Here is a 57,671-nt window from a genome sequence, read left to right as displayed (position 1 = left end):
TTGTTTGTCAAATTCGGCTTGAACTTGTTCTTTTGTTTTTCCGTGCAATAATGCTTCGGTTTGCGCAAAAAAGTTCGACATTAATTTGTCGTGATGGTCTTCGTTTCCGTACAATGGTTTCACAAATCCAATGAAATCCGTTGGAATCAACTTCGTCCCTTGATGAATTAATTGGAAAAAGGCGTGCTGGGAATTGGTTCCGGGTTCTCCCCAAATAATTGTTCCCGTTTGATAATTTACCGGTTTTCCATCTCGTCCAACGCTTTTGCCATTGCTTTCCATCGTGGCTTGCTGTAAATATGGCGCCAGTTTTTGCAAATATTGCGTGTATGGAATTAACGCTTCACTTTCAGATCCAAAAAAATTGTTATACCAAATGCTCAGCAGAGCCAAGGTAACAGGAATATTTTTGTCAAAATCGGCAGTTTTAAAATGGTTGTCCATTTCGTTTGCTCCAATTAATAATTCATCAAAATTATCAAAACCAACGGCCAAACTTATCGAAAGACCGACGGCACTCCAAAGAGAAAAACGACCGCCAACCCAATCCCACATTGGGAAAACATTCTCGGGGTTTATACCAAATTCGGTTACATTTTTAATATTGGTTGAAACCGCCACAAAATGTTTAGCTACATCCTCTTGTTTTGCTGATTGCAAAAACCATTTTCTTATGGTCTCCGAATTAGTTAAGGTCTCCTGAGTGGTAAATGTTTTGGAAACAATAACAAAAAGAGTTGTTTCCGGATTTAACTTTTTAATAATTTCATTTACGTGATCCCCATCTACATTCGACACAAAGTGAATGTTTAGATTGTTTTTATAAAACTGCAAAGCTTCGACCGCCATGGCCGGACCAAGGTCTGAACCACCAATTCCGATATTGACAACGTCTGTAAATGGTTTTCCCGTGAAACCTTTTCTGTCACCATTAACAACTTCGTTGGTAAAGTTTTTTATTTTGTTTTTTACTTCATAAATTTCCGGAACCACATTTTTACCATCTACTTTTATGCTAGATGTTGCCGTTGCGCGCAAAGCGGTATGCAAAACTGCCCTATTTTCGGTTTGATTAATGATGTCGCCATCAAAATATTTGGCAATTGCCTCTTTCAATTGTGCTTCATTTGCCAATTCAAGTAACAAATCAATTGTTTTCTGGTTGATGATATTCTTAGAATAATCAACTACGAAATCATTCCATTGCAAATGAAATTGAGTTGCCCTAGTGTTATCTTCACTGAACATTGCTGACATGGAAGCATTTTGCATTTCCTGAAAATGTTTCTGAAGATTTTGCCAAGCTAATGTTGTTGTCGGATTTATATTTTGTAATGCCATTATAATATTGATTCGTGTATTTGGTTAATTGGTTATTCTTTTTGAAATACAAATTTACACTATTAGTTTGTAAATATTCATTCCTTTTTATTTAAAGCTTCCAGCGTTTTGAAGGCTGGAAGCTTTAAATAAAACTTATGTTTTTTGAACTATAAATTGGCAACGCTGTCCAATTCTCTTTTCAATGGCTTCATTTGAGTCAAAAATCGCGGCAAATTTTTTCTATCCATAGGTTGGGAATTAGGCAATTTTAATTTCAAGGCATCCACTTGTACTCCGTTTTTCCAAAATCGATAACATACATGCGGTCCTGTTGCCAGTCCCGTACTTCCTACTTTTCCAATGATGCTTCCTTGAGCAACTCTTTGCCCTTTTCTGACTAAGATTTTTGACATGTGTAAATATTGTGTCGAGTACGTTCTATCATGTTTTACTTTTACAAAATTTCCGTTTCCGGCTGTATAACCCGTTTGTTCCACAATTCCTGCCGCGGTTGTCATAATCGGAGTTCCTGTTGGCGCAGCATAATCAGTCCCTTTATGAGCTTTCCAGACCAATTGTACGGGATGAAATCTGTGTAAAGTGAAATGCGAGGTAATATTCACAAATTTGAGTGGGGCCTTAAGGAAAAAATTCTTGAGTGCTTTTCCTTGATCGTCATAATAATCGAGTTTTCCTGAAGTTTGATTTTGGGCAAAAGGAAAGGCGTAAATTAATTTTCCTTTATACTCGAAAAATGCCGCTTTTAAGCTGTCAACTCCGTCATAAATGGTGTCGTCAATATACCTTTCGGTAAAGGTGATGCCAAACTTATCTCCCTTTTGTAACTTGAAAAAGTCGATGGACCAGGCATACACTTTTGTCAATTTGTTGGCCAAAGCCGCATCAACTCCTTGCTTGCTTAATGCTTCGGACAGAGAGCCGTCTAATTTTCCGGAAATTGTTCTTTGTCTTATCCGGATTGGTCTCGTTTTTTTGTAAACCATCACTGAATCTCTCAAATCGACAACATAATAATTCACCCTGTCAGGCTGGTAAACAATGACCTGCAACTTTTTATATCGATCTTTTGATCTTAATAAAGTAAATGCCTTTCCTATTCTTACGGTTCTTATGTTAAAACTGTCTTTAACTTTTTCCAAAATATCATAGACTTGTTTGTCACCAAGATTTTGATTTTCTAAAATACCTCCAAAGGTGTCTCCGCTTTGTATCGTGTCATTTAAAACATTAAAATCATTGGATTTAAATCCGAATTGTTCTATTTCAGCTTGCGGTTTTTGATCTGGGATTATGCTCACAGTTTCCGATTGTTTACAAGAAACCAATGAAATAAAAACGATTATAAGTAGTAGTGTTTTTTTAAAAGTGTGTATGTTATGCATTTAAATTATTTTTCTTTTTCAATGTAATATTTCTTCTTCATTCTATAATTCCAAAAAAATCATTGTGTAATTTCCACAATTATTCAACAATTTTTATTTTAAACGGATATTTTAGTCCTTTGAATCCCTCTATGTCTGCTTTGATAGATCCTACGACGAGACTGGCTTTTATTCGAACAGGCAATTTATTGTCATCATCCGAAATCCAAACCGTTAAACTTTCCTGTTCTTTAAAAACACGCCCGGATTGAACCAAAGGTCTAAAAACCATTGTCGGAACAACTCCAAATTTAGTTGTAATATCCTCACGACCTAAAAACTTTAACTTAAATTTTGTTGTTTCATCATCAAAAAACATATCAATTGAAACGGATTCGCCCGGCTTTATTTTATCAATATTTGGATAATTTCGCAAATAATAGAAGGATGACATAATGTCTTGTGTGTTTTTCGGGATATCAAGTGTTTTTTCCGTTTTATTTTTATAATCTTTTACAAAAATTTTATTTTCTGATTGATTAAAAAATCCTTCTTGGTTTTTGGTATATCCTCCTTCATCAATTTTTCTAATATATTGATATGGATTTCTAGAATCCTTATCGATGTAGCTTTCGTATAAATCATCTACTTTAAAAAAAAATCTGGACATCCCCGTGGTATACCCCCTACCAATAACGTGAAAAACTTTTTTGCTGTTTAAAGAGGCCTCTTTAACCTCCAGTGTTGCATAACCTGCATTTACAAAACCATAATGTATTCGAAATTTAAACCATTCGCCTACATCATACGCATCTCCTTTTTGGGAATCAAAACTTACCGTTGTAATAAATATAAGTAATAGAATTATTTTTTTCATTGCTTTATTAGACTATTTATTGACTGCAAATGCAAATTTTGTTCCAAATATATTAAAACAAAAAAACTCAGTCAAATAATGACTGAGTTTTTATGCTATTAACTAACCAAAAAAATTATAAATTATGAAATTTATAAGAAATTAGGAAGGAAACCACCCCCTCCGTTTTTCAGGCACAAAGATAATCAGTAAAACAAGGGTAATTCAACTAAAAACATACTTTAACACAATATTTGCAAACGCGTATGTCGATTGTTAATTATTTTTTCACATTGTATAAAAAAAATGTGTTATTATAGTGTTCCCCTCAATTGCTGCTCCCTTTCTACAGATTCCAAAAGAACTTTGAAATTGCCTGCCCCAAAACCCTTTGCCTCCATTCGTTGAATAATTTCAAAAAAAGAGTACCGGTCTGTCTTCAATCAGTTTTATGGAAATTTGCAATATGCATCCGTCTTCATCTGCATGACCAAAATGGTGAGTTTTTAGATTGTTTCTAAATCTTCGTGCATCATATCCATCAGTCTCAATGACAATATGTCGCATATTTGAACCTTCATGAAAATCTAAATATTCTTCTATTTGAGAACGTTTGTTTCCTTTTGCGGGTTTTCGTCGATTGGAAATTTTATTCTGCCATTTCCGTCACTCATTAATGCGGAATATTCAGCGGGAATTTGTTCGTCATCAAAGACCGGAAAATTTCACAATTTGTGGCATAATGGTATCTTTGAAAATTTTAGATTTACGATTTTAGTCCCGATATCTATCTCTCGGAATACGATTTAAAAACCCGAAAACTCCCTCAGGATTTCTCTTGATGAGAAATTGAAGATGTTCTAATAATCCTATCCATTTTGTTTTCACTATAACAAATAGTGGGATTTTTATTGATCTAAATTAAAACCAAAAGCCAACACTAAACCAGGTATATCCCTTTGAAGTTTCTGGCGACCAAGAATATTTAACCTCTATGGGACCAATTATAGTTTCTAAACCATAGCCCAATGCATAGCCAGAATATTTTGGGATTGAAATCCAATTCATTGTTTGAAAAAGATTATTCTCCAAGTTGGCAAAATTGGCGGAAAAATTTAAGTGATTGTCTTTGAAAATTTCATAATCAATGGTTGCAGTCGTTTTTATATAACTATTAGCCGATATGCTCAAAAAATCATAGCCATAAAAATTCTTGAAATTATTTAGGGTATTGTATCCATATCCTCCCAAAACAAAATTAAAAAAAGGCACGCTTTCATCTCCAAATGAAAAACCAGCACCTGCTTGAAGTTTTAGCGTGGTTTTTTTTAAAATTGTCGTAGCTATCCCAAAATCAGCATTTGCAATAGAAAAAGGATTGAATTGATTGGTGTAATTTGAAGAAATTAAATAGGATTGAATATCTCCTGAAAAACACCATCCTTTTTTTGGAAAGTATTTATTATCAAAAGAATCATATTTCACATACCCAAAAACGCTTTCGTAATCACTCTTGTCGATTGTAGGCGCAGCGTTAGTCAATGTTTCTGACGCTATATTTAAAAATTTAACTTCAATTCCTGCCCCTATTAGGAGTTTCTGTGCAAATAGTGACTGGAGATAGGCTTGATTTGTTAAGTCCGAGAAATCTAAATTAATGGTGCTTATTGCCAAAGGCCCTATATTCAGACCCCCTATTTCTTTAGCCACATTTCTATTAAATTGATTATATTGAGATTTAAAACCAAAACTCAAATAAAACCCATTGTCTATATAATAATCTAAATTATATCTGAAATTATCCCCAAGAACAATATCTAATGAGGCAATATCATTTTTAAAAAAAGTCTTTTTCTGGGTTAGATTTACAAGAACTCCACTTTTAAATAAGTCATCGTAATGCAAGCCAAATTTTAAAAATGTTCTATTTGTATTTTCAACCAAATCTAACTTTAAATCATCAATCGAATTATTATCTTCCAATGAATAATTTATCACACTGAAATTCTGGGTCGCATTAAGATTGTCAATTCCTTTTCTCAGATCTTCGTAGGTGATTTTACTCCCTTCATTAAAAGGCAGTTTACCTTTTATATAGGATTGTGTATAATTGTTTAAACTGTTTATGTTTATACATTTTATTTGAAGAGTGTCACTAGATACTTTTAAATTATTTTTTTTATAACTTTCTTTATCTCCTAGTTTTTTTAACTGCTCATAAACTGCAAAAGCAGCTTCTTCTCCTTTTTTTATAATCTCTTGCCCTTTATCAAATGATATTATACCATAGTCTTTAATATCTGGTTTTATATAAACATCTGTATCTTTTATTTTCATCTTCATTTTTTCTATGGTTTGAAGAGCTGAAATTTGACCCAATATTTTCGTAGCTTCTCTTAGATCATTTCTGTCAAATAAACCATCCTGAACGTCCACCCCAATGATGATATCAGCACCCATTTTCCGTACCGCTTCTATAGGATAATTATTTGCCACACCTCCATCAATTAGTAGTTTTCCATCCATTTCAACAGGTGAAAACAAAGAAGGAAATGCCGAACTTGCAATCATGGCATGAGCTAAATTCCCTTTGTTCAAAATAACTTCTTCACCCGTTTCTATATTTGTGGCGATACATAAAAACGGTGTTTTTAATTTGTTAAAATCTCTTATATGTCTTACATTTCGTGTTAGCGAACTCAGTAAATTAAAATTATACATCCCTTTTGACAATGCCTCTGGAACCCCAATCCTGAATTTATTAAAGGGTAAAACAACTGCATACAATTCATCATTCCTTTTTTCGTAAAAATTCTTGGAGGAACGAGGAATAAAATCATGAAGCAATTTATCAAAATTGGTTGATTTAAAAATAGAATCTATTTGATTGGCACTATACCCAAAGGCGTAAAGTCCGCCAACAACCGCACCCATACTCGTTCCGCCAATATAATCAATCTTGATGCCTGCCTGCTCCAAAACTTTTAAAACACCAATATGTGCAAATCCTTTAGCGCCACCGCCACTAAGAACCAGCCCGATTTTGGGTCTTTTAACGGCGTCTTGTGAAAAAGACGTGAGGAAAGTAAAAAAAAGAAAAATGAATAGTGCAAATTTTTTCATTTTGACTCGTTATTGGTTCTGTAAAAGTCGGTAATTTTTTTGGCTTTTGATATACCTATAACGTCAGAAATTTCTTTTTCTGTGGCTAATTTCAATCTTTTAACACTTTTGAAATGTTGTATTAACGTGAGCATCGTTTTTTCGCCAATTCCCGGAATACTTTCAATCGAAGAATTGAGCGCCGATTTGCTTCTTTTGTCTCTGTGATGTGTTATGCCAAAACGGTGGGCTTCATTGCGAAGCTGCTGAATTATTTTCAATGTTTCCGATCTTTTGTCCAAATATAAAGGAACGGAATCGCCGGGGTAAAACAATTCTTCCAGTCGTTTCGCGATGCCAATTACCGTTATTTTTCCTCGCAAACCCAGTTCGTCAATACTTTTCAACGCCGATGACAATTGTCCTTTTCCGCCATCAATGATGATGAGTTGCGGCAAAGGCTGTTCTTCGTCCAATAATCGTTTGTAACGGCGATACACCACCTCGGTCATCGAGGCAAAATCATCCGGTCCTTCGACTGTTTTTATATTGAAATGGCGATAATCTTTCTTGCTGGGCTTCCCGTCCTTGAAAACCACGCAAGCCGCCACGGGATTGGTTCCTTGAATGTTCGAATTGTCGAAACATTCTATGTGCCGAGGCTCAACGGGTAATCGTAAATCTTTCTGCATTTGTGCCATAATTCTATTGGCGTGGCGGTCTGGGTCTACAATTTGCAGTTGTTTTAATTGTTCGATTCGGTAAAATTTGGCGTTGCGAATGGACAAATCCAGAATTTGCTTTTTGTCGCCCAGTTGCGGAACCGTAACTTTTATGTTTTCGCCCAAATCAACTACAAATGGAACGATAACTTCTTTAGATAATAATTGAAAACGTTCCCGAAGTTCTATTATCGCCAACTCTAACAATTCTTCGTCGGTTTCGTCCAGTTTCTTTTTGATTTCCATCGTGTGGGATCGTATAATCGAGCCGTGGGAAATTTGCAGAAAGTTTACATAGGCGGCACTTTCGTCAGAAACTATCGAAAACACGTCAATATTCGTGATTTTTGGATTGATAATCGTGGAACGCGACTGGTAATTTTCGAGGATTTCAATTTTTTCCTTGATTTTTTGGGCTTCTTCAAAATGCATATCCCGAGCTAAATCAATCATCAGCTTTTTGAAATCTTTCATGCTTTCCTTGAAATTCCCTTTCAGGATTTCACGGATGGCATCCACTTGTTTTTGGTAGTCTTCCAAAGTTTCATAACCTTCGCAAGGACCTTTGCAATTGCCGATATGATATTCCAAACATACTTTGAATTTCCCGCTTTCGATATTCGATTTACTCAAATCAAAATTGCAGGTTCGCAGCGGATACAATTCTTTTACCAGTTCCAAAATGGTATTCACGGTCTTGAAACTCGTGTAAGGGCCAAAATATTCCGAACCGTCCTTGACCATTCTTCTGGTGGAAAATATTCGAGAAAAAGGCTCTTTTTTAATGCAAATCCAAGGATAACTTTTGTCATCACGCAACAATACATTGTATCGTGGCTGAAGCGTTTTTATGAGATTATTTTCCAGCAAAAGTGCATCGGTTTCGGTGGGAACGACGATGTGTTTTATGGTCACGATTTTCTTGACCAGCACATTGGTTTTGGCCGTGTCGTGAATTTTATTGAAATAAGAAGAAACTCTTTTTTTTAAATTCTTGGCTTTGCCCACGTATAAAATCTTGCCTTCCTTGTCATAATATTGATATACGCCGGGACCGTCAGGCAAGGTTTGAATTTGAAGTTCGAGAGTCGGGATGTTCATTGTCATTGCGAGGTACGAAGCAATCTCAATATGATTGCAGATTAGCGATTTTCTAAATTGATATTGATTTTTGCAATTGCAATTGACATTCAAAAATTAGCCACAGATGAAACGGATTTTACTGATTTTCACAGATTATTTTTTATCACTTCTTTCAAGTTCTGATATTTTTTTTTCAATAAATTCTTTGTGCCTTTTGATTTCATTTTTCATTATTTTTTCAATCTCTTTGTCCGTTTTGTTTTTCTGATAAGGAATTTGAACAATGTCTCTGTCATTTAATTTTATACGCAAATAATCTGTTAAAAATTTTATTTCGATTTTGATAAAAAAATAAGATTCGTTCAGTTTTAATTTTTTTAGATTTTTAAATGAATACTCAAAAACAAACTCTTTATCTTCAAAAATTTTATCAAAATTAGTCTTCAAAAATTCGAGATAAGTCACATCATTTAAATAGTATATTTTGTTGCCTAACTGAATATAAAAATTATTCTCTTCATATAATTTATCAAATTTAAAGTTCGCGTTAAAAAATTTCTCCGCTAACGAAAAAACAAAATATTCTATAAAGGTTTTGTCTATAGTGTGCTTTTTGGGGATGTTTTTTTTTTCAAAAGAATTCAACCTTTGCTCCAACAAAGCAATTTCTTTATCCAAATCATCATCCTCCTCAATGCTTTCCCCTTTTGCGCCAGCTATCATAATTTCGAGAGAATGAACCAAATTTTCGGCGATATAATTGATGAAAGCCTCAATATTTCCAGCATCGGCGAGTTGCAAAGCGGCAAAATAATTGGCTTTATCCTCGGTTTTGATAATTACTGGCGGAAAACCAAATTGCATCAGAATAAAATTCATCAGGATTCGGGCTGTTCTTCCGTTTCCATCATCAAAAGGATGAATTCTAATAAAACGGTAGTGAAATTCAGCCGCAACAAGAATTGGATTAACGTTTTTCTCTTTCGTTTTTTGGTTATACCAATTCAGCAAATCAAACATCTTTGCAGGTGTTTCTTCAGGTGTTGCAAAATAAAAGATTTCTCCCGTTTTTGTTTTTACGTGATTGGGAGATGATTTGTAAGTCCCTACATTTATTCTCTTTTTTGTTGGTTTTCCGTCAGGCGTTATGGCATCGACTTCGTAGGATTCTTTGAGTAAAAGCGTGTGCAATTCCCTGATGAAATTTTCTGTTAAAGGACGTTCTCCTTTAACCAAATCTATTACCCAATTAATGGCTTCGTTATGCCCTGTAATCTCTAATGTGTCTTTTAAAGGTTTGCCTTGGGCGGTAATCCCAAATAAAATCAAAGCTTTGGTTTCGCCATAAGTAAGCGAATTTCCCTCAAGATGATTGGAATGATAATTCCAGTCCAAACGAAATTTTTGCATTATGATTGCTTCCTTTTCTTTATCAATTGGACGTAAAGTGTCCAATTCATTTTTAAGTTCCAATGCTTTTGTGATTTCTTCCATAAGGACAAGGATTTAATTCAAACAAATTTAACTTTAAAATTGGCATAAAGCAAATTCAAAAAATTATCCCATTTATAATAATTTATAAAATTATCTTTGTCAAAAAAATTCAGCAATGATTTACTGGAAAAAACTCTCGCAAGAAGAACGAAAAAATAGAATACAAAGAGCATTGGACGAAAACGTGAATTTTTCTAAAGACGCTTCCCTTGGTTATCCCGCTTCAAAACTGGACGGGAAAGTGTTTTACGATGATGCGCCTTTTTTGCAAGATGCCCCTACGTTGAAAACCTACGTGGCCAATCCCAACCATATTGGCTGCCATACTTTGGGAACTTCCGAAAAGGCATTCAAGGGAACGCAGGAAATGGAACGCGAAGTTTTGAACGTTATTGCTGTTGATATTTTCAAAGCCGAACCCAACTCGATTGACGGTTATATTTCGCCTGGCGGAACCGAGGCCAACATTCAAGCCATCTGGATGTATCGCAACTTTTTTATGTACCAAAAAGGGGCTAAATTAGACGAAATCGCCATTCTAGCTTCCGAAGACACGCATTATTCTATCCCGAAAGGAGCCAATATTTTGATGTTGGATTGGATAAAAATTCCTGTTTCTTTCGAAAAAAGGGAAATCGACAAAATGGCATTAGAAAACGAGATCATTAAAGCGAAACAAAACGGAAAAAAATATTTTATCGTCGTTGCCAATATGGGAACGACAATGTTCGGCTCGGTTGACAATCCCGAAGATTACACTTCGATTCTGGAAAAACACGATGCCGAATACAAACTCCATATTGACGGTGCTTACGGCGGTTTTGTGTATCCGTTTAGCAACCAGAAATCCACCATTAATTTCAGTAATCCAAAGATAAGTTCCATCACCATCGATGCCCATAAAGTGCTGCAATCGCCTTATGGAACGGGTATTTTCATCTGCAGAAAAGGTCTGATTGAAAACGTTTTGACCAAGGAGGCCGAATATGTCGAAGGAATGGATTTAACCCTTTGCGGAAGTCGTTCCGGTGCGAATGCCGTTGCGGTTTGGATGATTTTGTTTACGTATGGTCCTTTTGGCTGGTTCGAAAAAGTGAGCGTTTTGCAAATGCGAACCCAGTTTTTGTGCCACGAACTGGACGAATTGAACATCAAATATTTCAGGGAGCCTTTTATGAATATCGTAACCATTCATTCTGAATATATTCCGGAAGAAATTGCCAAAAAATTTGATTTGGTTCCCGAACAGCATAATAAAGACAATAAATGGTACAAAATTGTGCTTATGGATCACGTCGAAGTGCAACATTTGACCTCTTTTATAAACGAATTGAAAGCGACGATTCATGCTTAAAAAGGAATTAAGGCAAAAGTATAAAAACAAAAGGCAAGAGTTGAGCGATGCTGAAATCGAAGATTTGAGTTTGGCTATTGCCAATAAATTACTGACACTTCCCATTTGGGATAAAACCTATTTCCATATTTTCCTTCCCATTACCGAACATAAAGAAGTCAACACCGAGTTCATTTTGCATTTGCTTTCAGGAAAAGATAAGGAAATCATCGTCTCAAAAAGTGATTTCGAAACCCGAAAAATGACTCATTTCCTTTTGACGGACAATACCAAAATCAAGAAAAACGAATACAATATTCCGGAACCTGTTGATGGACTGGAAGTTCCAACCAGCAAAATCGACGTGGTTTTTGTACCGCTTTTGGCTTTTGACAAGACCGGCCATCGTACCGGTTACGGCAAAGGATTTTATGACAAATTCTTGACGGAATGCACGCCGGAAACCATAAAAATTGGGCTTTCTTTCTTTGAACCTTCAGCAATTATTGACGATGTTTTTGAAAATGACGTGAAACTGGATTATTGCGTGACGCCGAATGGGGTTTATCAATTTTGATTATATAATTTCATCATACATACAGAACTACACCAATACCATTTGGACATTTCAATAAAAAAAACTATTTTTGATGCTATCAAATGATAGCATCAATGAAGCCTCCTTACGACGTAAGCCCGAAAATATTAAAACTGATTCGTTCTATTTCTGAAAAAATAGGAGAAGTGAATGCTAATTATCTGAGTAAGCAATCTCCGCAACTTCGAAAACAGAATAGAATAAAAACGATTCATTCATCTTTACAAATTGAAGGCAACACATTGACCGAAGAACAAATCACTGCCTTAATCGAAAACAAAAGAGTTATTGGTCCCGAAAAAGACGTTTTGGAAGTCCTAAATGCCATTAAAGTATATGAAAAGCTGAATGAATATACATTTTCGTCTGACAAAAGTTTCTTAAAAGCACATTTGGAATTAATGGATGGATTAATTGTCGGTGCTGGAAAATACAGGAAACAAGGAGTTGGAATTGTCAAAGGGACGAAAGTGGAACATATTGCTCCACCAGCCGAAAATGTTCCTTATCTGATGAAAGACTTATTCGAATATCTTGAAGATCCAGATGAATTGACGCTAATAAAAAGCTGTGTTTTTCATTATGAAATGGAATTTATTCATCCATTTCTCGACGGCAACGGGAGAATGGGAAGGTTGTGGCAAACCCTGATTTTAATGTCTGAATATCCCGTTTTTGAGTTTTTACCCTTCGAAACATTGATTAGTCAAACGCAAAATGATTATTATACTACATTGGCAATGAGTGACAAATCAGGGAAATCAACTTTTTTTATTGAATATATGCTTGCCGTTATTAACACCTCTTTGGAAGGTTTGCTTAATTACAACAGCAGGGTTTTAAAAGACATTGATCGATTGGAACACTTCGTAAGCCTTGGTTTAACCGAGTTTACGAGAAGGGATTATATGAATGTTTTCAAAGATTTGTCCTCGGCAACGGCAAGCAGGGATTTGAAAAAAGGAATTGAATTGCAGCTGTTGGAAAGTATAGGAAGTCTCAATAAAACAAAATACGTTGTAAAATAATCACGGTTGCGAATGGCGGCTTCAAATTCAATTCTTTAATTATCTAAAAATTGGACTTTCCTAGATTATCGCGTGACAGCAAATGAGGTTTATCGGTTTTAATGCGTACTTTAGTATTCTCAACAACTTACAAACTTATGAAAAAATTTAAGTTATCTAGATTTGGAATGATAATTTTGGCTATTCTATTCGCCTTTTCAACATCAAATTGTCACGTTTATATGGGAACACATAAATCAAAAAGTCTTCCCCCAGGACAAGCTAAAAAAATCAATGGAGACAAAAGCGCCAAAAAATATGCTCCTGGACATAATAAATAAAAAAAAAGACCTATTTCTTATCTGAAATAGGTCTTTTTTTTTGCAAAAAATTGAGAATTTGTTTTTGAACAAATAAATCAACTCCTAATGATGATGATGAAACGCTTTTTTATTGAAAACTATCAAAATTCCGACTCCTGTGGAAATGGCCATATCGGCAACATTGAAAATAGCGTTGAAAAAAGTAAATTCTTTTCCGCCCCAAATAGGTAACCAACTTGGAAGATTTCCGTGATAAAACGGGAAATAAAACATATCGACAACTCTTCCGTAAAACCAAGTGCCGTAAGGTTTGTCTGTAAACAAAGTGGCCAAATGACCGTAGCTGTCATCAAAAATAACTCCATAAAAAACGGAGTCTATTATGTTGCCAAATGCTCCTGCAAGAATTAATGAAATGGCTATAACCAAGTGATTTGAACTGTGTTTTCTTTCGACTGAATCCCATAACCAATAGCCAATTCCCGCAACGGCACCCAATCTAAACAGGGTCAGGAATAACTTGCCATAAACTCCCGGAATTACGGTTCCCCAAGCCATTCCTTCATTTTCGATGAAATGGATTTTGAACCAACTAAAAACGTTGACTTCTTCACCTAAAACAAAATTAGTTTTAATATATATTTTAGAAATTTGATCCACAATTAATATGATAAAAATAAGTAGATAGGCTTTTCGTAATGTCATTTTATTAAATTTTAATGGCGCAAAAGTAATGTTATTTTCTAAAAAAAACGCCCCAAACGGAGCGTTAATTATTTTATGGCAAGAGTGGGATTATCGTTGCAAGTTTTTTGCTTCGATACTCATCGTGGCGTGAGGAACAATCATTAATCTGTCTTTGCTGATTAATTTTCCTGTCACTTTGCAAACGCCATAGGTTTTGTTTTCTACACGGAAAAGTGCATTCTTCAAATCACGGATAAACTTTTCCTGACGAATCGCCAGTTGTGAATTGGCTTCCTTTGACATCGTTTCGCTTCCTTCTTCAAATGCTTTGAATGTGGGCGAAGTGTCATCAGTCCCGTTATTTAAATCATTCATATAGGCACTTTTGATCAAATCTAAATCTGCCTGTGCTTTGTTTATTTTTTTAAGGATAAGCTCTTTGAACTCGGCTAAATCAGCGTCTGAGTATCTTGTAATTTCGTCTACCATTTTCTAGTTATTTTGTAATTGATATTTTTGTTTTTATTTCGTCGAATTCTATTTCGGTTCCGTTGATTATAGTGTCTTCAAAAACCAATATTTCCGTTAACGTTTCCGATTTAATATATGCTTCATTTGCTTCTACAGCTTTTTCTAAAGCTGAATTTTTTTGCAAATGTACTTTAATTTTATCAGTTACTTCAAATCCCGAATCTTTTCTTATATTCTGAATTCTGTTGACTAATTCTCTGGCAATTCCTTCTTGTTTTAATTCCTCCGAAATCGTGATGTCCAGCGCAACCGTTATTCCGTTTGAATTGGCAACCAGCCAGCCTTCAATATCTTGCGAAGAAATTTCAACGTCTTCCAGCGATAAAATTATGCTATTTCCGGCAATAACAAGCATTAGGCTTCCTTCTCTCTCCAATTGGTTGATTTGTTCTTGAGAAAATTGTTGTATCTCATTGGAAATCAACTTTATATCTTTTCCGAACCGTGGTCCAAGTGCCTTGAAATTCGGTTTAATTTGTTTCACCAAAATCCCGGAAGCATCGTCCAAAAGTACGATTTCCTTGACATTAACTTCCGCTTTTATGAGGTCGGAAACCGCCTCAATTTCAGCACGCTGACCCTCGTCAAGTATTGGTATCATTATCTTTTGCAGTGGTTGACGCACCTTGATCATCTCCTTTTTTCGAAGGGATAAAACCAGCGATGAAATGGTCTGTGCTTTCTGCATTTTGCTCTCTAACGATTTATCAACAAAGTTTTCAACTGAAACCGGAAATTCTGCCAAATGTACACTATCGTATTTTTCGGTATGTGTTGCCAAAATTAAATCTCTGTAAAGCTTGTCCATAAAGAACGGGGCGATTGGCGCACCTAGTTTGCTTATGGTCAATAAACAAGTATATAAGGTTTGATATGCCGCGATTTTATCCTGTGCATATTCCCCTTTCCAGAAACGACGACGACACAAACGAACGTACCAGTTACTCAAATTTTCCTGTACAAATTCCGAAATCGCACGAGCCGCTTTTGTGGGTTCATAATCCGCATACGCATCATCAACCACTTTTATCAAAGTATTCAATTCAGAAATAATCCACTGGTCGATTTCCGGTCTTTCGTTTAACGGAATCTCGTCTTCGGCATATTTAAAATTATCGAGATTGGCATACAAAGCAAAAAACGAATAGGTATTGTATAATGTTCCAAAGAATTTACGACGAACCTCGGCAATTCCTTCCAAATCAAATTTCAAATTGTCCCAAGGATTCGCGTTGGAAATCATATACCAACGGGTGGCATCTGGACCATATTCATTCAATGTTTCGAATGGATCGGCGGCATTTCCTAAACGTTTAGACATTTTTTGTCCGTTTTTATCCAAAACCAAACCGTTGGAGACCACGTTTTTATAAGCCACTTTATCGAAAACCAAAGTTGCAATAGCGTGTAAAGTATAAAACCAACCGCGTGTTTGATCCACTCCTTCGGCAATAAAATCAGCAGGAAAATCTTTGTTTTCGTCTATTTTATCTTTGTTTTCGAAAGGATAATGCCATTGTGCATAAGGCATTGCGCCGGAATCAAACCAAACGTCAATCAAGTCAGCTTCACGTTTCATTGGTTTTCCGGAAGCAGAAACCAAGGTGATTTCATCGACTACATTTTTATGCAAGTCAATTAAATCATAATTTGCTTCGTCCATATTTCCAATTTCGAAACCTTTGAAAGGATTTGTTTTTTGGAAACCTGCCGCTATTGATTTTTCGATTTCATTGTATAATTCTTCCACGGAACCTATAAGGATTTCTTCGGTGCCTTCTTCGGTTCTCCAAATTGGCAATGGAATTCCCCAAAAACGAGAACGCGATAAATTCCAATCGTTGGCATTTTTCAACCAATTCCCAAAACGACCTTCTCCGGTTGCTTTTGGCTTCCAGTTGATGGTTTCGTTCAATTCGAACATACGATCGCGAACTTTAGTAATTTCTATAAACCAAGAATCCAGCGGATAATATAAAATAGGTTTGTCCGTCCTCCAACAATGTGGATAACTGTGTACATATTTCTCTACTTTGAAGGCTTTATTTTCTTCTTTTAATTGAATGGCAATTTCAACGTCTACTGAGCGTTCTGGCGCTTCACCTTCATTATAATATTCGTTTTTTACATATTTCCCAGAATAACTCCCCAAACCTTGAATAAATTTACCTTGCAAATCTACCAATGGAACTGGGTTTCCGTTTTCGTCCAAAACCAACATTGGCGGCACTTCTGGAATTGCTTCCTTAGCCACTTTCGCATCATCTGCACCAAATGTTGGAGACGTGTGTACAATTCCAGTCCCGTCTTCGGTGGTAACAAAATCTCCTGAAATCACTCGGAAAGCATTTTCTGGATTTTGGTATGGCAAAACGAATGGCAATAATTGTTCGTAACGAATTCCAACTAAATCAGCTCCTTTGCATTCTGCAAGAACTTGATACGGTATTTTTCCCGCCTTGCCGGCAGGCAGGTTGTCGCCTTCCTTGAAATTCTCAAAATCAGATGGTTCAGTACTTTCGAAAAATCCTTTCGAAAATTGTTTACCAACCAAATTTTTAGCCAAAATAACTGAAGTCGGTCGGAACGTATATTGATTGAATGTTTTTACTAAAACGTATTCGATTCTTGGACCAACGGTCAAAGCCGTATTACTTGGCAATGTCCAAGGCGTTGTTGTCCATGCCAAAAAATAGATTTCTTCTAAATCTAAGACTTCTAATTTGTAGTGTTGTAAGTTTTTTGAAGTGATGTAATCATAAAATTTAGAAAACAATAGTTCTCTGTGCTCTTCAATAACCTTAAATTGAGCCACAACCGTGGTATCCGTAACGTCTCTATAACTTCCCGGTTGGTTGACTTCGTGTGAACTTAATCCCGTTCCCGCTTTTGGAGAATACGGCTGGATGGTATAGCCTTTATACATCAAATCCTTGTTGTAGATTTGTTTCAAAAGCCACCAAACACTTTCCATATATTTGGATTTGTAGGTAATGTATGGATCTTCCATATCAACCCAATAGCCCATTTTTTCGGTCAAATCGTTCCACGCATCGGTATAACGCATGACCGTTTTTTTGCAGGCTTCGTTGTATTCTTCGATGGAAATTGTTTTTCCAATGTCTTCTTTGGTAATGCCTAATGCTGCCTCGGTACCTAATTCTACTGGTAAACCGTGAGTATCCCAACCTGCTTTACGCTTTACTTGGAATCCTTTTTGGGTTTTATAACGGCAAAATATATCTTTAATCGCACGTGCCATCACGTGGTGAATTCCCGGCAATCCATTTGCCGAAGGCGGACCTTCAAAAAAAACGAATGGTGGGTTGCCTTCACGGGTGGTTACACTTTTCTCGAATATGTTTTCTTTTTTCCAAAAATCAAGCACTTCCGATGCAACTGTTGGCAAGTTAAGTCCTTTGTATTCAGTAAATTTTATGCTCATTTTATCCTTTTCTTAAATCGTGGTGCGAAAGTAAGGAATTTTGATTTATTGACCACAAATTTCACGATTTTTTGTTTGCCACAAAGAACCAAAGACACAAAGTTTCAAAAGAATAAAATCAAAATTTCAATATGTGATAGAAATGAACCTATGAATATTGAATGAAAAAGAATCTGAATATTTCACTTGGCAGAAATTAAACTTAAACTTTGCGTCTTTGGGTCTTTGTGGCGAATTGTTTTCAAGAAAAAACTTCTTTCAGAACCTCCAAGGATTTTGGTTTTCTGAATCCGTCAAGATGAACGCTGTAGTAATCAATCAAAATTTTCAACACGATTTGCCTTTCGATAACGTGAAAGGTTTTCTGGTCGTTGTCAAATTTCAAATTGATTAGTTTTTTAAAGAGGGTAGTTTCGTGTTCGGTTAGTGAACCGATGCCGTGAAATGGTGTAAAAACACCTTCATTTGTGTCGAAAAAAGGGAATTCCATTTCGGAAATATCAGGATAAAACCCTAAATATTTCGTAATTTCCAGCATTAAAATCAAATGAAAATTAGCGGTTTCATCGTGATTGTCGAGCCATTGCAACGCCGTTTCCAAGAAGGCAAAAAGGTGTTCGTTTTTTTCTTCTTCGTGAATGGAATGGTGCAAAATTTCGGAAATAAACATCACGATCGTGCTTTTGAAAACATCCGAATGTATGGATTGAAACGGAGTGGCAATTTTAATTTCCTTGAAATTCTCCAAGGTTCCCTTGTTTTTGTGAACAGCTTCGATTTCGAGAATGGTCAACGGCTGGAAATAAGCAATTTTCTGATTTGATTTTCGGGAGGAAAAAGCATCGCGGACAAAATAGGATTTTAAGCCGTGTGATTGCGTAAAACATTTTACAATCAAGCTTTTCTCTTGGTATTTTATGGATGAAATTACGATGGCTTTGGTTTTTACTAACATATTTTAGTTTAAAGTTTAAAGTTTAAAGTTTCAGGTTGGAATAACAAACCATAAACTCAAAACAACAAACCATTTTATCGAATTATCATTACTTTTTTTACTTTGGTTTCCACTCCGTCTTGTGCCGAAACAAAAATTATGTACACGCCCGACGCTACTTTATATTTCCCAAAAGCAGTCGTGTCCCATTCTATTGTTCCGCCCTCGGAAGTGGTTTCATAAACCAGATTGCCTTCAATATCCGTGATTTTTATATTGGCTTTGTTTAATAATCCCGTAATTTTCACGGTTCCTTCATATTCTGGTCGCACAGGATTTGGGTAAACATATACATTGCTCAAATCATCACTGGACGCCGTTGCTGTCCCCTCGAAAGAAACCAAACCTTTGGCCGTGGCTATAAAAACTTCACCCGTTGCGCTGTTGATGTCAATGTCATTTATAATATCGCTCGGCAATGGCGAATTGTTTATCGTGAAATGATAGATGGTTTTTTGTCCGTTTGGGGAGACCAAAAACACACCGGAATCTGCTGTGCCAATCCATTTGTTATTGGCTCCATCGACAACAATATCAGTAATAAATTGTTCGTACAGTAATTCTTGGGCAAGGTTATCTTCCAAGATAATTATGGAATTGGTCTTCAATTGGTCTTCGGTTTGAAAACTGCTAACATTGGGCAATATTCGTAATCCTTTTGTCGTCCCTATCCAAAGTTGGCTTCTGTTATCTACTGCAACTGCCCTGACATCTGCAATGGGTAAATTTCCAGTGCCAGTACCTATCGTGATTTTTTTGAATTTATTGCTATTTTCATTAAAACCTATGACACCATCCCGATTTGTGGCTAGCCATTTTGTGCCATTTTTATCGATTGCCATTCTTCCAAAACTGTTGTCTTCACTTGAATCCAGAATGTTGTCCATAGAAAAACTTTGCCACTGTCCGTCTGTTTTTAATTCTTTTAACCCGTTTTTTATTCTGCTGTTGGTAACCCAAAGATTTCCTGATTTATCGAATGCGGCTTCGTTTATTCTAACATCAATGTAACTTGGACCAGAAAATGTTAATGATTCCAGTCCGCTATTGGATTGATTATACAAAAATGTGGGTTCGTTATTTTCGATTTTTAGCAAACCCGAAAAAAAGGAACTGGCATAAACTTCGTTTTCATTATTGGGATTCACGGTAATTCTGGATATTGATTTGGCCCCAAATACTTTTTCGTAGGGAATATTCAACCATCCCGTTGCACTGAATTTGCTTATGCCATAACTGTCCAATGGATACGGGTTGTAAGAAACGTCATAATCGCCATAGACGGCCCAGAGCGAGATAGAAGAAGTTTGAAGCGCAAATATATTATTTCTTGAAGGTCCAGTTGGAGTACTATTTTCAAAAGTTGTAGCCGTCGAAATTGTGGTGGTTATCAATCCGTTTTCTTTTGTGCCAATATAAAGTGCATCGCCAATGCTTGTTGCGCAGGTAAAACTGGGATTGCCCTCCGGAATTTGGTTGCTGTCTATTTGGCGTACCAATGCCATTTGAGTATTGTAAACATACACACTGGCTGGTGTGGTTATTATTAAATAATTACCGGTCGCTCTCATATCGACAGCAGCTTGTGAAAGGGCCAAATATCCAATAAAAGAATTGGAGGTCGTATTGAATTTGTGGATATATCCCGAAGTATTTATGGCTATAAGTTCTGTGTCGAAAGTCTCAATGCTTGACCAACTCCCGGAAGCAACTTGTTCCCATTGGCCATAATCGATTAAGTTCTTGCTGGAAATATCAGCCCTTCTGATACCATTGTTTGTAGACGCATAAATAGATCCATTATATATCGCGGTTTGCGTAACACTTATTTCAGCTCCATTATCACCAATAAAATAGGTGTCCCCAAACTGCATCGTGGCCAGATTGAATTGAACGATTCCAAAATCACAGGAAACATAAATAATCCCTTTATATTCCATAAAATGGTTGATTTTTTTAATGTTTGAAGGAAGTTGTTTGTTGACAATATCGACCACGTTTAACATACTGCCATCGGCCTCGTTGATTACTGTCATCAGCCCATTTTCGTATCCAACAAGTGTTTTATTGGATGATGCACTATAATACAGTGACGCTATTGTTTGGCCCGAAAGTCCATCGATGGTATTGGTCGTTTTGAGCTGGTTTGTCGTTGTGTTTTTGGAAAACAACGCATTTTCGGAAGCTGCAAAAATGTTTGTTGGTGATACTGATAAATCCTTAATATCATTATAGGAAAAATAGCCTTGCCACAACAGGTTGTTTTGGGCAAAATTCAATTGCATCGTAATTAGAAACACAAAATACAGAAGCCCTTTTTTCATTATTTACATCAATTCCAGTTCACAAATATAGTGCAAACGAAAGTAATGGATTTTTGTTACACAAAAAAATGCCTCCAATCCAATCCCGAAGAATCGAGACGAAAGAAGGCATTTTATTTTTAACTCCATCTCCTTTGGAAATAGCCAGAATAAGGTTCTTTAAACTACTCCTTGAGCCAGCATGGCATCAGCCACTTTAACAAATCCTGCGATATTCGCTCCTTTTACATAATCAACATAACCATTGGAGTCTGATCCATATTTTACACATGAAGCGTGAATGTTGAGCATAATTTCTTTTAATTTTTGATCTACTTCTTCGGAAGTCCAACTCAATCTTAAAGAGTTTTGAGACATTTCCAGTCCTGAAGTTGCAACTCCTCCCGCATTTGATGCTTTTCCTGGAGAAAACAATAGTTTTGCTTTTTGGAAAACAATTACGGCGTCTGGTGTGGTAGGCATATTGGCTCCTTCGGTTACACAGATACAACCGTTTGCAACAAGCATTTTCGCTTCGTCCTCGTTCAATTCATTTTGAGTGGCACATGGCAATGCAACATCACATTTTACTTCCCATGGACGTTTTCCTGCGATATATTTTGCATTAGGATATTTAGTGATATAATCACTAATTCTGCCTCTTAGTTCGTTTTTAATTTCCATTACGTAGGACAATTTATCTGCATCAATTCCATCTGCATCATGAATATATCCTGCAGAATCAGACATTGTGACTACTTTGCCTCCCAGTTGGGTTGCTTTCTCAACCGCATATTGCGCCACGTTTCCAGAACCTGAAACAACAACTGTTTTTCCTGAAAAACTATCTCCTTTTGTAGCCAACATACTTTGTGCAAAATACACTGCACCATATCCTGTTGCTTCGGGTCTAACCAAAGATCCTCCAAAAGAAATTCCTTTACCGGTCAAAACTCCCGTGAATTCGTTTCTTAATCTTTTGTATTGACCAAACATATAACCAACTTCTCTTCCTCCAACACCAATGTCTCCGGCAGGAACGTCAGTATTTGCGCCAATGTGTTTAGACAGTTCCGTCATAAATGCTTGACAAAAACGCATCACTTCATTGTCTGATTTTCCTTTTGGCTCAAAATCGGCTCCTCCTTTTCCACCACCCATAGGCAATGTGGTTAGGCTGTTTTTGAAAGTTTGCTCGAAAGCCAGAAATTTCAAAATACTTAAATTTACCGAAGGATGAAAACGAATTCCTCCTTTGTATGGCCCGATGGCCGAATTCATCTGGATACGGTATCCTCTGTTTACCTGAGTTTCTCCTTTATCATCAATCCAAACTACTCGAAAAATGATGATTCGATCTGACTCGACCATTCTTTCCAAAAGCATTTTGTTTTGGTATCTTTTATTTTCTTCAATAAAAGGAATTACTGTTTCAGCAACTTCCATAACTGCTTGCATAAACTCCGGCTCGTTCGGGTTTTTTTTCGCAACCGCTTCAATAAAATTGGCAATACTTTGTGACATGATGATTAGATTATTAACGTTTAAGAAAACGTTTTCGTTAGTGTGTACAAATATACATTTTATAAGAATAATTCTAATTAATTTTAGGTATTCTTCACAGGGCAAACGCATGAGTTTTTTAACTAATTCCTACTAATTTTTCTAGATAGCTATTACTCCAGCCTATTTTTAGTCGTTTTCCTTTAATTCCTAATTTTGAAGATTTATCATTTTTTAAAATATTTATTCCAATTTTTGTTATTAAGGAAAAGTTTTGATCTGCATTTTCATTTCTCTTTCTACTCATATTCTCGCCAAATGCAACATCAAGAGTCCAATGTAATTTGTTTTCTATACTCCAATGAGACCTTATAACTTGTTGAAAAAAGAGGAGTTCCCCTCTGTGCTAGAGATATAATATATTATTTGCCTTTCTATTTCTTTGTCGCTATTTTTAAATTCACGAACCCATCTATAATAAAATTTTGAATAAAAAGGAAAAAGCTGTTTTTAAAGTAACAGTTTTTTTGTTTAAACTAACTTAAAATGCTAAACATTAATGCTAAAATTGATAACTTGCACTTGTAATAAAAAATTAAAGGATGAACGCTAATTTACCAGATTTAAAATCCTATGTGTTTGAAGAAGTGGCCTTTGAACAATTAATGTATAATAGAATTAATAAAGTATTGATAGTTTGTTCTAACTACGATTATTATATGTTAGAAGAAGATGGAAGAATAGACGAACGTATTTTTAATGAGTATATAGCTTTAAATTTAAGATATCCGCCAAATTTTATTCACGCCAATTCAGCAAGAAGAGCTATAATAGCACTTAATACCAATAAAATAGACCTAGTAATAACTTGGTTAGATTTTGGCGATTACAAGGTCTTTGAAACATCGGAACAAATAAAAGAAGCATTTCCAAATGTTCCTATTGTCGCATTAAGTCATTACTCTTCTCAATTAAGAGAAAAAGTAAATAAGGCAAATGCAGGTATAATTGATTTTGTTTTTCATTGGAATGGTAACGTAGATATTTTTTTAGCCATAATTAAACTTACCGAAGATAGAATGAATGCCGAAAAAGACATCAATGAAATTGGTGTAAAAGCTATTCTATTGGTTGAAGATTCATTTCGATTTTACTCTAGATATTTACCGTTAATTTATAAGGTTCTTTTAAAGCAAACACGGTCTTTTATGTCTGAAGGATTAAATGAACATAGAGCAATGATGCTTATGCGGGGTAGGCCAAAAATATTATTAGCCACTTCCTTTGAAGAGGGCGTAAATTTATTCGAAAAATACAAACACAATCTTTTAGGTGTAATATCAGATGTAAGTTATTTTAAAGGTGGAAAACGAGATCCTGAAGCTGGATTTGAATTTTTAAAGTATGCGCGGAAATATAAGCGATACTTTCCCGTATTAATTCAATCTTCAGACAGTAAAAATGAAAAAAGGGCATTAGAACTTAAAGGTAAATTTTTATACAAACATTCTGAGACATTAGGTGATGAAATTAAGAAATACATCACAAAGTATTTTTCCTTCGGGGATTTTGAATTTTGGAATCCTGTGACTATGAAAATTGAAGCAACAGTAAAAGATTTAAATAATTTTCAAAAAGTTTTAAGTACAGTTTCTTCGGAGTCAATTATTTACCATGCAACACGTAGTGAGTTTTCTAAATGGCTTAGATCTAGAGCACTTTTTCCTCTGGCAGATTTATTTAGCAAAATTGAATACGATGATTTTGAAGATGTAGAAGATGTACGAGAATTTTTAATTAAATCTATAAAAGCCTATCGTGTTTATAGATCTCGTGGAGTTATTGTAAAATTTAATAAATATAAATACGATGAGTATTTAGGTTTTGCCAGAATTGGAGAAGGTTCATTAGGAGGAAAAGGAAGAGGTTTAGCATTTATAGATTCTTTCTTAAAGCGCAACAAACTATTTAATAAATACAAAGATGTATCCATATCAATCCCTCGTACAGTTGTTTTAAGTACAGAGGTTTTTGATCAATTTATGGAAGAGCATAATTTAATAAATTTTGTTGCCAACTGTAATAATGACGAAGAAATTTTAAAAGAATTTATATCAAAACCCTTACCAAAATGGGTGTTAGACGATATTCTAGCCTTTTTAAAAACAACTAATTCACCAATTGCTATTCGTTCTTCAAGTGTTTTGGAAGATTCACATTATCAACCATTTGCAGGGGTTTTTGCAACTTATATGATATCAAAATCAGAACCGTTAAAAATGGTTCAAATGGCTTCAGATGCTATAAAATCTGTAATGGCATCGGCTTTTTTTCAAGCCAGTAAAGCCTATTTAAAATCCATTTCTCATACTATTGAAGAGGATAAAATGGCAGTTATTTTACAAGAAGTTATAGGCAAACAATATGATGATGTCTATTATCCAAATATATCTGGTGTAGCCCGATCCATTAATTTTTATCCTATTGGAAATGAAAAACCAAACGAAGGAATAGCACATATTGCTTTGGGATTAGGCGAAATAGTTGTTGGAGGCGGTAAAACGTTACGATTTTCTCCATTTCATCCTAAAAAAGTATTACAACTTTCTTCTCCGGGATCTGCACAAAGAGACACGCAACAGTTTTTTTATGGTTTAGATATGAATCCAGACAGCTATGTTGTTTCAACCAGCGAATCCATAAATAAGAAGAAAATAACTATTAGAAATGCAGAAAAACATGGGTCTTTAAAATTTGTTGCATCAACCTATGATTTGCAAAATAATATTATAAAACCAGGTATTTTACATGACGGAATACGTGTAATAACTTTTGACCAAGTGTTAAAGTACGGCACCTTTCCTTTAGCTGAAATTTTACAAGATTTATTGCGAATTGGACAACGAGAAATGCGTAATCCAATAGAGATTGAATTTGCTGTTAAATTAGATGTTCCTGAAGGGCAACCAAAAGAATTTAGTTTTTTACAAATTAGACCAATTGTAGAAACAAATGATAGTTTAAGTAAATTGCCAGAAAATTTTGAAAATAAAGACACCATAATTTATTCGGAATCTGCTCTTGGGAATGGTAAATATGATGATATTCAAGATTTTGTTTATGTAAAGCCAGAAACTTTTAATCCTGCAAATACTAGAGAAATTGCAAAATTTGTAGAAGAAATGAACAAAAAGTTTATTGCAGAAAATAAAAATTACATATTGGTTGGACCTGGACGCTGGGGGAGCAGTGACCCTTGGTTAGGGATTCCAGTAATTTGGTCTCAAATTTCTGCTGCTAAAATAATTGTTGAATCGGGCTTAAGCAACTATAGAATAGACCCAAGTCAAGGAACACATTTTTTTCAAAACCTAACATCATTTAAGGTAGGTTATTTAACAATTAACCCATTTATAAACGAGGGTTATTTTGATTTAGAATATTTAAATAAGAAAGAAGCAATTTGTGAAAATGAATATCTTAGACATATTCATTTTAAAAAACCATTAACTATTATTATTGAAGGCAAAAAAAACAAGGCAGTAATTTTTAAAGAAGAATATGTTTTGAAGGATATTCAAATAGATGAAAATCAAAGTTTAGAAGATCAACCTCCAGGAGGTTTTATGTAATTAGCAATTAAGTAACAAAATTCAACTAAATAATATTGATAATAATAAAAAACACAGCTTTTTTTAAGGATAATTAAAAAAAATATCTGAAATTTGTTATCTAATAAAATAAAAACAAGCATTTAATACCTATAAATTATGATTGTAAAAGATATTCTAAACAGTTTAGAGGCTAAACATCCAGGAGAGCAAGAATACTTGCAGGCGGTACAAGAAGTGTTAGAGTCTATTGAAACCATGTATAATGAAAACCCACAATACGAAGCAGCTAAAATTGTTGAAAGAATTGTAGAGCCAGATCGTATTTTAACCTTTAGAATTTCTTGGGTAGATGATAGCGGGAATGTACAAACTAATCTAGCCTATAGAGTTCAATTTAATAATGCAATTGGTCCATACAAAGGAGGAATTCGTTTACACCCAAGTGTTAATTTAAGTATTCTTAAATTTTTAGGTTTCGAACAAATCTTTAAAAATGCATTGACTACGTTACCAATGGGTGGCGCAAAAGGAGGTTCAGATTTTAATCCAAAAGGAAAATCGGATAACGAAATTATGCGTTTTTGCCAAGCTTATATGTTAGAATTATGGAGATTTATAGGTCCAAGTACAGACGTTCCAGCAGGTGATATTGGTACAGGAGGTAGAGAAATTGGTTTTATGTACGGAATGTACAAAAAATTACAATCCGAAAATTCTGGAGTTTTTACTGGAAAAGGTTTAAATTGGGGAGGAAGTTTAATTAGACCAGAAGCAACAGGTTTTGGAGGCGTTTACTTTACAAAAGAAATGCTAGATACCAAAAACGATACTTTTAAAGGTAAAATAGCTACACTTTCAGGTTTTGGAAATGTTACTTGGGGAGCAGCCCTAAAATTAACTGAATTTGGCGTAAAAGTTGTTACCATTTCTGGACCTGATGGTTATATTTATGATGAAAAAGGTTTAGATGCTGAAAAAATTGACTACCTATTAATGTTAAGAGCTTCTAACAACGATATCGTTTCTCCATACGCAGAAGAATTTCCAGAAGCAAAATTTTATCCAGGTGAAAAACCTTGGGGAGTTAAATGTGATATAGCAATGCCTTGTGCAACTCAAAATGAGTTAAATGGTGATGATGCAGTTAAATTAATTGCAAACGGTGTAAAATATGTTGCGGAACTTTCTAATATGGGATGTACTCCGGAAGCTATTCATGCATTACAAAAAGCAAAAGTTATGTATGCACCAGGAAAAGCAGTAAATGCTGGTGGTGTTGCAGTTTCTGGTTTAGAAATGTCTCAAAATGCAATGAAACTTAATTGGACAAAAGATGAGGTTGATGCTAAATTGGTTCAAATTATGACTTCAATTCATACTGCTTGTATTAAGTATGGTACAGAAAACGATGGTTATATTAACTATGTGAAAGGAGCTAATATTGCTGGATTTATAAAAGTTGCAGACGCAATGTTAGATCAAGGAGTAATATAGTTCTTTTAAATGTCTAGTCCTAAAAAACCGATACAGGATTAATAAAAAATAAAAGTACAATTTTTAGACAGTAGTAAGCAAATGTTTACTACTGTTTTTTGTTTTTATATTATGTCCTGTCCTGAAATAACATTAAGTTAATATCCTAAGATATGCAAGTTAGTTTTATGAAATAATATTCAAAACAACATCGTGCTTTTTTAAAATATTTAACCTTTTACAAAACTTATGAGGGATTGTTTTATAGAAAAATCAAAAAAAATCAATATTTAGAACCCACCTATACAATATAAGTAATTGGAACGATTTGTTGTCGTATTATTAAAACTATTTAATTATTTGTTTTTCAATTAATTAAGGCAATTTGTTTAAATGTAAAACACGACATTATATCGTTTTTACTACTTATAAGAATATTTCTAATTAATTTCAAGTATTCTTCACCTGGATTTAGTCATTTTTTAATGATGAAAAGAGTTTATTTAAAATCAATATTTTCGTTTGAAAAACACAACAAACCTTATCTTTTGTTTATATAATATTCGTAATGATTGATGTTTTTATATATTTGTAAAAAAGTAATTTATTACAGATGATTCCAAAATCTATCCTATTTTTCTGTCTCCTTCTTTTTGGATTTTCAAACGTGGCTAATGCCCAATTTGGATTTTCCCATGAAATTGGTGTTATTGCGGGTCCGGTAGCTTTTCAATCGGATTATGGGGTGAGATACGATTTGTCTACAAATGCCGGTAATACCGGATACGGAATTGGTATTATCCACTATTTGAATTTTTCATACAAAGCAGATTGTAACTGCTATACTCCTGATACTTATTTTAACGATCACTTTAAATTAAGAAGTGAATTGTCTTATAATAAAACGGAACTTAAAAATTTTGGGGAATGGGTTTCTCCGAATAGAACGGGTCTTGGTGCAGATCAATTGCGGGCAATGAGAGGAAGCACGGCCGTGACCAATATAGGAATGCAACTGGAATATTTCCCTTGGAGCATTCGTGACTTTACATCAAGAATTGAAAGTTGGGGACCGTTTATAAGTCTTGGAGGGCAATTTTGCTTTTATAATGCAAAAGCCTCTTCAACAATGGGCCCTTTGGGAACGCCTTTAACAACATTTCCCAAATATTTAGTTCCATCGGAGGGACGTCCTTATGGGTTTTCTACCGAAGGAGGTTCAGTTTGGTCTATAGTTTCAAGTGTGGGAACTCGATATAAACTTGCTCCCTTATCTGACTTGATGGTAGATTTAAGATTCCAATATTATTTTTCGGACTGGGTTGATGGAATTAACCAAAATAAAGCCCTTTTTAAGGAAAATAAAGCCAATGACTGGTTGGTTTGGTTCAATGTGGGTTACATTTATTACTTGCAATAGTGAAAAACAATTATAAACAAAAAGCCCGATTTTCTCAAATCGGGCTTTTTGTTTTTTATTACAATGCTTGTTTTAAATCTTCGATTAAATCTTCCGCGTCTTCAATACCAACAGTTTTTCGCCCAATGCCCTCCGTGTATGGCTTTAGTATTGAATTTCATTTGGAATTTTTTTTGTAAAAATAATTTAGTTTGTGCCACGAAGGCACAAAGATTTGTAAACCTCAAAGGTTTTCAAAACCTTTGAGGTTTGTTATCGTTGTAAATTTATGGAAGCTGCAAGAAAAAAGTTGTTTTATTTGGAAACAATTCGCCTTTATAAAAACTTCCTAATACCCATCATAACTCCAATATGCAAACCTTCGTGAAAGTAATTGAACGCCATCGCATCTTCGGCATTTTTTAAGGTAAAACCTGTTGAGGTTGGATATTCCTGGTAACTTTTGAAAACTCTGTTATTGAAATCGGTTTCAGTTTGATCAATGGTTTCAGTAAGCAAAGCCTTGATTTCATCCACTTCGGCCTGTGTTGCTTTATGTTCCGGCTTGGTTCCTTTTTTGTATTTTTCGACCATTTCGTCCGAAATCTTCATTGGCAAGTCCGATAATTTGTAAACCAGCATTTGCTGAACGACAATAATGTGGGCAATATTCCAAATTAAATTATTGCTAAAGCCTTCCGGAATGGCATTGAGTTCTTCTAAAGTATGTTTTTCTAAAAATTGTGACAGCATTTTTCTGCTCGTTCTGGTAATTTCGAATGTTCGTTGCATTTTTTAAATTTTTGATAAAAATAATCATTTTCCCCACTAAATTAATTTTCTTTGCACAAAGAAATTGCAGTTTATGAACAAAATATACTATCTCGCTTCCTGCGACACCTGCCGGAAAATCATAAAATCATTGCCAAAGAACCATAATTTGGCTTTTCACGACATCAAACAAGATCCGATCACGGTTGAAGAATTAGAGGAAATGCGGGAACTTTCGGGAAGTTACGAAGCACTTTTCAGCAAAAAAGCCCAACTCTACAAATCGATGGATTTAAAAAATAAATCCTTGACCGAAGAAGATTTCAAGAACTATATTCTGGAACATTACACGTTTTTGAGTCGACCCGTTTTTATTATTGACGGCAAAATTTACATTGGCAACAGCCAGCAAAATATGCTTCAGGTTATGAAAGCACTAGCATAATGTCAAAAAGAAATTTCGCACTCATTGGTGCCACAATAGTTTCCCTGATTTACGGAGTCACTTTTACGATTGCCAAAGACGTGATGCCAAAATATATTGACGCCTATGGTTTTATCTTGTTGCGCGCCGGCGGATCGATGATTTTGTTTTGGTTGGTTTGGGTTTTTACGAGACTGCCAAATGCTGTTCGAAACGAAAAAATAAAAAGGGAAGATTTTCCCCGAATTATTGCTGCAGCCTTTTTTGGCGTAGCGTTAAATATGCTCACTTTTTTCAAAGGATTAAGTCTTACCTCGCCCATTTCGGCATCGGTGATCATGGTGACAACCCCCATAATTGTGTTGGTTCTTTCGGCAATAATCATAAAAGAAAGGATGCAGAAACGCAAGGTTTTTGGGATTATTTTGGGCTTGATTGGCACTGCTTTTCTTATCCTTTACGGAAAATCCGTAGGAAGTGCCACGAACGCAAGTTTGGGAAATTTTCTGGTTTTTGTCAATGCGGTTTCCTACGGTTTTTACCTAATCATTGTCAAGAAATTGATGGACAAATACAATGCTTTTACCTTTGTCAAATGGATTTATTTGTTCGGCTTTTTAATGGTTTTGCCTTTTGGCTGGAGCCAATTTGATGCAGTTGTTTGGACATTGGTTCCAACGGATATTTACTGGAAAATAGGGTTTGTGGTGCTGTTTTCGACTTTCTTGACTTACTTGCTCAATTTGCTTTCGATGAGAGAATTGAAACCAACAACGGTTGCCGTTTTCATCTATTTGCAACCTTTGTTTGCCACCATTTTTGCGATTAGTTTAGGGAAAGACGAATTGAGTTGGGTAAAAATAGTTTCGGCTATTTTGATATTTGTGGGGGTGTATTTAGTAACGCAAAAGAAAGCTTAGCTTACTCAAATTTAGGCTTTGCTACCAAACTAAAAACTGAAACTGACCACTGAAATCTTTTTCTTATCTTTGAACTCTTTTAGAAAATTATATGATACAATCGATGACCGGATTTGGCAAAGCAAGCTTGCAAATGCCAACCAAAAAAATAACCGTAGAAGTAAAATCCCTGAACAGTAAAGGACTGGATTTAGGTGTGCGAATGCCTTCGACTTATCGTGAAATGGAATTGGGTTTGCGCAACCAAATCGCCTTAAAACTCGAAAGGGGAAAAGTGGATTTCTCCATTTTTATCGAAAGCACCGCCGAACAAACTTCCACGAAAGTGAACGTGCCCATCGTGAAAGCCTACATCGAACAATTAAGAGCTGTTTATGCTGATGCCGATGAAACCGAATTGATGAAAATGGCTGTCAGAATGCCCGATACAATGAAAACCGAACGGGAAGAAATCGACGAAAATGATTGGGTTCAAATTCAAACCGTTATCGAAGAAGCTTTGCAAAATATATTGAATTTCCGCAAGGACGAAGGCGCTTCTTTGGAAAAAGAATTCCAGTTGCGCATTGGCAACATTCGTCAATATATGAACGATGCCTTGGCACTCGATCCAGAACGTGTTCAGGCGATAAAAGACCGTTTGCAAACCGCAATTGCGGAGTTAAAAGTAAATGTGGACGAAAACCGTTTTGAGCAGGAATTGATTTATTACTTAGAAAAACTGGACATCACTGAAGAAAAAGTACGCTTGACCAATCATCTGGATTATTTCCTGGAAACCATCAACGGAACCGAAGCCAACGGTAGAAAACTAGGTTTCATCACCCAAGAAATGGGACGTGAAATCAACACGATGGGTTCTAAATCCAATCACGCACAAATGCAAAAATTAGTCGTTCAGATGAAAGACGAATTGGAAAAAATTAAGGAACAGGTTTTAAACGTATTGTAAAACATATTAGGTAGAGACGCGATTTATCGCGTCTTTATGCATAAAGACAGAAGTATTTATTGCGACTAGAATTAAATAACAACATGAACACAGAAGGAAAATTAATAGTGTTTTCGGCACCTTCGGGATCGGGAAAAACTACCATCGTTAGACATTTATTAGGAAAAGAAGATTTGAATCTTGAATTTTCAATTTCGGCAGCTTCTCGTGAGCCAAGAGGTGAAGAAGTAAACGGAAAAGATTATTATTTCATGTCTACCGAAGACTTTAAAAAACACATCAAAAACGAAGACTTTCTGGAATGGGAAGAAGTGTACCGCGATAATTTCTACGGAACTCTAAAAAGCGAAGTGGAACGCATTTGGGCCAAAGGAAAAAACGTGATTTTTGATATTGATGTTGCTGGCGGATTGCGAATTAAACATAAATTCCCTGAAGAAACTTTAGCCGTTTTCGTGAAGCCACCAAGCGTAGACGAACTCAAAAGAAGATTAAAGGAACGCTCTACCGAAAGTGATGACAAAATCAACATGCGTATTGCAAAAGCTTCTGTTGAGTTGGCAACAGCACCACAATTTGATGTGATTATAAAAAACTACGATTTAGATATTGCTTTGGAAGAAGCGTATCAATTGGTAAAGAATTTTGTGAAAGATTAGATCGAAAAAAGGAAAAAAATCTATGTCAAATTTTGAGCAGTTAAAGCGGCAGGTATCCATTTTGAGAGAAATTCAAAGAGTAGAATACCCTTCAGTGACTGAATTACAAAAACAATTCAATATAAAACCAGCAACTTTTAAGCGTGATATTGAAGCTATAAAACAGTTTTTTACTCCCAATTTAAGTTACGATCCTAAAGCAAAAGGATATAAAATTGACGGAGAAATCGAGGGAGAAGCTCTTTTAATCCTTGAAACTTTTGAATTACTTGCTTTTGTTCACAGTACTGATGGGGTTAATGAATTTATCATTCCCGAGAAGAGAAAAGCCACAGGTTCAGAACATTTTTTCATACTTAAAAAGTGTATAGAAGACCAAAAAGAAGTTACATTTTTACATCACAATTATGTTAATAATGAATCGGGAGAATTAAAAAAATGCTTTTTACAGCCTCTTGCTCTAAAAGAAAGTCGTGGACGTTGGTATGTTTTAGGAACTAAAGAAGATGGAACGTTCCGGTCTTATGGACTTGATAGGATAACATTATTAGAAGAAACCGGAAACAAATTCGAAAGGAAACTAAACAAGTTAGAGTTGATAAAAAAGTACAAAGATTGTTTTGCTATGTACACCTCTGAAAGCCCTGCCGAAAAGGTAATTCTGTCTTACAGCAAGGAAGAAGCTAATTACATCAAATCGTACCCAATCCTTCCCGAACAAGAAATAAAAGAAAAGAATGGACGTGTAGAGGTCACTCTCAACATTAAAATTACTGACGATTTATTTACAGAACTATTGTCTCATGCTCGTTCAATTGAAATCATTGAGCCTTTGCACTTGCGTGAAAGATTTTTCAACTATTTCAAGGAAGCAATGGAGCGGAATCAATAATTTCTTTATATGCAAAAAGCCGTAAGTGATTGACGGCTTTCAATTTACACACACATTACAGAGTGTCATCTTAAATTGTCGGAGAATCTGTTTGAATATTGCGTTGATAATTCCAATCAAATCATCTAGTTTTTTAGCTGTGATATTAAATGTCTCTTATCGTTTATATTATGGAGTTTACGTTTCTTCACCCCTACTATTGCAGTCCGTTATCATTTTTAAAATTACAAAGACCTTCCGTTCTTAAAAGACATAACTCGCATTTTGGAACTTTACTGCAAATATTTGCATAGTCTTTTGCGCCAAATATCCAAACTAAATTATCAACATAGGTTGTATTTTGTTCAATATCCTTGCAGAATTCATTGAAAATTTGAGTTGCTTGCAAAGGATTGGTTTTTAAAGGGAATAAATCCAATCGATCAGTTCCGCAAATTCTTAAAATATGTAGGTCTGGTTTAACTGACCTTACACCGACATTTCTTAAATATTCCATCGCCAAAGTGAAACCTAGTTCTTTAATTTTATATTCACTTTTAGGATTTGATAGTAATTCAGCCGTTTGTTCAGCACTATTCAAGTTAATGAAGTTGTCCATACTACCGTACTTTGTAACAATTTTTTCGAATTGTTTAATATTCTCTCTTAAATTAAGAATTTGATATTTAATTTTTCGATTACCACATTTTATTTCACGGATATTTTCCAATAAATAGTTTGTATCTGATTCTTTTAATTTTTCGGGATTGTAATCCTGAAAAATTATTTTAAGATTTTTTAGGTTTTTTGCAATACCTCCCCACGACCTTTGATTGCTTAACTGAGACAATAGAAGAGCTTTGACATGATCACTTAATGTGAATTCATGCCCTTCTCCTCGTTTTTTACTTGCATCCAACTGTCCAAATCCATCAATAATTGAATTATAGTCGATGTTATTTTGAGTTAAAGTCTTTTCAATTAGTTCAATTATTTTAATATTATTTGTTGCCATTTATAAAGTTTTAGTGACTAACATTGCTTCAAGCTTCTGATCCATCTCTACATAGCGTGTGGAGATTTTCTCCGAAGTTAGTTGTTATTTTGGAAATATAACTGGTCACGTTTCATTATTTTACCATTAATTTCCGTTGTAAATCCATTAGCATCATTTACATATCTAAAGGTATATATCAAGTTACCAATTTGATGTTTGTGATTTTACTTCGCCACTTAAATATGCATCTAAAGATTTAACTAAACCATTGTAATATTCAATATTTGTTTGAATATCTCGATAGTTATTTCTAAATGTACCATCTTCTTTGAAGATTAAATCGGATGTTTTTTCATCTAACGGCATTGAATAATAATATATTTTTGACCAACCTCCAGAAACATATTTACTAGGTTCTGTATAAGTGGTAACGCTTGAAATATCAAACTTAACTTTACCATCTTTAAAGTAAAATTCAATTTCGTATTTAGTTGAGTAATAGGTTGTCATACCCATAACCTTCATCCAAGAAATATTAGAATCCATACCTTCAATTCTAATGTAAGAGTTTTCGTTTTTGGCTAATATTACCTTTTCGGGGTTTTTGTAAGTTTCATTAATCCAACCTAATGCTTTTTGGTACAACTCCTTATCTGTTTGACCGTTTTTGTCTATTACAACATATTCAGTGAAACCTTTTTCTTTAGTAAAAGAAAATTCCTTTTCTTGACCAAAACTTACTACACTTAACATAACCATTAATCCTAAAATAATCTTCTTCATAATCTAATTTTGTTTTTTTATTAAATTGCCGCAAGTTTATAACGGCATAATCCTTCTTCGTTACAATGGTGCAAAGATATTTGTCACCAGTATCAAAACATGATACTCAAAAATAAACTTGCAAAAAACCACAAATAAAAGAAACCAAAGCATGAAAATCGGACTCTGTTTTGGCACATTCAATACTACATATCGGTAATTTAATCATTGCCATTCAGCAGAATTAGATTTCTTTGTTTTATTTATTTAAATTTACTCTCGAAAAACACTGTCATGGAGGAATTTTCTAGTGTGATTCCTCGTTCCTCGGAATGACAAACTAACTTAAGCAAACTACATTGATATATTATGAAAATAGGTCTGTATTTCGGAACGTTTAATCCCATTCATGTTGGGCATCTCATCATTGCCAATCACATGGCGGAGCACTCCGGTCTAGACCAAATCTGGATGGTGGTTACCCCACACAATCCTTTGAAGAAAAAAAGTACGTTGCTCGATGATTACCATCGTTTGCAAATGGTGCATCTTGCTACCGAGGATTTTCCAAAAATAAAACCTTCGGATATTGAGTTTAAATTAACACAACCCAATTATACTGTCAATACTTTAGTTCATCTAGAAGAAAAATATCCCAATTACAAGTTCTCGTTAATCATGGGAGGAGACAATCTCAGGTCTTTCCCTAAATGGAAAAACTACGAAGCAATTTTGGAGCATCACGAAATTTATGTTTATCCAAGGCTTGAAGCCCAAGGCTCTGCTGACGAAGCAATTTCAACCAATGCAGAAGATTTGGATTTAAAAATTTTCCAAAAATATGGGACGAAAATCCATATAATTGACGCACCGGTTGTAGAAATATCATCGACATTTATTCGGGATAATATCAAGAAAGGGAAAAATGTACAGCCGTTGTTACCAAATAAAGTTTGGGAATATATTGATCATAATAATTTTTACAAGAAGTAACTTTATTAAATACTTTTCCTAAAGTAGCCTAGAAATTTTCACACATAGCTATGCAAACTATATAAAAGCCGAGCTTCTCTTGCTTTTATTAAATAATTCTATGTTCTATGTGGTGAAAAATTAGCCTTTGTATAAACTACTATCACCCCAAAACTCTTTTCAATTCCAGTTGAATATTCTCAAAAACAGTACTCAGATTCTCATTTTTACCTGATAATAAAAATACTTCTGTACTTGGCATTTGCTTGCTGTTCCACAACAATTGGATTTTTTTTTCTGCTATTAAACTTTTCGCATTGCAATCCCAAACGACAGCGATTCCGGTGTTTTTCGAAATTATTTCCAGCATTTCATATTCGGACGGAATGATGTAATTAGGAATCATCGAAGGTCTTTTTTTATTAAAAACATGCAACCAGAACAATTTAATATGCGGAATCTGCGCATTGTGGCTGAACCATTTTTGGTCGTTTAACCAATGTTCAGTTGCCGTGAAATCCTTTATTTTGATATTGGATTTTAATTCGGAAGCATCGATAGTGTTTGAGCCAACAATCACTTGTTTAATTTCTCCGACCTTTTTCTGAATAGTGTCAAACGTGTCATATTGTTTGGTGACAACCGCAAAATCGAGTTTTTTAGAATCTACCAATTCAAAAAGCACATCGTTTTCATGAAAACTAAAATCGATAAAATCAAATTTTGAAACCAAAGCACTTCCCAAACTGCTCATCAAATGCTTTGAGATTCCAATTGAAATTAATCGATTGGCATTAAATGCTTTGGCTCGAAAACCATTCTCCACATTTTCCAGTCGATCTAACGCTTCAATGATTAAATTATTGAGTAACTTAGCGTATTCCGTTGGTTCCACACCTTTAGACTTTCGATTGAAAAGTTTATAACCTACATGCGCCTCCAACATTGATATTTGCTGACTTACAGCAGGTTGACTGATAAATAATTCTTTGGCAGCGAGAGAAAAATTGCCATTTTTATAAACGGATTTAAACGTTCTGTACCATTCCAAACTAACCATGATATAAATATATTTATCACAAACATAATTTAAATTATTTTTACTAATAGCATATTCGCGCTAAATTTGTACAAACAAAATTAGAAATGAAGAAAATCGCATTATTTGCTATTATAGCATTAACCGTAAGTTGCATTACAGCAACTGCACAAAATAAAAAAAGTATGAAAAAAGTATTATTTGTTGTTACAAGTCACGATAAACTAGGTAACACAGGAGAGAAAACAGGATTTTGGACAGAAGAATTTGCTGCGCCTTATTACGAATTACTAGACAAAGGAGTTACCATTGATGTTGCTACTCCGCTAGGAGGACAGCCTCCAATAGATCCAAAAAGTGAAGATCCATCAGCTGCAACTGAGAACACCAAAAGATTTGATGCCGATACCGAGTTATTGGCAAAACTGAAAAATACGCACAAATTAGCCGATGTAAAAGAGTCTGATTATGATGCTGTTTTCTATCCGGGAGGTCACGGTCCTTTATGGGATTTGGCAACCGATACAACTTCAAGCGCTTTGATTGAAGCATTTTACACGAATAACAAACCTGTTGCTTTTGTGTGTCATTCGCCAGCGGTGTTGAAAAACGTAAAAGTAAACGGAGAATTTTTAGTGAAAGGCAAAAAAGTAACTGGATTTTCAAATACTGAGGAAGAAGCGGTGGGATTAACGAAGGTAGTTCCGTTTTTATTAGAAGACGCTTTGCAAGCGAATGGCGCAACGTATTCAAAAGTAGCAGACTGGCAGCCTTATGCAGTTGAAGATGGTTTACTAATTACAGGTCAAAATCCAGCTTCTTCTAAATTAGTTGCAGAAAAATTATTAAACCAATTGAATTCAAAAAAATAAAACATGTTAAATTTTGAATTATACAATCCTACCAATTTAATTTTTGGAAAAGGACAAATTGAGAAACTTTCTACGTTAGTACCGCAAGGAGCAAAAATTCTTTTGGCGTATGGCGGCGGAAGTATTTTCAAAAATGGAATTCATGAGCAGGTTATCAACAACCTAAAAGGTTTTGACATCGTTGAATTTGGCGGAATTGAACCAAATCCACATATTGAAACATTAATGAAAGCCGTTGCAATTATTAAGGAACAAAACATCGATTTTATTCTTGCTGTAGGTGGAGGATCGGTAATTGACGGAGTAAAATTCATTTCGGCAGCCGTACATTTTGACGGAAATCCAATGGACATTCTTCAAAAGAGATTGTTGATTAAAGATTTGTCTAAAGTGGTTCCTTTTGGAACTGTATTGACTTTACCGGCTACTGGAAGCGAGATGAATTCCGGTGCCGTAGTGACTATTGAAGCTACGCAGGAAAAATTAGCTTTTGGTGGTTCTGCATTGTTTCCTAAATTCTCTATTTGCGATCCAACTGTAATTGAATCTTTGCCAAAAAGACAATTACAAAACGGAGTTGTAGATGCCTATACCCATGTTTTGGAACAGTATTTAACGTACCCGCATGAAGGATATCTTCAAGATAGAATTGCAGAAAGTATTCTGCAAACTTTAATACAAGTTGGACCTGAAGTTGTCGAAAAACCTACTGATTATGCTTTGGCTTCTAACTTTATGTGGAGTTGTACGATGGCTTTAAACGGATTAATTCAAAAAGGAGTTCCTACTGATTGGGCAACGCACATGATTGGACACGAATTGACCGCTTTATACGGAATTGACCATGCAAGATCTTTGGCTATTATTGGCCCAAACTTATATCGTGTTATGTTCGAAACCAAAAAGGAAAAATTGGCACAATATGGAAAACGCATTTTTAATTTAACCGGAAGTGAGGATGAAATTGCCAATGAAGCTATCTACAAAACAGTTGAATTTTTTCATACTATGGGAATGCAAACTAAATTGTCTGAATGTACCGAAGATTATGCAAAAACAGCTGATTTTATAGTGAATCGCTTTGAAGAAAGAGGTTGGAAAGCAATGGGTGAAAAACAAAATATCACTTTAGATAAAGTAAAAGCTATTGTTGAAATGAGTTATTAGTCTCTATAAATCAATGGTGTTTTTATTTAAAAAAACAAAAAAGGCGTTCTTAAACTCTATTAAGGACGCCTCATTCAAATTACTAAAACAAAACTAACTAATTCAAACCAATTACTAATTTCTAAAAAATTGATAACATTAACTATAACGATAAAGTAAAAATTATATTGTATTGATATATGAATTTTTATCTTTTTTTTATAAAATATATTTTATTATATATTTTATTGTATATTTTGATTCTAAAATCGCACATTTCAAAGACCTAAACATTGCTTTATTAGTCATTTTTTGAGTACTTTTGTCTTAAATTAATAAAAAAATGACAGAAAATCCAAAGTTTGCAGTTATAGGTGGTGGAAGTTGGGCAACTGCTATTGCTAAAATGTTAGGTGAAAATCTAACTGAATTTTTCTGGTATATGAGAAATGAAAATGCAATTGAACATATAAAAGATCACCATCACAATCCTAATTATTTAAGTTCTGTTGAATTTGATATTAAAAAACTACACCTTACAAGCGATATAAACGAAGCTGTTGTTTATGCTGATTATATCATTTTTGCCATCCCTTCGGCATTTTTGAGTGCAGAATTAGAAAAATTAACAGAGCCTTTAAAAGATAAAATTATATTTTCGGCCATCAAAGGTATTGTTCCCGAAACGGGTTTAATTGTGGGGGAACATTTCAATAAAATTTATAGTATTCCATTCGAAAACATTGGCGTAATCACCGGACCTTGCCATGCTGAAGAAGTGGCATTGGAACGTTTGTCTTATCTAACCATTGCTTGTGGCGATGCCAAAAAAGCACAAATTGTGGCCAAGAATTTATCCGGAAATTATATCAAAACTAAAATTTCTGATGACATTATTGGTACAGAATATGCCGCAATGCTCAAGAATATTTATGCCATAGCGGCTGGAATCGCCCACGGATTGGGTTACGGCGATAATTTTCAATCAGTATTGATGAGTAACGCCATTCGAGAAATGAAAAAAATCATCAAAAAAGTCCATAAAATGAAGCGCAACATCAATGATTCGGCTTATTTAGGCGATTTATTGGTAACGGGATATTCCGTGTTTTCAAGAAACAGAATGTTCGGAAATATGATTGGCAAAGGCTACACAGTAAAATCTGCAATGATGGAAATGAGTATGGTTGCCGAAGGTTATTACGCGACCAAATGCGCTTATAACCTCAACCTGGCTCATGGTGCCAAAACTCCAATTATGGATGCTGTTTACGAAATTTTATACGAAGGTAAAAGCGCCAAGAAAGTGTTTGAAAAACTAACGGATAAGTTGGACTAAAAATAGTGATCAGTATTTAGTGATTAGTGATCATTCTGATATAAAAAAAGGCAGTATTTTCTATTGAAAAACACTGCCTTTTTTTATATCAGAATATTTGGTTTTACCTAACAATAACACCATCAACAAATAAAAGAGGAACTTCCTCAACATAATCTGGAGTGATAGAATTGGCGTTGAAAATGAATTTCCTGTCGTATAATTTATTACCAATAAAATAAGTCACCATAAACTCATTGTTGAGTATCAAAACACTTTTTTCTAGCATTTCTACTTTTACAAAAGTTACTGCTGGCACTTCAATAAAAGCATGACGCAAAAGCGATGTTTTTTTCATTTCGCCGTCAATAGTTCCAAAAGCTTTGGAGACTAACATTACACTATCGAGATTAAAATCACTGTCGTTTATTAAATATACGTACCAAACTTTTTCCATAAAATCGTCGCTCCATTCCTGGACTGCGGCTAGGAAAACGTTATCTACTTCGGGGATGATGATGTCTTTTTTCATAGTAAATCAAACCCTGTCAGGGTTTTGAACCCTGACAGGGTTATTAATTAGATACTCGCCTTAAATTGCTCCAAGAAACGAACGTCGTTTTCGTAAAACATTCGGATATCTCCAATTTGATACAACAACATAGCGATTCTTTCGATTCCCATACCGAAGGCAAAACCAGAGTATTCATCGGAATCGATATTACAATTTTTAAGTACATTAGGATCAACCATTCCGCAACCACCAATTTCTAACCAACCGGTTCCTTTGGTAATTCTATAATCGGTATCTGTTTTTAGTCCCCAATAAATGTCAATTTCGGCACTTGGTTCCGTGAACGGAAAATAAGAAGGACGAAGGCGAATTTTCGATTTTCCGAACATTTCTTTGGTGAAATACAACAAAGTTTGTTTTAAATCGGCAAAAGAAACATCTTTGTCTATGTACAATCCTTCGACTTGGTGGAAAATACAGTGCGAACGCGACGAAACCGCTTCGTTACGGAAAACTCTTCCTGGCGAAATCGTACGAATTGGTGGTTTGTTGTTTTCCATGTAACGCACTTGCACTGATGAAGTGTGGGTGCGCAACAAAATATCTGGATTGGTTTGAATAAAAAAAGTGTCCTGCATATCACGTGCCGGATGGTATTCTGGCAAGTTTAATGCAGTAAAATTATGCCAATCGTCTTCGATTTCTGGTCCTTCGGACACATTGAAACCAACGTTTGAAAAGATATCGATAATTTGGTTTTTAACCAAAGATATTGGATGACGAGAACCAATGATTACAGGCTCTGACGAACGTGTAAGATCTCCGTAAACCCCTTTACTTTCTTCTTTATTTTCTAAAGATTCTTGAATTGATTTTACTTTTTCTTCGGCAGAAGATTTCAGCAAATTGATTACTTGACCAAATTCCTTTTTTTGTTCGTTTGGAACATTTTTGAATTCAGCAAAAAAGTCTTTTAAAATCCCTTTGCTTCCTAGGAATTTGATTCTAAATACTTCTAATTCTTCCTTGTTTTGTGTTGAAAAAGCCTGTGCTTCACCAATATATTCTTTTATTTTATCTATCATTTTCATTCAATAATTGAGAGTGCAAATTTAAGCAAAAGTTAGAAGTTAAAAGTTAGAAGTTAGAAGTTTTTCTAAAATTCTTAACTGATTACTGCGACTGAATACTGAATACTAATTTATAAGTTCCTTTTCTATAAAATAGTTAACAATAGCTTCTTTCATTAAAACCGATTGTTCGCCTGCTTTTAGGGCAGGTAATTCTTCTTTTACCTTGTAATGTGGCCAACCGTCTTCGTCGAAAAATTCGAATTCGTAGAAACCATAAGGTTCTAACAATCTGCAAATAGCAATATGCATCAGATTGAGTTTTTCGTCTTTCTCGTAGGTACGATGCACTTTCCCGAGTTCTTGGACACCTATTAAATAGATAATGGCATCCAAATCTAAGTCTTCTCCTTGAGAAAATTGATCCGAAAGTTGGTTTACGAGCTGTTCCCAGCGTTCTTTTAGTTGTATATCTCTTGACATTCTTTTATTTGAGATTTAGGATTTGAGATTTAGGATTTGCTTGATACAAACATATCTCAAAACAAAATTAATTGGTAAAGATAAGGAGTTGGATTTGGTTATTCTACAAAAGTCTATTATCTTGGTTCTTTAATTTTTTTAAATATGAGTTTTTTGGATATTGTTTTAGGAAGTTTATTGCTTTATGCTGTGTACAAAGGCTTGGTAAATGGACTTTTTGCCGAGTTAGCCTCATTAATATCATTATTATTAGGCGTTTACATTGCAGTAAAATTTTCAGACTTAACAACAGAAACACTTGGTAAATTTGTTCATTGGAACCCAAAAACAATACAAATTACCGCTTTCTTTCTCACTTTCATTTTAGTAGTTATCGGAATTTCATTATTGGCAAAAGCACTGACTAAAATAGTAAGTATTGCTTATTTGGGATGGTTAAATAAATTAGGCGGAGCAGTTGCTAGAGTTTTTAAAACCGTTTTGATAATTAGTATCTTTTTAAGTCTCTTCGAAAAAATTAATTACGATAATTTTTTCGCCAAAAAAGAAACGCTAGACCAATCAAGATTTTATCGCCCGATACAAAAAACATCCGGATTTCTATTTCCAACTTTAGAAAAATGGATAATGGAATTAAAGAAAAAGTAAAAATTGGTTAGTTGTACTGAATACTAATTATTGAACACTGATTACTAATCCTTCACTTCTCTAATCGCTGATTTCTCAATCCATCCTACAGTCCCATCGGTCAATTGAATTTTTCTCCATATTTCCATTGATTCTAGTACGAAAACTTTTGTTCCTTCGTGAAGTGTAAAAACAGTATTGCTTCCATTTTGGGGTTCGCTTTTCAATAACACCATCTCGGCAAAGACAATCGCTGGCCTTTCATTTTTCCAATTACTTTTTTCCGTTATTGCCGCCGAAACACTAATGACAAGAAATACTAGTAAAACAAACATTCCGATGAAAAATATTCTTTTTAAAACGGTCGTTTGCGAAAAATAATAGCCTATAAAAAACAGCAAAAATAAAGTAGAAAAACCAACTGAAATCCATGCCCAAGTATTGTAATGAAAAGTAGATGTGAGGTCATGAATCATTTTTGAAAAACCAACTGTTGGAATTTCTTTCACTTCATCTATCGTTAATTTTTGAGCAAATTTCAGGTTGTTTTGAATGTCTGCATCGTCTGGACTAAGCAGTAAAGCTTTTTCATAATTGTAAATCGATGGAGCTACTTTTTTTAGTTTATAATAACAATTTCCTATGTTAAAATAAAGTTCAGCTGATTGTTGATTAGTTGCCAAAACACTTTCATAAGCTGTTATTGCTTTTTCGTATTGCCCTTTTTGATACAAAGAATTCCCTGTTTCAAAACCCGCTTGGGCAAAGAAAAATTGGGTTATAAGTAGAAATAGGAATAGAATCTTTTTCATTATATATATTTTTTGCCACAAAGGCACTAAGGCGCAAAGCTTATTAATATTAGTATTCTTTGTGACTTTATTCTCTTTGGTTAAGTAATCTGTTTTTCTAAATCTGAAATTATTAAAACGGCTTTATCAAAATCATTCTGAATCGTTGAACTCGATGTTAGTGCATAACGAGCCAATTCGCAGTTTTCAGTAAGGTTAATAAAATCGATCACTGTTTCTGGACTTGCATTTCTTGACATCAAAAGTTCTTGAATATTACTTTTACTCATTTCTGAGGTTTCAATATGTAATTTTGCTTTCAAGAAATTATGCATGGCTTTTTCTAAAGCCACATAAAATGGTTCTTTGTTGTTGATTTGTTTTTTAGCTTCTGATAAATATTTCTTAGCTAATCTGTTATTCATTTTTATTCGGTTTCCTCTTACATCTCCATCAATGGCTTCTTTTTTCTTTTTGAAAAGCACAATCAAAGGAAGTATCAAAAATGGTGCAAACAGCAATCCATAAAATAAATTAGACCCTAAGAAATCTTCTTCTTTCATAGAAACAAGATTGGTTTTTAGTTTAATATATTTGAATTGTTCACTACTTGAAATTACGTTTTTTGTAACTCCTGGTGTAGTTGCAACTTGGTCATTGGGTGATGGTCCATCGAGTACTTTTACCAGAATTTCTGGAGAACTTATTGTCTTATAGGTCCCTGAACCCAAGTCAAAATAAGAAAACTGCATGGGTTTTATTGGATAATCCCCTTTAAATTGAGGGATAATAGTATAACTATCCGATATTTTTCCAGACATTCCAGACAAAGCTGTATTCACGATTTCATTATGAACAGGATCGTACATTTCTAGCGAATTTGGAACCACCGGTTTTGGCAAATTGAATAATTTCATATTCCCGTTTCCAGTCACGCTAACCACTAAATCAAGACTTTCTCCATTTTTTAAATTTGTTTTAGACGGAGTTACCCTAAAATCGAATTTTCCAACGGCACCCGAAAAACCTTCTGGTTTTCCTGCCTCTGGAAGTGCTTTTACAGTTATGGTTTTTGCTCCGGATGAAACCCTCTTATTCCCGTTTACAACCATTACACGTCCAAACATATCCCTACGATTTGAAGGCAATTGCACGTCTATATCTAATGATAATGGCTCTATAACTAGCTTGCCAGATTTTTGAGGATACAAGACTGTCTTTCTTAGAACAATATAATTATACCTTTCTCCCTTAAACATTCCCTCTTCGGCAACCAGTTGTTTGATATCAATGTTTTGACTCCAAAAATCATTGTATTTGGGTTTGTCTAATTCTCTCCAATTGCTAATTCCCATTATATTTCCGCTTAAATACAATTTATAAACTACCGTTATGGGTTCGTTGATATAAGGGTTTGTCTTAGAAATATCAGCAACAAGATACACATTGTCATCTGCAGAAACCTGTGTGTCATTTGGATCTTTTGGCTGCTCAACAGCATTAGTAACATTAATTTTTACTGGAGAAGTTTTATAAATTTGTCCATTATACTCGATTGAGGCTTGCTTGATAATTAATGTCCCTTTTTGATTGGGTAAAAGAAAATAGGAATATATTTTTTCGAAAGAGCTTTTGCCATTTACCCAAGATTGACTTACTTGCTGACTAGGACCCGCAATAACTCTAAAACCTTCAAAAGAGGGTTGATTAAAATTATCCCCATCCATATTCATAACGAAATCAATACGAAGTCTTTCGTTTAATCCAAGCGTAGTTTTGCTCACTTTAGCTTCAAATTGAACTTGAGCTAAAAGACCTTGAAAACTTATTAGTAATAGAATTAAATTCCTTTTCATTACTTGTTTAATTGGGTTAATCGGTTATTTATTTAATTGGTTAATTGTGTTTATTATTCCTGTTTTCGGTTAAGCGATTAATCTTTTTTAACCAATTAATCTTTTTATAAACGAATAAACGAGACTTTACCAATTCTTTTCTGATTGTACTGGTTTTCCTTTTACTTTTTGGGCATTTACTTTGTCCTGAATCTTTTTTTCTTCGTTGTTCACCGCATCTAAAAGATTTTCGAGACGTTGTTTAGAAATCCCTCCAGGCATAGGTTTTGGTTGTCCGTCCTCTTTTGGTTTATCCCCGTTTTTACCTTTGTCTTGATCGCCTTTATCGTCTTTTTTGTCTTTGTCTCCTTTATTATCTTTTTTATCCTTGTCTCCCTTATCGTCTTTTTTATCCTTATCCTTATTATCTTTCTTATCCTTGTCTTTGTCTTTGTTTTTATCTTTGTTTTTATTGTCTTTGTCTTTGTTTTTATCTTTGTTTTTATTGTCTTTAGGCGGATTTTCTTTAAGCATTTTTTTTGCCAAAGCTAGATTGTACCTTGTCTCGTCATCGGCAGGATTATTACGCAAAGCGTTTTTATAGGCTTCAACTGCATTAGAATAATCTTTTTCCTTCATAAAGACATTTCCTAGATTATGATAGGCTTTGTGTTTTTGAGATTTCGATTTTAGGTTTTTTATTGCTTTTGCATAAGCAAATTTAGCTTCTGCGGCTTGATTTTGTTTGTAAATTGCATTTCCTAAATTAAATGGGGCAACAGTTCTCTTTGGAAATTTTGAATTTGAAATTCTATAATTCGCTTCGGCCTCAACAAACTTTTTCTGAGTATATTCGTCATTGGCTTTAGGCAAAGTTTTGTCTTTCTCTTGTGCAAACAAGCTCCCTATCCCCCAAAGAGGGAATAAGAAAATATAAAAAAAATATTTTTTAATCATTGTAAATAAACATATTACATTATTATCTTTAGCTACCAACTCCTCCTTCAGGGGTTGGGGGCTTAATCTTTTTCGTTAAATAAATTCAACTTTTGTACCCATTTTGTTTTTCTTTCCAATAAGAAAACATCCAAAAACAATAAGGCAAAAGCAAAACCTAAAAACCATTGAAATTGGGATTGGAAATCGGCCATTTGAGTCGATTCAAATTCGGTTTTTTGGATATTATTGAGTGCGTTTTTTACGTATTCCAATACATTTTTAGTGTTGTCACCATATACATAACCTCCTTTAGTAGCTTTGGCAATCGCTTTTAAGCCTTCTTGGTTGAGTTTTGTAATAACCACTTCGTTATTGCTATCTCTTTGAAAATTTTGAACAACTCCATTTACTCTTAATGGAATTGTACCTCCTTTTTCAGTTCCAACACCAATAGTTATAATTTTCATTCCCATTTTATTGGCTTCTTCTGCTGCAGCTTCTGCTCCCTCAGAATGATCTTCTCCGTCTGAAATCAGAATCAATAATTTACTGGTTTTGCTTTTTTCATCAAAATAGGTTGCCGATAATTTAATGGCTGAATCCAAAGATGTTCCTTGCGATGAAACAATATCAGTGTTCATACTTTGCAAAAACATTTTTGCCACACTATAATCCGAAGTAATTGGCAATACTGGAAATGCACTGGCTGCATAAGCCACAATTCCTATTCTGTCATTTCCCAATTGATTGATAATTTGAGAAACGATTTGCTTGCTTTTTTCTAATCTGCTTGGCGCAACATCTTCAGACAACATACTTTTGGAAACATCCATAGCAAAGACGATGTCGATTCCTTCTCGTTTTACGGTTTCCATTTTGGTCCCTATTTTTGGATTTACCAATCCTAAAATAATTCCGACTAATGCTAAAAGTAGCACTGTCAATTTTAAAATTGGTTTAAAAACAGAGCTTTCTGGACTCAGTTTTTTAACCAAATCTAAATCACCAAATTCTCTTTTTTTCTTTTTTTTCCAATATTGATTGTATAGAAAAAGCAACACCAAAATTGGTAGTATAAAAAGAAGGTATAAATATTTTGATTCGTCTAATTCCATTTTAGATTTTGGATTTTAGATTTTAGATTTTAGATTTTTACTCTAACATTTAAAATCTAACCTTGATTTTTAATTTTAATATTCTTGTTTCAATTTCTAAAATTCAAACATTTTAGTGTTTTATTTTTTAATCATTTCAATTTTCCAGTTTCATCTCCCTCACCTTCGGGGAGAGCTGGGGAGGGGATTATATAAAACTTCTGTAAACCGTATTTCGCAATCCAATTTCTACCAACAATAACAATCCAGCAAGCCAAACAAATGGTCGAAATTTTTCATCATAATCATAGAATTTTAATTCTTGAATTTCTGATGTTTCTAGCTTATTGATGGAGTTATATATTTCGGCCAACTTGCTATTGCTGGTTGCTCTAAAATATTTTCCGTCCGTTTTTCTGGCAATATTTTTTAATAATTGTTCGTCTATTTCTACTTTCATCATTTGGAATAAAAATTGACCATTTGGAGCTACAGCATAAGGAAACTCAGCCATTCCGTTTGTACCAATACCTATTGTATACACTTTTATTCCATATTGTTTGGCAATATCAGCAGCCGTTTCAGGTTCGATAAAACCAGCATTATTAACACCGTCGGTCAAAAGTATAATCACTTTGCTTTTTGCTTTACTGTCTTTCAATCGGTTTACAGCTGTTGCTAATCCCATTCCAATTCCTGTTCCATCTTGCAAAACATTATCGTATTTTATACTTTTTATATTTTCAAGAACGACTGCTTTATCGCTAGTTACGGGCGTTTTAGTATAGGCTTCAGAAGCATAAACTACCAATCCTATTCTGTCGTTTGGTCTTTCTTCAACAAAATCTGCAGCGACTCTTTTTAGGGCTTCCATTCTGTTTGGTTTCAAATCTTTGGCAAGCATACTTCCAGAAACGTCAATTGCCATAACAATATCAACTCCTCTAGTTGTTTTTGTTTGACTGCTTATATCGACAGTTCTAGGTCTTGCCATTGCAATTATCAAAGAGCTTAACGCCAATAAACGAATAACATTCAACATTGGTTTTAAACGAACTATTAACGAATTTGAACCTTTAAAGCCTTTGATCGAACTCATTTTCAATGTTGCCGATTGTTGATTTTTTTTCCAAAATAACCAAGCAATTGCAATTGGAATCAATAGAAACAACCAAAAGAATTCTGGGTTTAAAAAAGTGATTTTTCCCATTATTGTTTCGCGTTTTGAAGTTCGACTGAGCTTATTATTTTATCGGTAATTTCATTAGCATATTTATCTCCTTCTTCATGAATGATAATAATTTGCTGCAATCCACCATCTTGACTAAAAATTAATGCTTCATAATACAACTTGGCACTACTTTTATTTTCTGTATCAATTTTAGAGAATGTACCATATCCTTTTTTACCTTTTATCCCTTCATTGGTCTCAAAATCTTCTTGTTTCACAATCATATTTTGTGCGCCTTGTGCTTCTAAAGTTTGCAAAGCTCCTTCTAATGCTTTTGACAAATCGATTTGTTTTTGTTCTCCTTGTTCGCCAGCGCTCGGATCTGGTTTGAAATGTAAAGTTGAAAGCAATATATAGAATTTAGCATTCATGCTTCCGTAAGTGAATGATTGCATGTCTTTAATTAATGCCAATCCGTTTTTCGGAAGTGTTTTTGTCAAATCCGTTCTAACGAGAACTTGTGGTGTATTGATTTTTAAACTTGGATTTCCGTATTCACTTCTCACCCATTCCCCTTCTAATAATTCCTTTGATGAATTTCCAAAAACGTTATCAATCACATAATCGAAACCTTTGGTAACAACAAAATAAGAGGTTGTTATAAAAAGCAACATAAATACCGAGATTACTGTAGTTACAATTCGCTTTTTTCTTTGTTTTTCTAGTTCTCTTTTTAATTGTGCTTGGCGTTGCATTTCATTCAACAACAAATCGTCTTCTGCTTGAACAACAACTGGAATCGATTTATCCAAGGTGACAATAGCTCTTTCTATTTTCTTTCTGTCTTCGGTAATTTCAAAATCTAATGGTTTCGATTTGGCAAATTTCACTAAATCGGCTTGTTTTAAAACCACAAACAAATTCTCGATAGTTTCTTGCGAAAGCTTCATTTTCTTTTTCTTAGAAGCTACTTTTAGTCCTGCTATTAATTCGGAAGTGGTGCTTTCCATTGCTGGAATTTCTATGGCTTCTTCGATATAATTTCGAACAATATCAGTCAATTCACTATAATATTCTTTTACTTCTCCATGTTGCCAAAGTTCTTTCTTTTCTAAATTATTAAGTAAACTGGTCGCTTTTTCGATAGGCGTTTTATAGATTTCCTCTTCTATTTTAGCTTTTTGTCTTTTTTTGACAAACCAATAAATCAATGCTCCAACACCAATTAGCACTAACAATCCCAAAATATATTTCCACCAATCACCAATAGAATCTTCTACTTTTACGATGTCTTTAATATCATACATCTTTTGTTTTAAAGTATCGACTTGAACATTTGCAACTTCAACTAAAAGCGAATCCGATAAAAAAACTTTGTTATTAATCAAGATTTTTACACTCGGAATAGTATATCTTCCTGAGTCAAATTGTGTTAATCCGTATTTTTTGATTAATTCATAGCGGTCATTTTTCTTGATGGTATCAATTGGATAAGACTGAATCACTTCGAGAGCGCCAAAGTTTTTTGCTTTAGGAAAAACAACCTTTGTTGATTTATCTACTGAAGTTTTAAACGTAAGTTTAAACTCGGCTCCTATTTTATTTTTTGTTGTATCTATACTCGTAAGTACCTGTTTTTGCTGTGCAAAAATGGTGGCTGAAAGTAGTAATAAAATTAATATTTTTTTCATTTATTTTCAACTTTAACCCTGTCAGGGTTCAAAACCCTGAAAGGGTTATAATTTGTCTTATCTCGATTTAAAATAGCCTAATAATTTAGTTACATAACTTTCATCAACCCTAGTATTTACAACACCCGCACCCGATTTACTGAAAGTTTCCTTGAAATATTTCACTTTCTCCTGATAGTATTTTTCATAATTGATACGAACCGTTTTTGAACCCGTATTGATCAATTGCGTTTCGCCTGTTTCGGCATCCAACATAGAAACCATTCCTAAGTTTGGCATTTTTTCTTCGCGAATATCATATACTCTTATCCCTGTAATATCGTGTTTTTTCGAAGCTATTTTTAATGTATGTTCATAATCCTCTGATATAAAATCAGAAATCATAAACACAATAGCTTTCTTTTTTTGAGTACTTGACAAGAATTTCAAGGCTTGTGCAATATCCGTTTTATGACTTTGAGGATGAAATTCTATCAATTCCCGTATAATTCTCAGAACGTGTGAACGCCCTTTTTTTGGTGGAATGTATAATTCGATTTGGTCAGAAAACAATATCAATCCTATTTTATCATTGTTCTGAGTTGCTGAAAATGCCATTGTGGCGGCAATCTCAGTAACGATCTCTTTTTTAAATTGGTTTTTTGATCCGAAACTTTCTGAGCCCGAAATGTCGACCATTAGCATCATTGTCAATTCCCGTTCTTCTTCAAAAACTTTAACGTGTGCTTCATTATAACGAGCCGTCACATTCCAATCAATGGCACGAATATCGTCACCATATTGATATGGACGCACCTCGCTAAAAGTCATTCCGCGCCCTTTGAACGATGTGTGGTACTCCCCCGAAAAGATATGATCGCTCAATCTTCGGGTTTTGATTTCTATTTTTCGAACTTTTTTGAGTAAGTCTTTTGTATCCATCTGATTGTTGATTGTTGATTAACGAATGATGATTTCAGATCTAAAATCTAAAATCTGCAATCTAAAATCTAAAATCTTTTTTACGGTACTTCTATTTCGTTTACAATTTTGTTGATGATGTCAACTGAAGTAATACTTTCGGCTTCGGCCTCATAAGTGATTCCAATTCTGTGACGCAATACATCGTGAACAACGGCGCGAACATCCTCTGGAATTACATAACCACGTCGTTTGATGAAAGCATAACATTTTGCTGCATTGGCTAGATTGATACTTCCACGTGGTGAAGCTCCAAAACTAATTAATGGTTTTAAATCGGCCAACTTATATTTTTCTGGGTAACGAGTGGCAAAAACAATATCTAGAATGTATTTCTCTATTTTTTCATCCATATACACTTCACGAACCGCTTCTTGCGCACGCAAAATTTGTTCTACTGAAACAACTTGATTTACTTTTTCATAATTTCCTTTTAGGTTTTGACGAACCACCATTCTTTCGTCTTCCATTTTAGGGTAATCAATAACGGTTTTCAACATAAAACGATCGACTTGTGCTTCTGGCAAAGGATAGGTTCCTTCTTGTTCGATTGGGTTTTGAGTTGCCAAAACCAAAAATGGCTTGTCTAATTTGAAAGTAGTGTCGCCAATAGTCACTTGTTTTTCCTGCATTGCTTCTAACAAAGCAGATTGTACTTTAGCTGGTGCACGGTTAATCTCATCCGCAAGAACGAAATTAGCAAAAATTGGTCCTTTTTTTATAGAAAATTCATTGGATTTAATGTTGTAAATCATTGTTCCTACAACGTCTGCCGGAAGTAAATCTGGGGTAAATTGGATACGGCTAAAAGATCCGTGAACGGCTTGCGACAAGGTATTAATAGCTAAAGTTTTTGCTAAACCAGGAACACCTTCTAACAAAATATGTCCTTGCCCTAATAATCCAATCAATAATCGCTCGATCATGTGTTTTTGACCTACGATTACTTTATTCATCTCCATAGTCAGCAAATCGATAAAAGCACTTTCTCTTTCTATTTTTTCATTGATTGCTCTAATGTCCATAGTACCTATATTTTCTTCCATTTTTCTATTTTAATTACTGTAAATTGTGTTCTTTTATTTTGATGGTGCAAATTGAAATTTTTTTTGAAGGTTCGATGTTAAAAAATGGTTAAAACTTCTTATAAAACCTCAATTTTAAGGATGATTTATGATAGTCTTTTCATAATTTTAAAGTTTTAAATAAATACGCTTTAAAACTGAAGATTCACTACTTTCGCTAAAAAAATTAAGTCAATGACAAAAACACCCTTTTCCAGAATAATTGCCGGTACCATGACATGGGGTTCTTGGGGCAAAAATCTGAATAATTACCAGATGATTGAACTGATGAATTTGTGTCTCGAAACCGGGATTACGACATTTGATCACGCCGATATTTATGGCAGTTATACCACTGAAGCCTCTTTTGGAAACGCTTTTGGCGAAAGCCAAATCAAAAGAGAAGAAATTCAACTGATTTCGAAATGTGGCATCCAATTCCCATCAGAAAAAAGAGGTACCAGAATCCACCATTACGACTATTCTAAATCTCACATTATTACGTCAGCCGAACAATCACTGAAGAATTTGAAAACTGATTATTTGGATCTGCTTTTAATACACCGACCAAGTCCGTTGATGCAAGTTGATGCCATTGCCGAAGCGATTGAAAAACTTATAACCGAAGGAAAAATTCTGGATGTTGGGGTTTCAAATTTTACTCCGAGTCAAACTGATTTAATTCAGACAAAAATGAAAGTAAATTACAACCAAATTGAGTTTTCGGTTACTCATTTTGAAGCGATGCTTGACGGAAGTTTAGATCACATGCAATTAAATGGAATCAAACCGATGTGCTGGTCTCCGATGGGGTCCGTTTTTAAAATTGATGACGAAAAATCGCAACGTGTAAAAAAATTGGCAACAGAACTTTCGTCAAAATACAATGTCGATATTGATATTTTGCTTTTGGCCTGGATTTTAAAACATCCTTCAGGGATTTTACCCGTTTGCGGCACCGCCGACAAAACCAGAATTGCCCGTTTGATGAAGGCCACCGAGGTCGAACTGGATTTAGAGGATTGGTTTTCTTTTTGGATTGAAAGTGATGGGAAAGATATTCCTTAAAAAGAAGAAATTATTTAAACAAAAACGAATTTAAAGATTAAAATTTTAAAATAACAAATGCAAATTATGAGTAAAATAGCCCTAGTGACTGGAGCTACGAGTGGAATTGGCAGAGCAACAGCACGGATTTTAGCAAAAAACAATTATAAAATTATTATTTGCGGTCGTCGCAAAGACCGTTTGGATGAACTCGAAAAAGAACTTTCCGAATTTACGGCAATCCACACTTTATTGTTTGATGTCCGAGATAAAAAAGCCGTTTTTGAAAGAATAAATTCTTTGCCCCCCGCCTTTTCAAAAATCGATGTCTTGATTAATAATGCCGGAAATGCTCATGGTTTAGACCCAATACAAAATGGTGATTTAGACGATTGGGATGCGATGATTGACATCAACGTAAAAGGGCTTTTGTATGTTTCGAAAGCCATTATCCCACAAATGATCGAGCGAAAATCGGGTCATATTATCAATATTGGATCTACTGCTGGTAAAGAAGTATATCCTAACGGAAATGTGTATTGCGCAACAAAACACGCCGTTGACGCCTTGAACAAAAGTATGAAAATGGACTTAAATCCCTACGGAATTAGAGTTAGTGCCATTCATCCTGGAATGGTAGAAACTGAGTTTAGTGAAGTTCGTTTTAAAGGAGACAAAGAGAGAGCCGCCAATGTTTATAAAGGAGTAACACCCTTGCAACCCGAAGATATTGCAGATATTATTCATTTTGTAATTTCGAGACCTGCTCATGTAAACATCTCCGATTTGATTGTAATGGCAACCGCACAAGGATCTGCTACAATTGTAAATAGAGAAGTAATTTAGTTAAGATTGTTTCTAGACGGAATAAATAAAATCGTTAACTTTGAATTAAATTCTATAAAAATGAAAATCCTAGCACAAAAAAAAGAAATTATATATTGGATTTTATCGATTGAAGACCAAACGGTTTTAAATGAAATTGAAACGCTTAAAAAACAAACTAGTTTTAATTTTGAAGAAGAATTTAAAAAAGGAATTTCTGGAGAAGAGTTAAAAAAACGAACTACGGAATATTTAAAAACACTACCTTGGAAGAAATAAACATTCTTTACAAACCCGAAGTAGAGACCTATTTGAATGAATTGATTTTCGTTTTGTTTAAAGAAAATTATTTTAGCTATCTCGAAAATTCAATTCTATATAAAGATAAAATAATTGATTTCATAGAAAATGATATCCATACGTTCCCGTCAAAAAAAACGCCAGCAGCATTAAAAAATTTTGGATCAAAATACATTTTCTATAAATCGAATCAACGAACAACTTGGTATGTTTTTTTTGAAAATAAAAATAACAATTTCCTTATTACTAACATCATAAACAGCCATTGTGAAGAAACTAAATGGCTCTGATTGAAACCACAAGAGCAAATTTAACATTGCTCTTTTTTATTTTTAAAAATGATTAACAAGCGTCTTTTAATTAAAAACCTCTTAGCTCACAATGATGAGAGCAGTTTTTATGACAAAAAACGGCAGTTGAATTTACATACTCGAGAAGGGAAAGCTAAGTTTCTGAAACACATTTGTGCCTTATCTAATTCTAATCCAGCCAATAATTCTTATATTGTTGTGGGTGTTGAAGATCATGACAACGAAATTGTGGGCGATGATTTTTTCGACGACAGCCGCATTCAAAATTTAGTGAATGCCTATCTCGAAAATCCACCGAAAATTCAATATGAAAATGTGCCTTTCCCAAATTTACCAAAAGACAAAGTCATTGGATTAGTGACCATTAAGGCAAAAAGCAAAACGTCGCACTTCAAAAAAGGAATTCACACCATTCCTGCCAATAGCATTTTTATTCGTCGCGGAAGCAACACGAGTCCAGTGGAAGGGGAAATCGAAAAAAATTATCAAAACACAGAAACCGTTATTGGAATTGAAAATAATTCCAGAAACAGTATTGAGTACACTCTTGATGGTGTGATTGATTTTTTGAATTTCAGCCACAAAGACATGGCTCCTAAATACAAGGTTTTCAAGGAATTATTTGTTATTTGTTGGGCTGGAGTTCCTAAAAGATCTCGCGACAAAACATTTCTTTCCCGTGTTGATATCGAACTCATCAATGAGCAAATTAAACTATTTTATTCGGCTCAAGATGTAGTAACGATTACTTATGACGACGATTCATTTACAATAATTGAATATGTTTCTTTAGGGCTTAACGACAAAACGAGTTATTATCCTTTAGAGAAACAAACCATCCATTTTTATGATAATGGTTATTATAATATAGACCGCGAAATACTCTTTCAACCGCCAGAATTCAATAAAAAAATGTTGTTTCACATTTATAATTCGAATATTTCATTATTGAATAAACTCCGAAAAGGGCTTACGTTAACGGAACGAGAACTTAAAGATTTAGATAATTTGCCTTCGACTTTTATGGTTTGTTATCTCAATGGTTTTGAAGAGGCTAAACAAAAATTGATAGATGCCAAACTGCTTTTAAAACCTTTCACTTCTGTATATTTGTCTTTTAAAGAATGTTTGCGAATTTTGAGGAAGATGAAATATGATCTCCAATGAAAATTCAACCGAAAATTGCTTCGCCTATTCGCTATCGCTCGGGTCGCAAATTGAACACTTTAAAAACATTTAGACCAATAAAACTAAAAAATAGAATGAGAACACTAGTTATAGGCGATATTCACGGTGGTTTACGTGCCTTGCACCAAATCATGGAAAGAGCCAACGTTACCACAAAAGACACCTTGGTTTTTCTGGGGGATTATGTGGATGGTTGGAGCCAATCGCCCCAAGTGATTGATTATTTAATCGAATTGAAAACCACTCACAACTGCATCTGTATTCGTGGCAACCATGATGAATTATTGTTGGAATGGCTCAATAAAACCAAGGAAAATCCATTATGGTATAAACATGGAGGCGAATCAACGGTTTTGGCATATTCCACAGTTAGTGTCGAAACAATCAAAAAACATATTGAATTCCTGCAATCTCTGGAAAATTATTATCTCGATGAACAGAATCGTTTGTTTATTCACGCCGGTTTTACCAACGTGAATGGTGTTGATTTTGAATATTTCCCAAAAATGTTTTATTGGGACAGAACGCTGTGGGAAATGGCTTTGGCATTGGACAAAAACTTGAAAATCGACGATTTATCATATCCGAAACGATTGACGTTATACAATGAAATCTACATTGGTCACACGCCGGTTTCCAGAATTGACAAAACCATTCCGGTATTTATGGCAAACGTTTGGAACGTTGACACAAGTGCCGCTTTTATGGGTCCGCTGACCATTATGGATGTTGACACGAAAGAATTCTGGCAAAGCGAACCTTTACCCAATTTATACCCAAATGAAAAAGGGAGGAATTAATACCGCTAGTTATTTCAAATTAGTCCAATAAAAATTGAACTAAATGAAATATACAGCGGCATTATACTAGAACGATTGGACTAAAA

Annotated in this window: 51 protein-coding genes and 1 pseudogene (1 of these 52 running past the window's edge); 23 read left to right on the top strand and 29 right to left on the bottom strand. The window is 34.5% G+C overall.

All coding sequences use genetic code 11. The features are described 5' to 3' along the window. From pgi to B2145_RS03780, 7 genes and pseudogenes are all read right to left on the bottom strand, one after another. Positions 1 to 1,341: the 5' portion of a glucose-6-phosphate isomerase gene (gene pgi / locus B2145_RS03810; protein WP_291098446.1), read on the bottom strand. 303 nt of this gene lie to the left of the window's left edge; only the first 1,341 of its 1,644 coding nucleotides appear in the window; its start codon is at positions 1,339 to 1,341; the stop codon falls past the left edge of the window. Positions 1,342 to 1,490: 149 nt separating this feature from the next. Further along, positions 1,491 to 2,726, bottom strand: coding sequence for a peptidoglycan DD-metalloendopeptidase family protein (locus B2145_RS03805; RefSeq protein WP_291098444.1), 1,236 nt, complete (start codon positions 2,724 to 2,726; stop codon positions 1,491 to 1,493). A gap of 79 nt (positions 2,727 to 2,805) precedes the next feature. Continuing rightward, positions 2,806 to 3,582, bottom strand: a complete 777-nt coding sequence (locus tag B2145_RS03800; protein WP_291098441.1) for a DUF3108 domain-containing protein — start codon at positions 3,580 to 3,582, stop codon at positions 2,806 to 2,808. 293 nt (positions 3,583 to 3,875) lie between these two features. Beyond that, positions 3,876 to 4,286, bottom strand: a pseudogene (locus B2145_RS03795) (4-hydroxyphenylpyruvate dioxygenase); the annotation flags it as partial. A gap of 196 nt (positions 4,287 to 4,482) precedes the next feature. After that, complete coding sequence (locus B2145_RS03790) at positions 4,483 to 6,684, bottom strand: patatin-like phospholipase family protein (protein WP_291098438.1); 2,202 nt, start codon at positions 6,682 to 6,684, stop codon at positions 4,483 to 4,485. Then, on the bottom strand, positions 6,681 to 8,486 hold the full coding sequence (gene uvrC, locus B2145_RS03785; protein ID WP_291098436.1) for an excinuclease ABC subunit UvrC: 1,806 nt from the start codon (positions 8,484 to 8,486) through the stop codon (positions 6,681 to 6,683). Before uvrC ends, B2145_RS03790 begins: the two co-directional genes overlap by 4 nt. A 135-nt stretch (positions 8,487 to 8,621) precedes the next feature. Next, a complete protein-coding gene (locus B2145_RS03780; RefSeq protein WP_291098433.1) occupies positions 8,622 to 9,962 on the bottom strand; it encodes a Fic family protein in 1,341 nt (446 codons plus the stop codon). Positions 9,963 to 10,077: 115 nt separating this feature from the next. Here B2145_RS03780 and B2145_RS03775 point away from each other — a divergent pair, with 115 nt between their 5' ends. The 4 genes from B2145_RS03775 (at position 10,078) to B2145_RS03760 (ending at position 13,241) form a co-directional block, all read left to right on the top strand. Continuing rightward, a complete protein-coding gene (locus tag B2145_RS03775; protein WP_291098430.1) occupies positions 10,078 to 11,316 on the top strand; it encodes an aminotransferase class I/II-fold pyridoxal phosphate-dependent enzyme in 1,239 nt (412 codons plus the stop codon). Then, positions 11,309 to 11,872 (top strand): 5-formyltetrahydrofolate cyclo-ligase, encoded by a 564-nt coding sequence (locus B2145_RS03770; RefSeq protein WP_291098427.1) that lies wholly within the window; start codon positions 11,309 to 11,311, stop codon positions 11,870 to 11,872. The genes B2145_RS03775 and B2145_RS03770 overlap by 8 nt, the downstream gene beginning before the upstream one ends. A 95-nt stretch (positions 11,873 to 11,967) precedes the next feature. Then, positions 11,968 to 12,921, top strand: coding sequence for a Fic family protein (locus B2145_RS03765; RefSeq protein ID WP_291098424.1), 954 nt, complete (start codon positions 11,968 to 11,970; stop codon positions 12,919 to 12,921). A gap of 137 nt (positions 12,922 to 13,058) precedes the next feature. After that, positions 13,059 to 13,241, top strand: coding sequence for a hypothetical protein (locus tag B2145_RS03760; protein WP_291098422.1), 183 nt, complete (start codon positions 13,059 to 13,061; stop codon positions 13,239 to 13,241). An 84-nt stretch (positions 13,242 to 13,325) separates the two neighbouring features. On the opposite strand, the gene B2145_RS03755 is transcribed toward B2145_RS03760, so the two are convergent. The 7 genes from B2145_RS03755 to B2145_RS03725 form a co-directional block, all read right to left on the bottom strand. Further along, positions 13,326 to 13,928, bottom strand: coding sequence for a lipoprotein signal peptidase (locus tag B2145_RS03755; protein ID WP_291098419.1), 603 nt, complete (start codon positions 13,926 to 13,928; stop codon positions 13,326 to 13,328). A 90-nt stretch (positions 13,929 to 14,018) separates the two neighbouring features. Further along, entirely contained in the window at positions 14,019 to 14,399 is a 381-nt protein-coding gene (locus B2145_RS03750) for a TraR/DksA family transcriptional regulator (protein WP_291098416.1), read from the bottom strand. Between the two features lie 7 nt (positions 14,400 to 14,406). Then, positions 14,407 to 17,886, bottom strand: coding sequence for an isoleucine--tRNA ligase (gene ileS, locus B2145_RS03745; protein ID WP_291098413.1), 3,480 nt, complete (start codon positions 17,884 to 17,886; stop codon positions 14,407 to 14,409). 241 nt (positions 17,887 to 18,127) lie between these two features. Then, positions 18,128 to 18,841: a DNA repair protein RecO gene (recO, locus tag B2145_RS03740; protein WP_291098410.1), complete on the bottom strand. Its 714-nt coding sequence runs from the start codon at positions 18,839 to 18,841 to the stop codon at positions 18,128 to 18,130. 74 nt (positions 18,842 to 18,915) lie between these two features. Next, complete coding sequence (locus B2145_RS03735) at positions 18,916 to 21,204, bottom strand: T9SS type A sorting domain-containing protein (protein WP_291098407.1); 2,289 nt, start codon at positions 21,202 to 21,204, stop codon at positions 18,916 to 18,918. A gap of 159 nt (positions 21,205 to 21,363) precedes the next feature. Continuing rightward, the gene (gdhA, locus tag B2145_RS03730; RefSeq protein ID WP_291098403.1) at positions 21,364 to 22,707 is read right to left on the bottom strand and encodes an NADP-specific glutamate dehydrogenase; all 1,344 of its coding nucleotides are present in this window, start codon (positions 22,705 to 22,707) and stop codon (positions 21,364 to 21,366) included. Between the two features lie 118 nt (positions 22,708 to 22,825). Then, complete coding sequence (locus B2145_RS03725) at positions 22,826 to 22,993, bottom strand: hypothetical protein (protein WP_291098401.1); 168 nt, start codon at positions 22,991 to 22,993, stop codon at positions 22,826 to 22,828. A 295-nt stretch (positions 22,994 to 23,288) separates the two neighbouring features. On the opposite strand from B2145_RS03725, the gene B2145_RS03720 reads away from it, so the two are divergent. From B2145_RS03720 to B2145_RS03710, 3 genes are all read left to right on the top strand, one after another. Further along, positions 23,289 to 26,318 (top strand): PEP/pyruvate-binding domain-containing protein, encoded by a 3,030-nt coding sequence (locus tag B2145_RS03720; protein ID WP_291098398.1) that lies wholly within the window; start codon positions 23,289 to 23,291, stop codon positions 26,316 to 26,318. A gap of 138 nt (positions 26,319 to 26,456) precedes the next feature. Continuing rightward, a complete protein-coding gene (gdhA, locus tag B2145_RS03715) occupies positions 26,457 to 27,794 on the top strand; it encodes an NADP-specific glutamate dehydrogenase (RefSeq protein WP_291098395.1) in 1,338 nt (445 codons plus the stop codon). Between the two features lie 592 nt (positions 27,795 to 28,386). Beyond that, complete coding sequence (locus B2145_RS03710; protein ID WP_291098393.1) at positions 28,387 to 29,193, top strand: THC0290_0291 family protein; 807 nt, start codon at positions 28,387 to 28,389, stop codon at positions 29,191 to 29,193. A 315-nt stretch (positions 29,194 to 29,508) separates the two neighbouring features. Here the strand turns inward: B2145_RS03710 and B2145_RS03705 are convergent, their stop codons facing one another. Next, positions 29,509 to 29,964, bottom strand: a complete 456-nt coding sequence (locus B2145_RS03705; protein ID WP_291098391.1) for a DinB family protein — start codon at positions 29,962 to 29,964, stop codon at positions 29,509 to 29,511. Between the two features lie 73 nt (positions 29,965 to 30,037). On the opposite strand from B2145_RS03705, the gene B2145_RS03700 reads away from it, so the two are divergent. The 5 genes from B2145_RS03700 (at position 30,038) to B2145_RS03680 (ending at position 33,790) form a co-directional block, all read left to right on the top strand. Then, on the top strand, positions 30,038 to 30,388 hold the full coding sequence (locus B2145_RS03700) for an arsenate reductase family protein (RefSeq protein WP_291098389.1): 351 nt from the start codon (positions 30,038 to 30,040) through the stop codon (positions 30,386 to 30,388). After that, the gene (locus B2145_RS03695) at positions 30,388 to 31,287 is read left to right on the top strand and encodes a DMT family transporter (protein WP_291098386.1); all 900 of its coding nucleotides are present in this window, start codon (positions 30,388 to 30,390) and stop codon (positions 31,285 to 31,287) included. Before B2145_RS03700 ends, B2145_RS03695 begins: the two co-directional genes overlap by 1 nt. A 91-nt stretch (positions 31,288 to 31,378) precedes the next feature. Then, the gene (locus B2145_RS03690) at positions 31,379 to 32,239 is read left to right on the top strand and encodes a YicC/YloC family endoribonuclease (RefSeq protein WP_291098383.1); all 861 of its coding nucleotides are present in this window, start codon (positions 31,379 to 31,381) and stop codon (positions 32,237 to 32,239) included. Positions 32,240 to 32,322: 83 nt separating this feature from the next. Then, entirely contained in the window at positions 32,323 to 32,898 is a 576-nt protein-coding gene (gmk, locus tag B2145_RS03685; RefSeq protein WP_291098380.1) for a guanylate kinase, read from the top strand. A gap of 22 nt (positions 32,899 to 32,920) precedes the next feature. Beyond that, positions 32,921 to 33,790: a helix-turn-helix transcriptional regulator gene (locus tag B2145_RS03680; protein ID WP_291098377.1), complete on the top strand. Its 870-nt coding sequence runs from the start codon at positions 32,921 to 32,923 to the stop codon at positions 33,788 to 33,790. 196 nt (positions 33,791 to 33,986) lie between these two features. Here B2145_RS03680 and B2145_RS03675 read toward each other — a convergent pair whose 3' ends face one another. Continuing rightward, a complete protein-coding gene (locus tag B2145_RS03675; protein WP_291098374.1) occupies positions 33,987 to 34,784 on the bottom strand; it encodes a hypothetical protein in 798 nt (265 codons plus the stop codon). A gap of 183 nt (positions 34,785 to 34,967) precedes the next feature. Beyond that, positions 34,968 to 35,549, bottom strand: coding sequence for a DUF4468 domain-containing protein (locus B2145_RS03670; RefSeq protein ID WP_291098371.1), 582 nt, complete (start codon positions 35,547 to 35,549; stop codon positions 34,968 to 34,970). A 348-nt stretch (positions 35,550 to 35,897) separates the two neighbouring features. Here B2145_RS03670 and nadD point away from each other — a divergent pair, with 348 nt between their 5' ends. Further along, the gene (gene nadD / locus B2145_RS03665) at positions 35,898 to 36,521 is read left to right on the top strand and encodes a nicotinate (nicotinamide) nucleotide adenylyltransferase (protein ID WP_291098368.1); all 624 of its coding nucleotides are present in this window, start codon (positions 35,898 to 35,900) and stop codon (positions 36,519 to 36,521) included. Between the two features lie 142 nt (positions 36,522 to 36,663). Here nadD and B2145_RS03660 read toward each other — a convergent pair whose 3' ends face one another. Next, positions 36,664 to 37,560 (bottom strand): LysR family transcriptional regulator, encoded by an 897-nt coding sequence (locus tag B2145_RS03660; protein ID WP_291098365.1) that lies wholly within the window; start codon positions 37,558 to 37,560, stop codon positions 36,664 to 36,666. A gap of 86 nt (positions 37,561 to 37,646) precedes the next feature. Between B2145_RS03660 and B2145_RS03655 the strand changes: the two genes are divergently transcribed. From B2145_RS03655 to B2145_RS03645, 3 genes are all read left to right on the top strand, one after another. Further along, positions 37,647 to 38,411, top strand: a complete 765-nt coding sequence (locus tag B2145_RS03655) for a type 1 glutamine amidotransferase domain-containing protein (RefSeq protein ID WP_291098363.1) — start codon at positions 37,647 to 37,649, stop codon at positions 38,409 to 38,411. A gap of 3 nt (positions 38,412 to 38,414) precedes the next feature. Then, entirely contained in the window at positions 38,415 to 39,578 is a 1,164-nt protein-coding gene (locus tag B2145_RS03650; RefSeq protein ID WP_291098360.1) for an iron-containing alcohol dehydrogenase, read from the top strand. A gap of 322 nt (positions 39,579 to 39,900) precedes the next feature. Then, positions 39,901 to 40,896, top strand: a complete 996-nt coding sequence (locus B2145_RS03645) for an NAD(P)H-dependent glycerol-3-phosphate dehydrogenase (protein WP_291098357.1) — start codon at positions 39,901 to 39,903, stop codon at positions 40,894 to 40,896. 103 nt (positions 40,897 to 40,999) lie between these two features. Here B2145_RS03645 and B2145_RS03640 read toward each other — a convergent pair whose 3' ends face one another. From B2145_RS03640 to B2145_RS03630, 3 genes are all read right to left on the bottom strand, one after another. After that, complete coding sequence (locus B2145_RS03640) at positions 41,000 to 41,407, bottom strand: hypothetical protein (protein WP_291098355.1); 408 nt, start codon at positions 41,405 to 41,407, stop codon at positions 41,000 to 41,002. Positions 41,408 to 41,454: 47 nt separating this feature from the next. After that, on the bottom strand, positions 41,455 to 42,474 hold the full coding sequence (gene pheS / locus B2145_RS03635; protein ID WP_291098353.1) for a phenylalanine--tRNA ligase subunit alpha: 1,020 nt from the start codon (positions 42,472 to 42,474) through the stop codon (positions 41,455 to 41,457). Between the two features lie 111 nt (positions 42,475 to 42,585). Continuing rightward, a complete protein-coding gene (locus tag B2145_RS03630) occupies positions 42,586 to 42,942 on the bottom strand; it encodes a hypothetical protein (protein WP_291098349.1) in 357 nt (118 codons plus the stop codon). Between the two features lie 144 nt (positions 42,943 to 43,086). Between B2145_RS03630 and B2145_RS03625 the strand changes: the two genes are divergently transcribed. Beyond that, entirely contained in the window at positions 43,087 to 43,590 is a 504-nt protein-coding gene (locus B2145_RS03625; protein ID WP_291098346.1) for a CvpA family protein, read from the top strand. Between the two features lie 44 nt (positions 43,591 to 43,634). Here the strand turns inward: B2145_RS03625 and B2145_RS03620 are convergent, their stop codons facing one another. From B2145_RS03620 to B2145_RS03585, 8 genes are all read right to left on the bottom strand, one after another. Next, positions 43,635 to 44,381 carry a tetratricopeptide repeat protein gene (locus B2145_RS03620; protein ID WP_291098343.1) on the bottom strand — a complete coding sequence of 249 codons (747 nt, stop codon included), beginning with the start codon at positions 44,379 to 44,381 and terminating at the stop codon, positions 43,635 to 43,637. A gap of 80 nt (positions 44,382 to 44,461) precedes the next feature. Next, positions 44,462 to 46,216 carry a BatD family protein gene (locus B2145_RS03615; RefSeq protein ID WP_291098340.1) on the bottom strand — a complete coding sequence of 585 codons (1,755 nt, stop codon included), beginning with the start codon at positions 46,214 to 46,216 and terminating at the stop codon, positions 44,462 to 44,464. A gap of 126 nt (positions 46,217 to 46,342) precedes the next feature. Next, positions 46,343 to 47,152, bottom strand: a complete 810-nt coding sequence (locus B2145_RS03610; RefSeq protein ID WP_291098337.1) for a tetratricopeptide repeat protein — start codon at positions 47,150 to 47,152, stop codon at positions 46,343 to 46,345. Positions 47,153 to 47,214: 62 nt separating this feature from the next. Continuing rightward, positions 47,215 to 48,249, bottom strand: coding sequence for a VWA domain-containing protein (locus tag B2145_RS03605; RefSeq protein ID WP_291098333.1), 1,035 nt, complete (start codon positions 48,247 to 48,249; stop codon positions 47,215 to 47,217). 187 nt (positions 48,250 to 48,436) lie between these two features. Next, complete coding sequence (locus tag B2145_RS03600; RefSeq protein WP_291098330.1) at positions 48,437 to 49,438, bottom strand: vWA domain-containing protein; 1,002 nt, start codon at positions 49,436 to 49,438, stop codon at positions 48,437 to 48,439. Continuing rightward, entirely contained in the window at positions 49,438 to 51,090 is a 1,653-nt protein-coding gene (locus B2145_RS03595) for a hypothetical protein (RefSeq protein ID WP_291098327.1), read from the bottom strand. The genes B2145_RS03600 and B2145_RS03595 overlap by 1 nt, the downstream gene beginning before the upstream one ends. A gap of 57 nt (positions 51,091 to 51,147) precedes the next feature. Then, positions 51,148 to 52,011 carry a DUF58 domain-containing protein gene (locus B2145_RS03590; protein ID WP_291098325.1) on the bottom strand — a complete coding sequence of 288 codons (864 nt, stop codon included), beginning with the start codon at positions 52,009 to 52,011 and terminating at the stop codon, positions 51,148 to 51,150. 80 nt (positions 52,012 to 52,091) lie between these two features. Next, a complete protein-coding gene (locus B2145_RS03585; protein WP_291098322.1) occupies positions 52,092 to 53,096 on the bottom strand; it encodes an AAA family ATPase in 1,005 nt (334 codons plus the stop codon). Positions 53,097 to 53,309: 213 nt separating this feature from the next. On the opposite strand from B2145_RS03585, the gene B2145_RS03580 reads away from it, so the two are divergent. From B2145_RS03580 to B2145_RS03555, 6 genes are all read left to right on the top strand, one after another. Further along, positions 53,310 to 54,182, top strand: coding sequence for an aldo/keto reductase (locus tag B2145_RS03580; protein ID WP_291098319.1), 873 nt, complete (start codon positions 53,310 to 53,312; stop codon positions 54,180 to 54,182). A 66-nt stretch (positions 54,183 to 54,248) separates the two neighbouring features. Beyond that, entirely contained in the window at positions 54,249 to 55,007 is a 759-nt protein-coding gene (locus tag B2145_RS03575) for an SDR family NAD(P)-dependent oxidoreductase (RefSeq protein WP_291098316.1), read from the top strand. A 60-nt stretch (positions 55,008 to 55,067) separates the two neighbouring features. Further along, complete coding sequence (locus B2145_RS03570; RefSeq protein ID WP_291098313.1) at positions 55,068 to 55,265, top strand: hypothetical protein; 198 nt, start codon at positions 55,068 to 55,070, stop codon at positions 55,263 to 55,265. Then, complete coding sequence (locus B2145_RS03565) at positions 55,253 to 55,576, top strand: hypothetical protein (protein WP_291098310.1); 324 nt, start codon at positions 55,253 to 55,255, stop codon at positions 55,574 to 55,576. The genes B2145_RS03570 and B2145_RS03565 overlap by 13 nt, the downstream gene beginning before the upstream one ends. A 48-nt stretch (positions 55,577 to 55,624) precedes the next feature. Next, positions 55,625 to 56,764: an ATP-binding protein gene (locus B2145_RS03560; protein ID WP_291098307.1), complete on the top strand. Its 1,140-nt coding sequence runs from the start codon at positions 55,625 to 55,627 to the stop codon at positions 56,762 to 56,764. Between the two features lie 95 nt (positions 56,765 to 56,859). Continuing rightward, entirely contained in the window at positions 56,860 to 57,585 is a 726-nt protein-coding gene (locus B2145_RS03555; RefSeq protein ID WP_291098765.1) for a metallophosphoesterase family protein, read from the top strand. The last annotated feature ends 86 nt before the right edge of the window (positions 57,586 to 57,671 follow it).

It is taken from the genome of Flavobacterium sp. UBA5153, assembly GCA_002413745.1.
GTDB lineage: Bacteria > Bacteroidota > Bacteroidia > Flavobacteriales > Flavobacteriaceae > Flavobacterium.
Note: the sequence above shows the minus strand (reverse complement) of the source record. Positions and strands in the feature narration are given on the sequence as shown.

Coding starts and splice junctions, on each gene's coding strand:
- B2145_RS03725 (WP_291098401.1), bottom strand. CDS start 22,993: ATGAGTAGAAAGAGAAATGAAAATGCAGATCAAAACTTTTCCTTAATA.
- B2145_RS03600 (WP_291098330.1), bottom strand. CDS start 49,438: ATGGGAAAAATCACTTTTTTAAACCCAGAATTCTTTTGGTTGTTTCTA.
- B2145_RS03575 (WP_291098316.1), top strand. CDS start 54,249: ATGAGTAAAATAGCCCTAGTGACTGGAGCTACGAGTGGAATTGGCAGA.
- B2145_RS03675 (WP_291098374.1), bottom strand. CDS start 34,784: ATGGCAACAAATAATATTAAAATAATTGAACTAATTGAAAAGACTTTA.
- B2145_RS03800 (WP_291098441.1), bottom strand. CDS start 3,582: ATGAAAAAAATAATTCTATTACTTATATTTATTACAACGGTAAGTTTT.
- B2145_RS03765 (WP_291098424.1), top strand. CDS start 11,968: ATGAAGCCTCCTTACGACGTAAGCCCGAAAATATTAAAACTGATTCGT.
- B2145_RS03650 (WP_291098360.1), top strand. CDS start 38,415: ATGTTAAATTTTGAATTATACAATCCTACCAATTTAATTTTTGGAAAA.
- B2145_RS03735 (WP_291098407.1), bottom strand. CDS start 21,204: ATGAAAAAAGGGCTTCTGTATTTTGTGTTTCTAATTACGATGCAATTG.
- B2145_RS03750 (WP_291098416.1), bottom strand. CDS start 14,399: ATGGTAGACGAAATTACAAGATACTCAGACGCTGATTTAGCCGAGTTC.
- B2145_RS03670 (WP_291098371.1), bottom strand. CDS start 35,549: ATGAAGAAGATTATTTTAGGATTAATGGTTATGTTAAGTGTAGTAAGT.
- B2145_RS03645 (WP_291098357.1), top strand. CDS start 39,901: ATGACAGAAAATCCAAAGTTTGCAGTTATAGGTGGTGGAAGTTGGGCA.
- B2145_RS03615 (WP_291098340.1), bottom strand. CDS start 46,216: ATGAAAAGGAATTTAATTCTATTACTAATAAGTTTTCAAGGTCTTTTA.
- gdhA (WP_291098395.1), top strand. CDS start 26,457: ATGATTGTAAAAGATATTCTAAACAGTTTAGAGGCTAAACATCCAGGA.
- B2145_RS03570 (WP_291098313.1), top strand. CDS start 55,068: ATGAAAATCCTAGCACAAAAAAAAGAAATTATATATTGGATTTTATCG.
- pheS (WP_291098353.1), bottom strand. CDS start 42,474: ATGATAGATAAAATAAAAGAATATATTGGTGAAGCACAGGCTTTTTCA.
- uvrC (WP_291098436.1), bottom strand. CDS start 8,486: ATGAACATCCCGACTCTCGAACTTCAAATTCAAACCTTGCCTGACGGT.
- B2145_RS03705 (WP_291098391.1), bottom strand. CDS start 29,964: ATGCAACGAACATTCGAAATTACCAGAACGAGCAGAAAAATGCTGTCA.
- B2145_RS03805 (WP_291098444.1), bottom strand. CDS start 2,726: ATGCATAACATACACACTTTTAAAAAAACACTACTACTTATAATCGTT.
- B2145_RS03655 (WP_291098363.1), top strand. CDS start 37,647: ATGAAGAAAATCGCATTATTTGCTATTATAGCATTAACCGTAAGTTGC.
- B2145_RS03700 (WP_291098389.1), top strand. CDS start 30,038: ATGAACAAAATATACTATCTCGCTTCCTGCGACACCTGCCGGAAAATC.
- B2145_RS03710 (WP_291098393.1), top strand. CDS start 28,387: ATGATTCCAAAATCTATCCTATTTTTCTGTCTCCTTCTTTTTGGATTT.
- gdhA (WP_291098403.1), bottom strand. CDS start 22,707: ATGTCACAAAGTATTGCCAATTTTATTGAAGCGGTTGCGAAAAAAAAC.
- B2145_RS03610 (WP_291098337.1), bottom strand. CDS start 47,152: ATGATTAAAAAATATTTTTTTTATATTTTCTTATTCCCTCTTTGGGGG.
- B2145_RS03630 (WP_291098349.1), bottom strand. CDS start 42,942: ATGTCAAGAGATATACAACTAAAAGAACGCTGGGAACAGCTCGTAAAC.
- B2145_RS03620 (WP_291098343.1), bottom strand. CDS start 44,381: ATGAAAAAGATTCTATTCCTATTTCTACTTATAACCCAATTTTTCTTT.
- B2145_RS03560 (WP_291098307.1), top strand. CDS start 55,625: ATGATTAACAAGCGTCTTTTAATTAAAAACCTCTTAGCTCACAATGAT.
- B2145_RS03695 (WP_291098386.1), top strand. CDS start 30,388: ATGTCAAAAAGAAATTTCGCACTCATTGGTGCCACAATAGTTTCCCTG.
- B2145_RS03680 (WP_291098377.1), top strand. CDS start 32,921: ATGTCAAATTTTGAGCAGTTAAAGCGGCAGGTATCCATTTTGAGAGAA.
- recO (WP_291098410.1), bottom strand. CDS start 18,841: ATGTTAGTAAAAACCAAAGCCATCGTAATTTCATCCATAAAATACCAA.
- nadD (WP_291098368.1), top strand. CDS start 35,898: ATGAAAATAGGTCTGTATTTCGGAACGTTTAATCCCATTCATGTTGGG.
- B2145_RS03605 (WP_291098333.1), bottom strand. CDS start 48,249: ATGGAATTAGACGAATCAAAATATTTATACCTTCTTTTTATACTACCA.
- B2145_RS03790 (WP_291098438.1), bottom strand. CDS start 6,684: ATGAAAAAATTTGCACTATTCATTTTTCTTTTTTTTACTTTCCTCACG.
- B2145_RS03770 (WP_291098427.1), top strand. CDS start 11,309: ATGCTTAAAAAGGAATTAAGGCAAAAGTATAAAAACAAAAGGCAAGAG.
- B2145_RS03755 (WP_291098419.1), bottom strand. CDS start 13,928: ATGACATTACGAAAAGCCTATCTACTTATTTTTATCATATTAATTGTG.
- B2145_RS03585 (WP_291098322.1), bottom strand. CDS start 53,096: ATGGAAGAAAATATAGGTACTATGGACATTAGAGCAATCAATGAAAAA.
- gmk (WP_291098380.1), top strand. CDS start 32,323: ATGAACACAGAAGGAAAATTAATAGTGTTTTCGGCACCTTCGGGATCG.
- B2145_RS03555 (WP_291098765.1), top strand. CDS start 56,860: ATGAGAACACTAGTTATAGGCGATATTCACGGTGGTTTACGTGCCTTG.
- B2145_RS03640 (WP_291098355.1), bottom strand. CDS start 41,407: ATGAAAAAAGACATCATCATCCCCGAAGTAGATAACGTTTTCCTAGCC.
- B2145_RS03590 (WP_291098325.1), bottom strand. CDS start 52,011: ATGGATACAAAAGACTTACTCAAAAAAGTTCGAAAAATAGAAATCAAA.
- B2145_RS03625 (WP_291098346.1), top strand. CDS start 43,087: ATGAGTTTTTTGGATATTGTTTTAGGAAGTTTATTGCTTTATGCTGTG.
- B2145_RS03720 (WP_291098398.1), top strand. CDS start 23,289: ATGAACGCTAATTTACCAGATTTAAAATCCTATGTGTTTGAAGAAGTG.
- B2145_RS03775 (WP_291098430.1), top strand. CDS start 10,078: ATGATTTACTGGAAAAAACTCTCGCAAGAAGAACGAAAAAATAGAATA.
- B2145_RS03660 (WP_291098365.1), bottom strand. CDS start 37,560: ATGGTTAGTTTGGAATGGTACAGAACGTTTAAATCCGTTTATAAAAAT.
- B2145_RS03760 (WP_291098422.1), top strand. CDS start 13,059: ATGAAAAAATTTAAGTTATCTAGATTTGGAATGATAATTTTGGCTATT.
- B2145_RS03690 (WP_291098383.1), top strand. CDS start 31,379: ATGATACAATCGATGACCGGATTTGGCAAAGCAAGCTTGCAAATGCCA.
- B2145_RS03780 (WP_291098433.1), bottom strand. CDS start 9,962: ATGGAAGAAATCACAAAAGCATTGGAACTTAAAAATGAATTGGACACT.
- B2145_RS03595 (WP_291098327.1), bottom strand. CDS start 51,090: ATGAAAAAAATATTAATTTTATTACTACTTTCAGCCACCATTTTTGCA.
- B2145_RS03580 (WP_291098319.1), top strand. CDS start 53,310: ATGACAAAAACACCCTTTTCCAGAATAATTGCCGGTACCATGACATGG.
- ileS (WP_291098413.1), bottom strand. CDS start 17,886: ATGAGCATAAAATTTACTGAATACAAAGGACTTAACTTGCCAACAGTT.